Annotated in this window: 48 protein-coding genes; 19 read left to right on the forward strand and 29 right to left on the reverse strand. The window is 65.6% G+C overall.

Annotation, left to right across the window (positions count from 1 at the left end; translation table 11 throughout):
* Positions 1-97: 97 nt before the first annotated feature.
* Positions 98-577 (reverse strand): coiled-coil domain-containing protein, encoded by a 480-nt coding sequence (locus ABC977_RS14905; RefSeq protein ID WP_369668066.1) that lies wholly within the window; start codon positions 575-577, stop codon positions 98-100.
* Positions 578-817: 240 nt separating this feature from the next.
* On the opposite strand from ABC977_RS14905, the gene ABC977_RS14910 reads away from it, so the two are divergent.
* The 3 genes from ABC977_RS14910 (at position 818) to ABC977_RS14920 (ending at position 1,794) form a co-directional block, all read left to right on the forward strand.
* Positions 818-985, forward strand: coding sequence for a hypothetical protein (locus ABC977_RS14910; RefSeq protein ID WP_369668067.1), 168 nt, complete (start codon positions 818-820; stop codon positions 983-985).
* 153 nt (positions 986-1,138) lie between these two features.
* The gene (locus tag ABC977_RS14915) at positions 1,139-1,387 is read left to right on the forward strand and encodes a type II toxin-antitoxin system Phd/YefM family antitoxin (protein WP_369668068.1); all 249 of its coding nucleotides are present in this window, start codon (positions 1,139-1,141) and stop codon (positions 1,385-1,387) included.
* A complete protein-coding gene (locus ABC977_RS14920) occupies positions 1,387-1,794 on the forward strand; it encodes a type II toxin-antitoxin system VapC family toxin (RefSeq protein WP_369668069.1) in 408 nt (135 codons plus the stop codon). The genes ABC977_RS14915 and ABC977_RS14920 overlap by 1 nt, the downstream gene beginning before the upstream one ends.
* A 482-nt stretch (positions 1,795-2,276) precedes the next feature.
* Here the strand turns inward: ABC977_RS14920 and ABC977_RS14925 are convergent, their stop codons facing one another.
* The 4 genes from ABC977_RS14925 to ABC977_RS14940 all read right to left on the reverse strand — a co-directional run bounded on the left by ABC977_RS14925 (position 2,277) and on the right by ABC977_RS14940 (position 5,008).
* Positions 2,277-2,618 carry a DUF5615 family PIN-like protein gene (locus ABC977_RS14925; protein WP_369668070.1) on the reverse strand — a complete coding sequence of 114 codons (342 nt, stop codon included), beginning with the start codon at positions 2,616-2,618 and terminating at the stop codon, positions 2,277-2,279.
* The gene (locus ABC977_RS14930) at positions 2,618-2,881 is read right to left on the reverse strand and encodes a DUF433 domain-containing protein (protein WP_369668071.1); all 264 of its coding nucleotides are present in this window, start codon (positions 2,879-2,881) and stop codon (positions 2,618-2,620) included. Before ABC977_RS14930 ends, ABC977_RS14925 begins: the two co-directional genes overlap by 1 nt.
* A gap of 347 nt (positions 2,882-3,228) precedes the next feature.
* Positions 3,229-3,654 (reverse strand): coiled-coil domain-containing protein, encoded by a 426-nt coding sequence (locus tag ABC977_RS14935; RefSeq protein ID WP_369668072.1) that lies wholly within the window; start codon positions 3,652-3,654, stop codon positions 3,229-3,231.
* A 394-nt stretch (positions 3,655-4,048) separates the two neighbouring features.
* Positions 4,049-5,008 (reverse strand): SphA family protein, encoded by a 960-nt coding sequence (locus tag ABC977_RS14940; RefSeq protein ID WP_369668073.1) that lies wholly within the window; start codon positions 5,006-5,008, stop codon positions 4,049-4,051.
* A 431-nt stretch (positions 5,009-5,439) separates the two neighbouring features.
* On the opposite strand from ABC977_RS14940, the gene ABC977_RS14945 reads away from it, so the two are divergent.
* Genes ABC977_RS14945 through ABC977_RS14960 form a run of 4 tightly spaced genes read left to right on the forward strand, consistent with a single transcriptional unit; the run spans position 5,440 to position 9,219 of the window.
* Complete coding sequence (locus ABC977_RS14945) at positions 5,440-6,756, forward strand: protein kinase domain-containing protein (RefSeq protein ID WP_369668074.1); 1,317 nt, start codon at positions 5,440-5,442, stop codon at positions 6,754-6,756.
* A gap of 16 nt (positions 6,757-6,772) precedes the next feature.
* Positions 6,773-7,474, forward strand: a complete 702-nt coding sequence (locus tag ABC977_RS14950; RefSeq protein WP_369668075.1) for a vWA domain-containing protein — start codon at positions 6,773-6,775, stop codon at positions 7,472-7,474.
* Between the two features lie 9 nt (positions 7,475-7,483).
* The gene (locus ABC977_RS14955; RefSeq protein WP_369668076.1) at positions 7,484-8,374 is read left to right on the forward strand and encodes a PP2C family serine/threonine-protein phosphatase; all 891 of its coding nucleotides are present in this window, start codon (positions 7,484-7,486) and stop codon (positions 8,372-8,374) included.
* Positions 8,371-9,219: an Lcl C-terminal domain-containing protein gene (locus ABC977_RS14960; protein ID WP_369668077.1), complete on the forward strand. Its 849-nt coding sequence runs from the start codon at positions 8,371-8,373 to the stop codon at positions 9,217-9,219. Before ABC977_RS14955 ends, ABC977_RS14960 begins: the two co-directional genes overlap by 4 nt.
* An 87-nt stretch (positions 9,220-9,306) precedes the next feature.
* On the opposite strand, the gene plsY is transcribed toward ABC977_RS14960, so the two are convergent.
* From plsY to ABC977_RS15025, 13 genes are all read right to left on the reverse strand, one after another.
* The gene (gene plsY, locus ABC977_RS14965) at positions 9,307-9,915 is read right to left on the reverse strand and encodes a glycerol-3-phosphate 1-O-acyltransferase PlsY (protein ID WP_369668078.1); all 609 of its coding nucleotides are present in this window, start codon (positions 9,913-9,915) and stop codon (positions 9,307-9,309) included.
* Between the two features lie 33 nt (positions 9,916-9,948).
* Positions 9,949-11,283 carry an ATP-dependent protease ATPase subunit HslU gene (gene hslU / locus ABC977_RS14970; protein WP_369668079.1) on the reverse strand — a complete coding sequence of 445 codons (1,335 nt, stop codon included), beginning with the start codon at positions 11,281-11,283 and terminating at the stop codon, positions 9,949-9,951.
* A 94-nt stretch (positions 11,284-11,377) separates the two neighbouring features.
* Positions 11,378-11,923: an ATP-dependent protease subunit HslV gene (gene hslV, locus ABC977_RS14975; RefSeq protein ID WP_369668080.1), complete on the reverse strand. Its 546-nt coding sequence runs from the start codon at positions 11,921-11,923 to the stop codon at positions 11,378-11,380.
* A 119-nt stretch (positions 11,924-12,042) separates the two neighbouring features.
* A complete protein-coding gene (locus tag ABC977_RS14980) occupies positions 12,043-12,405 on the reverse strand; it encodes a gamma-butyrobetaine hydroxylase family protein (protein WP_369668081.1) in 363 nt (120 codons plus the stop codon).
* Between the two features lie 80 nt (positions 12,406-12,485).
* On the reverse strand, positions 12,486-13,364 hold the full coding sequence (gene speE, locus ABC977_RS14985; RefSeq protein WP_369668082.1) for a polyamine aminopropyltransferase: 879 nt from the start codon (positions 13,362-13,364) through the stop codon (positions 12,486-12,488).
* A gap of 16 nt (positions 13,365-13,380) precedes the next feature.
* The gene (locus ABC977_RS14990; RefSeq protein WP_369668083.1) at positions 13,381-13,722 is read right to left on the reverse strand and encodes an ArsR/SmtB family transcription factor; all 342 of its coding nucleotides are present in this window, start codon (positions 13,720-13,722) and stop codon (positions 13,381-13,383) included.
* A 21-nt stretch (positions 13,723-13,743) separates the two neighbouring features.
* The gene (locus ABC977_RS14995) at positions 13,744-14,619 is read right to left on the reverse strand and encodes a response regulator (protein WP_369668084.1); all 876 of its coding nucleotides are present in this window, start codon (positions 14,617-14,619) and stop codon (positions 13,744-13,746) included.
* Between the two features lie 107 nt (positions 14,620-14,726).
* A complete protein-coding gene (locus ABC977_RS15000; RefSeq protein ID WP_369668085.1) occupies positions 14,727-17,105 on the reverse strand; it encodes an ATP-binding response regulator in 2,379 nt (792 codons plus the stop codon).
* Positions 17,102-17,599 carry a peroxiredoxin gene (locus tag ABC977_RS15005; protein WP_369668086.1) on the reverse strand — a complete coding sequence of 166 codons (498 nt, stop codon included), beginning with the start codon at positions 17,597-17,599 and terminating at the stop codon, positions 17,102-17,104. Before ABC977_RS15005 ends, ABC977_RS15000 begins: the two co-directional genes overlap by 4 nt.
* Positions 17,600-17,684: 85 nt before the next feature.
* Positions 17,685-18,593, reverse strand: coding sequence for a tyrosine recombinase XerC (gene xerC / locus ABC977_RS15010; RefSeq protein ID WP_369668087.1), 909 nt, complete (start codon positions 18,591-18,593; stop codon positions 17,685-17,687).
* The gene (locus ABC977_RS15015; RefSeq protein WP_369668088.1) at positions 18,586-19,266 is read right to left on the reverse strand and encodes a DUF484 family protein; all 681 of its coding nucleotides are present in this window, start codon (positions 19,264-19,266) and stop codon (positions 18,586-18,588) included. The genes xerC and ABC977_RS15015 overlap by 8 nt, the downstream gene beginning before the upstream one ends.
* Positions 19,263-20,090: a diaminopimelate epimerase gene (dapF, locus tag ABC977_RS15020; RefSeq protein WP_369668089.1), complete on the reverse strand. Its 828-nt coding sequence runs from the start codon at positions 20,088-20,090 to the stop codon at positions 19,263-19,265. The genes ABC977_RS15015 and dapF overlap by 4 nt, the downstream gene beginning before the upstream one ends.
* A 119-nt stretch (positions 20,091-20,209) precedes the next feature.
* Complete coding sequence (locus ABC977_RS15025) at positions 20,210-20,851, reverse strand: class I SAM-dependent methyltransferase (RefSeq protein ID WP_369668090.1); 642 nt, start codon at positions 20,849-20,851, stop codon at positions 20,210-20,212.
* 544 nt (positions 20,852-21,395) lie between these two features.
* On the opposite strand from ABC977_RS15025, the gene ABC977_RS15030 reads away from it, so the two are divergent.
* From ABC977_RS15030 to hypE, 4 genes are all read left to right on the forward strand, one after another.
* A complete protein-coding gene (locus tag ABC977_RS15030; protein ID WP_369668091.1) occupies positions 21,396-22,463 on the forward strand; it encodes a nickel-dependent hydrogenase large subunit in 1,068 nt (355 codons plus the stop codon).
* 263 nt (positions 22,464-22,726) lie between these two features.
* On the forward strand, positions 22,727-22,978 hold the full coding sequence (locus tag ABC977_RS15035) for a HypC/HybG/HupF family hydrogenase formation chaperone (RefSeq protein WP_369668092.1): 252 nt from the start codon (positions 22,727-22,729) through the stop codon (positions 22,976-22,978).
* Positions 22,975-24,111 carry a hydrogenase formation protein HypD gene (hypD, locus tag ABC977_RS15040; RefSeq protein ID WP_369668093.1) on the forward strand — a complete coding sequence of 379 codons (1,137 nt, stop codon included), beginning with the start codon at positions 22,975-22,977 and terminating at the stop codon, positions 24,109-24,111. Before ABC977_RS15035 ends, hypD begins: the two co-directional genes overlap by 4 nt.
* Positions 24,111-25,169: a hydrogenase expression/formation protein HypE gene (gene hypE / locus ABC977_RS15045; protein WP_369668094.1), complete on the forward strand. Its 1,059-nt coding sequence runs from the start codon at positions 24,111-24,113 to the stop codon at positions 25,167-25,169. Before hypD ends, hypE begins: the two co-directional genes overlap by 1 nt.
* A 120-nt stretch (positions 25,170-25,289) precedes the next feature.
* On the opposite strand, the gene ABC977_RS15050 is transcribed toward hypE, so the two are convergent.
* The gene (locus ABC977_RS15050) at positions 25,290-26,363 is read right to left on the reverse strand and encodes an adenylate/guanylate cyclase domain-containing protein (RefSeq protein WP_369668095.1); all 1,074 of its coding nucleotides are present in this window, start codon (positions 26,361-26,363) and stop codon (positions 25,290-25,292) included.
* A gap of 577 nt (positions 26,364-26,940) precedes the next feature.
* Between ABC977_RS15050 and ABC977_RS15055 the strand changes: the two genes are divergently transcribed.
* Complete coding sequence (locus ABC977_RS15055) at positions 26,941-27,936, forward strand: hypothetical protein (RefSeq protein WP_369668096.1); 996 nt, start codon at positions 26,941-26,943, stop codon at positions 27,934-27,936.
* Positions 27,937-27,981: 45 nt separating this feature from the next.
* Here the strand turns inward: ABC977_RS15055 and ABC977_RS15060 are convergent, their stop codons facing one another.
* Positions 27,982-28,299, reverse strand: coding sequence for a hypothetical protein (locus ABC977_RS15060; RefSeq protein ID WP_369668097.1), 318 nt, complete (start codon positions 28,297-28,299; stop codon positions 27,982-27,984).
* A gap of 51 nt (positions 28,300-28,350) precedes the next feature.
* Here ABC977_RS15060 and ABC977_RS15065 point away from each other — a divergent pair, with 51 nt between their 5' ends.
* The 4 genes from ABC977_RS15065 (at position 28,351) to ABC977_RS15080 (ending at position 34,647) form a co-directional block, all read left to right on the forward strand.
* The gene (locus ABC977_RS15065) at positions 28,351-31,212 is read left to right on the forward strand and encodes a 2-oxoglutarate dehydrogenase E1 component (protein WP_369668098.1); all 2,862 of its coding nucleotides are present in this window, start codon (positions 28,351-28,353) and stop codon (positions 31,210-31,212) included.
* The gene (odhB, locus tag ABC977_RS15070; protein WP_369668099.1) at positions 31,209-32,507 is read left to right on the forward strand and encodes a 2-oxoglutarate dehydrogenase complex dihydrolipoyllysine-residue succinyltransferase; all 1,299 of its coding nucleotides are present in this window, start codon (positions 31,209-31,211) and stop codon (positions 32,505-32,507) included. Before ABC977_RS15065 ends, odhB begins: the two co-directional genes overlap by 4 nt.
* Before the next feature lie 166 nt (positions 32,508-32,673).
* Complete coding sequence (locus ABC977_RS15075; RefSeq protein ID WP_369668100.1) at positions 32,674-33,411, forward strand: TerB family tellurite resistance protein; 738 nt, start codon at positions 32,674-32,676, stop codon at positions 33,409-33,411.
* Between the two features lie 234 nt (positions 33,412-33,645).
* Positions 33,646-34,647, forward strand: coding sequence for a cytochrome-c peroxidase (locus tag ABC977_RS15080; protein ID WP_369668101.1), 1,002 nt, complete (start codon positions 33,646-33,648; stop codon positions 34,645-34,647).
* 69 nt (positions 34,648-34,716) lie between these two features.
* Here ABC977_RS15080 and ABC977_RS15085 read toward each other — a convergent pair whose 3' ends face one another.
* The 9 genes from ABC977_RS15085 to ABC977_RS15125 form a co-directional block, all read right to left on the reverse strand.
* The gene (locus ABC977_RS15085; RefSeq protein WP_369668102.1) at positions 34,717-35,862 is read right to left on the reverse strand and encodes a PilT/PilU family type 4a pilus ATPase; all 1,146 of its coding nucleotides are present in this window, start codon (positions 35,860-35,862) and stop codon (positions 34,717-34,719) included.
* A 60-nt stretch (positions 35,863-35,922) separates the two neighbouring features.
* A complete protein-coding gene (locus ABC977_RS15090; RefSeq protein WP_369668103.1) occupies positions 35,923-36,960 on the reverse strand; it encodes a type IV pilus twitching motility protein PilT in 1,038 nt (345 codons plus the stop codon).
* Positions 36,961-37,244: 284 nt separating this feature from the next.
* On the reverse strand, positions 37,245-37,727 hold the full coding sequence (gene purE / locus ABC977_RS15095) for a 5-(carboxyamino)imidazole ribonucleotide mutase (RefSeq protein ID WP_369668113.1): 483 nt from the start codon (positions 37,725-37,727) through the stop codon (positions 37,245-37,247).
* Between the two features lie 23 nt (positions 37,728-37,750).
* Positions 37,751-38,905 (reverse strand): 5-(carboxyamino)imidazole ribonucleotide synthase, encoded by a 1,155-nt coding sequence (gene purK, locus ABC977_RS15100; protein ID WP_369668104.1) that lies wholly within the window; start codon positions 38,903-38,905, stop codon positions 37,751-37,753.
* Positions 38,906-39,017: 112 nt separating this feature from the next.
* Complete coding sequence (locus tag ABC977_RS15105) at positions 39,018-39,656, reverse strand: vWA domain-containing protein (RefSeq protein ID WP_369668105.1); 639 nt, start codon at positions 39,654-39,656, stop codon at positions 39,018-39,020.
* Between the two features lie 4 nt (positions 39,657-39,660).
* Entirely contained in the window at positions 39,661-40,302 is a 642-nt protein-coding gene (locus tag ABC977_RS15110; RefSeq protein ID WP_369668106.1) for a vWA domain-containing protein, read from the reverse strand.
* 150 nt (positions 40,303-40,452) lie between these two features.
* Positions 40,453-43,131, reverse strand: a complete 2,679-nt coding sequence (locus ABC977_RS15115; protein ID WP_369668107.1) for a calcium-translocating P-type ATPase, PMCA-type — start codon at positions 43,129-43,131, stop codon at positions 40,453-40,455.
* A gap of 233 nt (positions 43,132-43,364) precedes the next feature.
* The gene (locus tag ABC977_RS15120; protein ID WP_369668108.1) at positions 43,365-44,303 is read right to left on the reverse strand and encodes an alpha-E domain-containing protein; all 939 of its coding nucleotides are present in this window, start codon (positions 44,301-44,303) and stop codon (positions 43,365-43,367) included.
* A gap of 46 nt (positions 44,304-44,349) precedes the next feature.
* The gene (locus ABC977_RS15125) at positions 44,350-45,795 is read right to left on the reverse strand and encodes a circularly permuted type 2 ATP-grasp protein (protein WP_369668109.1); all 1,446 of its coding nucleotides are present in this window, start codon (positions 45,793-45,795) and stop codon (positions 44,350-44,352) included.
* Positions 45,796-46,182: 387 nt separating this feature from the next.
* On the opposite strand from ABC977_RS15125, the gene rimP reads away from it, so the two are divergent.
* The 3 genes from rimP to ABC977_RS15140 form a co-directional block, all read left to right on the forward strand.
* Positions 46,183-46,641: a ribosome maturation factor RimP gene (gene rimP, locus ABC977_RS15130; protein WP_369668110.1), complete on the forward strand. Its 459-nt coding sequence runs from the start codon at positions 46,183-46,185 to the stop codon at positions 46,639-46,641.
* A 15-nt stretch (positions 46,642-46,656) separates the two neighbouring features.
* Positions 46,657-48,183, forward strand: coding sequence for a transcription termination factor NusA (gene nusA / locus ABC977_RS15135; RefSeq protein WP_369668111.1), 1,527 nt, complete (start codon positions 46,657-46,659; stop codon positions 48,181-48,183).
* Positions 48,180-48,515, forward strand: a 336-nt coding sequence (locus ABC977_RS15140) for a translation initiation factor IF-2 N-terminal domain-containing protein (RefSeq protein WP_369668112.1), incomplete at its 3' end; no start/stop codon positions are given. The genes nusA and ABC977_RS15140, both read left to right, overlap by 4 nt.

Consider the following 48,515-nt stretch of genomic DNA (forward strand, 5'->3'; position numbering starts at 1 on the left):
TACCATCGCGTCTCTCTCCCCACGCGGCTCCCCGTCGCGCTGGTAGAGCGGGCAACCAGCGTCCGTCCCGCGCGCGGACGAACGCCCAGCGGGCGGCTCAGAGCAGTTTCACCAGGGCCGCGATCGCGGCGACTTGGGCGAACATCAGCGGCACGATCCACTTGAGAAGATCGACCTTGGTGCGCGCCACCTCGCCGCGCACCTGCTCGATGTCGAGCTTGAGCTCGGCACGGACCTGCTCGATCCCCTTTTGCAGGCGCAGCTCGCTTTCGCGCAACGCACCGCGGACCTGCTCGATGTCCAGCTTGAGCTCGGCACGGACCTTCTCGACCTCCGCGCGAACCTGTTCGATGTCGAGCTTCAGCTCGGCGCGGACCTGCTCGATCTCAGCACGGACCTGCTCGATTTCCTTCTGCAAGCGCAGCTCGCTCTCGCGCACGTGACCCTGGGTCGCCAATTCCGGAAGATGCGGATAGCGTTCTTCCAAGCGCTCGAAGGCCTCGGCGATGACACGCGCCCGTGCGCGATCGTCGGGAGCCATGGTCAGGGCTTCGTAGAGTGCAACGCTCGAACTCATGGTATTACTCTGCCATCGGGCCGGCGCCACGGCAAGGCGCCCGAGGGAGGAGGGGGGAAGGCTTCGGCGCCGGCGGAGAGGAAGAGATAGACGGAGTGGTCTGTTTTCATCGGAGAGTGTGGTCGGCGGGTTCTCGTTCAGGCGCTAAGGGCTTCGTTCCGCACAGCGGACCTTACGAAGGGTTCGGGGTTCGCAACATGCCTAAACCGCCATCGACAACCGATAGCCTCGACAGCAAAGATGCCGATCCGGCGCGGTTGCGGACGCTTCGGCGTGGAATACGCACGTGGCCCATTTCGCCGGCTGGAGCTTCTTCGTCAGCACACCTTTGTGCCGAGGCTTGGCTTCGGCTTCTACCCGGCCGTGCAGGCCTCCAACGTCGATCCGATTCCGGCACTGCGCCCGTGAGCGGCGTGGACCCGAGTGCGGCCTCGGCGTGTGCCCCGATGATCCGGCCGGGTACGAGAAGCTGTGCGAGTCTCCCTGACCCCGACCGTGCCTCGACCCTTGTCGCGTCGGCCGTGCACGTTTATCCTTCAGTTAGCTAACCGGAGACTAACCATGCAAACCCAGTTCAACATCCACGAGGCCAAGTCACACTTGTCCCGGCTCATCGAACAGGTGGAGGCCGGTGGCGAGGCCGTCATCGCCCGCGCCGGCAAGCCGGTCGTGCGCCTGGTGTTGGTCGGTGAGGCACCGCAGCGGCGCGTGCTCGGTCGGCTAGAAGGCTGCTTCAAGCTGCCTGACGAACAGGCACCGTCGATCCCGGAGACCCCGGTTGACTTCATCGACGCCGTCGAGGGCCGCTGATGCGGGTGCTGACCGACACCCACATCCTGCTGTGGGCCTTGTTGCGGCCCGCGCAACTCGATGCAGCATGCAGGGACGTGCTCGAATCACCCGATCATCGGATCTTCTTCAGTGCCGTCAATATCTGGGAGATCGCGATTAAACGCGCCCTCGACCGCCCGGATTTCGACGTGGAGCCTGATGCGATCCATCGCGCGGCACTGGAAACCGGCTTTCGCGAGCTGCCGATTTCCGCCGTCCATGCCGCTGCCGTCCGTCACTTGCCGGTTCACCATCGCGATCCGTTTGACCGCCTGCTGATCGTCCAGGCGCAAACCGAGCCGCTGCTGTTGATGACCGATGACCCGCTGATCAGCCTTTACTCGGTTCAGCGGCTTGGCGGGGTCGCAGCCGGCAAGAAGGCGTAGGCAAATGATCAGGTCTGGGAATGGGGTCAGGTCTTGAAATGCAACATTTCGTGCGGGAGGAGGGGTCAGGTCTTGTCTTTTGCTCGTTTCGGGCTCTGTATTGGGCCTCGAGAACCGGACAATAGTTTAAGCTGGCTGCCCGGGGGCGGGGTCAGGTCTCGAAAAGTAACCTCCCTGGCTACCTTCTCCTGACCCGACCGCAAAGGCGACCGCTTCGGCGGTCTCTCCTTGTGCCTGGCACCATCCCGTCTCTCCCCGCGCCGTTCGGGATCCGGAAGCTCGGGGTCTCGCGTTGTAGCCATCCGGGCTCGACCCGGCAGTCCGGCAGGGGATTCAGGTTGGGGCTTGCGCGGGCTCGGGGTTTTGAATGGGCCGGGTGCTCCCCGAACGGTAGGGCGATGCTTGGGGCTCGGGGATCTTGAAATCCACGAGGACAAACGGTGCAATCCGCGCAGACGTGCAGCCCTATCGATCTTTCGCGGTCATTCGATCGTCTCGATGCGGTCTTGGTAAATCCGAACTAAGCGGTTACCTGTGCTCAACGCGATGGCTTGCGGCCACATTCGGGTTAGCAGGCCGTGGAAGTCTCGCATCCGCATGTTCCCGATACGAATGTGAATGACCCGTGGCGGTGGAGAACTCACCACGATTCGATCCGAGAAGTCGGTATCTTTCGACACGATCACCATGTCGCGCTCACGAGCGTACTCCCAAATCTGAGTGTCCGTCCAGGTTTCACCGAGATCGCGCATGTGCGAACAGTCGCCACCCGACCACAAAGCGAGACGATACGGGAGGTTGACATCGATTAGGAAACGCGGCATCAGGCGACATCACGCAGCGTATAGCGACGGGCCATCAAGTGAGCGGCAAAGCGCAGGCAAGCATCGATGTCTGCCGGCTCGAGCGAGGGATACTGGCGCAAGATCTCGTCGCGGGATTCTCCCGCGCTCAGAAAGCCGAGAACCGTCTCGGCGGTGATCCGCATGCCCCGGATGGTCGGATGGCCATTGCAGATGTCTGGGTGAACGGTGATCCGGCCATCCAAATATTCGAGCGAGGCGTCATGGTCGAGGACGGCATTCATCGCGCTTTAGGCCCCAAGTCAGATAGACGTCTGAATGATAGCAAGGTCATGAAGAAAAAGCCGGAGGGAGGAGGGGGTCAGGTTTTGTCCTTTGCTCGTTTCGGGCTCTGTATTGGGCCTCGAAAACCGGACAATAGTTTAAGCTGGCTGCCCGGAGGCGGGGTCAGGTCTCGAAAAGTAACATCCTTGGCTCCCTTCTCCTGACCCGACCGCAAAGGCCAGCGCTTCGGCGGGCTCTCCTTTTGCCGGGTACCATCGCGTCTCTCTCCCCACGCGGCTCCCCGTCGCGCTGGTAGAGCGGGCAACCAGCGTCCGTTCCGCGCGCGGACGAACGCCCAGCGGGCGGCTCAGAGCAGCTTGACGAGGGCCGCGATCGCGGCGACTTGGGCGAACATCAGCGGCACGATCCACTTGAGCAGATCGACCTTGGTGCGCGCGACCTCGCCGCGCACCTGCTCGATCTCCTTGAGCAGCCGCAACTCGGTCTCACGCAACGCACCGCGGACCTGCTCGATATCCAGCTTGAGCTCGGCGCGGACCTGTTCGATCTCGGCACGGATCTGCTCGATGTCCAGCTTGAGCTCGGCGCGGACCCGCTCGATCTCCTTCTGCAAGCGCAGCTCGCTCTCGCGCACATGACCCTGGGTCGCCAATTCCGGCAGATGGGGATAGCGCTCTTCCAAGCGTTCGAAGGCCTCGGCGATGACGCGCGCCCGCGCGCGCTCGTCCGGGGCGCTGGTCAGGGCTTCGTAGAGTGCAACGCTCGAAGTCATGGCCTTACTCTGCCATCGGGCCGGCGCCACGGCAAGCGATCACGGGGCACTGGGAGCAGGGGAAGGTGTTCACGTCTCGAAAAGTCACATCCCTGGTTCGCGTCTTCTTGCCGGACCGCAAACGAAACGGCTCCGGCGGTCTCTCCTTCTGCCGGGTAGCCATGCCCGCACCCGCCTCGCCGGCAACGCGAGGTGGTGGGATGCGTAAGCTGGGTCGGAGCGGCTGCTCAGCGGGCAGATGAACAAGATGGGCGGATCGATCTCGGGGAGGGACTGCGCCGTTTGCCGACGTCGGCGCTCGGCACCAAGGCCGCCCGCCCCCAGCCCCTGAGCCCCGACGTGAACCGGACGGTGTTGTGTGACCGGGTGCTTCGCGAGCCCCCGGTCGTGTTGGTCAATGGAAGTGATGCACGAAGCGCAGGTTGAAGCGCGAGCCCTCGGGCCGGTTTTCGGCTTCGGTCTCCCAGTAGGCGTTGAAGAAGAGGTGATTGTGTCGTGAGAAGTGATAGACGAGTCCCGGCCCGATGCCGAGCACCTGTTCCTTGCTGTCCGGCAGCCGATTGCCGTCCACCTTGGCATCGGTGATTTGTTTCAGGTAGTAGCCATTGAGGCCGAGCCGCAGGCGCTGGGGGAGGATTTCGTAAGCGCTGGCGAAGTTGACGTGGATGGCTTGTCCGGCCTGGCTGTCGTTGGCGCCCAACGGGACCCAGGGGTCATTGTTTTCAGCGTTCCAGAGGTAGTGCAGGCGCCAGGATAGCGTCCATTCCGGCGTCAAGAAGGCGGTGGCGGCCCAATAGGGGTTGAAGGAGAAGAAGTTGCTGCCCGGGTTGAGCGCACGCTTGCTGTCGTATTCTCCGGTCGGCAAGATCATCTGGAACTCGATGCGGTGCACGAACCTTGGGCCATTCGGCCCCATGATGGGGTCCCACTGCAGGTAGGGACCGATGAGCAGATCCCCGACGCCACTGTTGGTCGAGAGGACGAAGTTGTCGTCGGGCTTCAGATCGAAATCCGCGAAGGGCAGCATCAGGTTGATGCCCCACTTGCCCTCGAACAACAGCGGCTGGTCAGACTGATAGATGACCTGGGCCAGCGCGACGTTGACGTCTACCTCGGCCTTCTTCAGGCCTTCCACTGTCGGTAATCGCACATCCCTGCCATCCCCATCCTTGAGCCGGCCGTCGCGGTAAGCTTGCAGGTAGAGCTGGGCGTACCAGCCCGGGCCGGATGGAGGCGCACCGTCGAGAAAACTGGTGAAGCCCAGATTGACAGCGGGAAGTTGCTGGCCGGTAACCGAATGGCTCGCCAGGCACGCAACGCAAAGCCCCAGTATAATTGATGTTTTTTTGTTCATATCGTTGCCTTCACTTGTGTCCGGAGATCATGGGGACAGGAAGGTCTCTCGATCAGGCGCATTCCGCCTCCCCCTGGCCCTGGCCGCGATTGTACTTGGCCTCAAAAAGAAAGGCGGCTTCGGCTTCGCACTGGCGCCTGTCGATGCTCGAGGGCAGCGCGCCTGTTCAGGCCGCGGGGTGGGCGGCAGCAACGGCGCCTGCATTTCCTGCACAGCGTGCGGTCCTAGTCCCTCGCCTCCCGTATAGATCTGTTTCTTGGGGGCGGTGCTTCGGTCCGGTGGCCAAAGAGGCACTACGACGGTATAGTCCTGGCTGGAAGCAAAAAGCCTCCGGCCAGTCGGGTTGATGTCGGCGTGGCGGGCGCTGTCGTGGACCCGAGCGCACAAGGGGGCCGTACGAACAGAACGACCAGTCGCGACGGGAACACCTCATGCACCAATTGCTGCAACTCGGCACCACCGTGCAGTCTGCCTCCGGTCACCCTTGTGTCATAGAGGCCTTTCTTGGCGGGGGAGGGCAGGGTGAGGTCTACCGCGCCGTGACCAACGGGCAAACCCTGGCGCTCAAATGGTATTTTCCGGAACAGGCGACGGCCGCGCAGCGCAACAATCTCGAGACCTTGATTCGCAAGGGGCCACCGAGCAACCCTTTTTTGTGGCCGCTTGAACTCGCCCATTGCGATGAGGTGCCGGGATTCGGCTACCTGATGCCGTTACGCGAACCCCGCTACAAGGGGCTCGTGGATCTGATGAAGCGGCGTATCGAACCCTCGTTCCGATGTCTCGCGACCGCGGGATTGCACTTGACACAGTCGTTCCTCGATCTCCATGCACAGGGCCTGTGCTATCGCGACATCTCGTTCGGCAACGTCTTCTTCGACCCGGACTCCGGTGCTATCCAGGTCTGCGACAACGACAACGTCGCGATCGATGCGGCCATCGACACCGGCGTCCTCGGCACGCCACGCTTCATCGCGCCGGAGGTCGTGCGCGGGGAGGCGGCGCCGAGTACCCAGACCGACCTGTTCTCGCTCTCGGTGCTGCTGTTTTATCTGTTCCACATCCACCACCCACTCGAGGGGCAACGCGAGGCCGAGATCAAGTGCTTCGATCTGCCCGCGATGAACCGGCTCTACGGCGCCGAGCCCCTGTTCATCTTCGATCCGCAGGACAATCGCAACCGCCCGGTTCCAGGCCTGCACGATAACGCCCTCGAGTTCTGGCCGCTGTACCCTAAGTTCCTGCGCGATCTCTTCGTGCGGGCCTTCACCATCGGTTTGAACGATCCGCATGAACGTGTTCGCGAGAGCGAATGGCGCGCCGCGCTGAGTCAGTTGCGCGATGCGATCTACTACTGCGGCCAGTGCGGCGCGGAGCACTTCTTCGATGACGAAGGGCCCGAAGCCGGCGATGACGAGACCGGAGCCTGCTGGGCGTGCCGGCAGCCGTTGATGCGGCCCTTTCGGTTGCGCATCGGGCGCACCCTGGTCGCGCTGAACCATGACACTCGGCTGTACGCCCATCATCTCGATGATCAGCGTCGTTATGACTTCGGCGAACCCTTGGCCGTGGTGCAGCGGCATCCGCGGCACCCGGACATCTGGGGTCTGAACAACCGCTCGACGGCGACCTGGGTCATGACCGCGCCCGATGGTTCGACGCGCGAGGTCGAACCGGGGCGCAGCCTGACATTGACCGCCGGTGTCAAGGTCGATTTCGGCTACCTCGCCGGTGAAATCCGCAATTGATCCGAGGAGTTTCCTTATGGCGATACGTCCCGGCGGCGAGTTGGCGACCCGCCCGCTGCATTTCATCTGGATCACCGATCGCTCGGGGTCCATGTCCACGGATGGCAAGATCCAAGCGCTCAACAACGCGATCCGTGAGGCCCTGCCGCACATGCGTGCGGTCGCCGACGACAACCCGAACGCCGAGGTGCTGGTTCGCGCGCTGCGCTTCTCGAGCGGGGCGGAGTGGCATGTCGCGGCGCCGACGCCGGTCGCGGATTTCAAATGGGTCGATCTGACGGCCCACGGTGTGACCGACCTCGGCTATGCGCTGAACATGGTCGCCGAGCAATTGCGCATCCCACCGATGACCGATCGGGCCTTGCCACCCGTTCTGGTGCTGATCTCCGACGGTCAGCCGACCGACGACTTCAATGCCGGCCTGCAGGCCTTGATGGCCGAACCCTGGGGCCGGAAGGCGGTGCGTATCGCGATCGCGATCGGCGAGGATGCCGACACCGAGGTGTTACAACAGTTTATCGGCCATCCCGAGCTGAAGCCGTTGCAGGCGAACAATCCGGAGGCCTTGGTGCGCCACATCAAATGGGTGTCGACCGCGGTGCTGAAATCGGCCTCGTCGCCGGCCAGCCAGGCTGGCGATGTGCCGGCCGGCCTCAACGTGCCGATTCCGGCGACGCCGGTCGAGACCGACCGCGAGAAGGTCGATGATGTCTGGTGATGACCGTCCGTGACCGCGTGGCGGACCCTCCAGGCCAGCGTCCGCGGTGCCGCGCACCGGCGTTCTGGCTTGCCGAATCAGGATGCGGTGCGGATCGTCCGCGCGCCGGGTGGGCAGGCATTGATCCTGGCCCTGGCCGATGGCCATGGGAGTGCCCGGTGTTTTCGCAGTCAAGTCGGCGCCAAGTTGGCCGTTGCGAGTGCGCGGCGCCTGGCGCGGCGCCTGCACGAACCGGCGAGCCTCACGCAGATCAAGCGTTGGGCCGAGGAGCAGTTGCCGGTGGAGCTAGTGCGTTCCTGGCGCGAACGCGTCGAGCAGTCGTTGGCGCGTTATCCGATTACCGAGGCCGAATTGGCCGCGTTGGACCTGGCGGGCCGGCGGGCGCTCGATGCCAATCCTTGGCTCGCCTATGGCACGACGCTGTTGACGGTGGCCATTGCCCCGACCTTCGTCTTCTTCCTGCAGCTCGGCGATGGTGACATTCTGACCGTGTCCGACGAGGGGCAGGTCGACCGGCCGCTACCACCGGACGAGCGACTGATCGGCAACGAGACGACCTCGCTCTGTTCGCATCAGGCTTGGAAGGAGGCCCGGGTGACCTTTCAGACCCTGGCCGGGGTCCCGCCGGCCCTGATCCTCGCCGCGACCGATGGCTATGCGAACTCGTTCCGGGACGAGGGCGGTTTCCGGCAGGTGGCGCGAGATCTTTGGGCGATGATCCGCGACGAGGGTCTGGATCCGGTTCAGTCGCAATTGAAGGGTTGGCTGAGCGAGGCGTCCGAGTTCGGCAGTGGCGACGACATCACGGTTGCGCTGGCCTGTCGTCGGGACATCGATCGGGCGATCGATGCCGCGGCAATCCGCGATCCCGGGGCCGCAGAGGGGGCCGAATCCGAATGAACGGCTTGCCGCGCCAGACGCTCAGGGACCTGATCCTCTATCATGGGCGGTCGCTGTGCGAAGATCCACGCCGTTGCGAGGCCCTACTGAAGGATCATTGCGGGACCCACAAGCGCGAGATCGCGGTCCTGATGGCGGCCCTCAGGGATCAGGTGCCGCGCGATCTGCTGTCGTCGGCCGCCGGGGTCCCGCCGGCCCTGGTACAGGCCCGTCTGGTGCGCCGCCTGTACGATCACCTCGGGATCGCCGAGCCCTTCGCCGCGTGGGCGGTCGAATCCTGGATGTTGGCGCTTGGCCTGCCGGTCGAACCCGCCGTCGCCGCGGCGAGCGCGCGGCGGATCCAGGTCACTCCGGGGCAGGCCCCGCTGCTGGCTGGCCGTTATCAGGATCTCGGCAACGGGACCCTGGTCGATGTCATGACCGGCCTTCAGTGGATGCGCTGCGCCTTGGGCCAGGTGTGGCAGAACCAGACCTGCAAGGGGCAAGCCGAGCGATTGCCGTGGTCGGCTGCGCTCACTGCCGCGGAACGCTTCGGGCGCAGCGGGGGCTATGCCGGTCACGCCGATTGGCGCGTGCCGACGATCGAGGAACTGCGGTCGTTGATTTGCTGCACCAGCGGGCGCCCGCGCGTCTGGAACGACACCGGCGAGGAGTGCCACGGGGATTTCGAGCGCCCGACGCTCGACCGCGATGCCTTTCCGGGCGCGCCGAGCGCGAGCTTCTGGTCCGCGTCCCCAGACGCCTCCGACCCGAGCTATGCCTGGCTGGTCTATTTTTCCAACGGCTGTATCAACTACGGTCTGAAGCACCAACCGGGTTGCGTGCGCCTCGTGCGCGTGCGCTAGCGCTGCCCGCGGTTGGCGATGTCCTGACGCGGACGTCGACCTCCCGCAGATCGGGCGGCGTTGCCGCCATCGTTCCGCGCGCCCGCTTCAGTTCTCCTGTCGTGTCGAATCGAGACCCAGGCGTCCTTCCGTCCCGTCGAGGAGCTTGCGGATGTTGCTGCGATGGCGCCAGAACAGCAGCAGGCTGATCAGGATCTGGGCGGCCACCAGCGCGGGCTCGGGCCAGAAGAGCCAGACGATCACGGGTGCCAGGGCCATCGAGATCAGGGCCGACAGCGATGAGATCCGCATCACCTTGGCGATGAACAGCCAGATGGCGGCGACCGTCAGGCCGATTGGCCAATAGAGACCAATCTGCACGCCGAGCGCCGTGGCCACGCCCTTGCCGCCGCGAAAGCCGAAGAACACCGGGTACAGGTGCCCGACGAAGGCCGCGACCCCGATCAGCGCGAGGCCCTCCGGGCCGACCCCGAACAGGTGACCGACCAGCATCGGCAGCAGCCCCTTGAGGCTGTCGCCGAGCAGCGTGATCGCCGCGGCCTTCTTGCCGCCGATACGCAGCACATTGGTCGCGCCCGGGTTGTTCGAGCCCTCGGTGCGTGGGTCCGGCAGGCCCATCAGGCGGCACACGATGATCGCGCTGGACACCGAGCCGAGCAGATAGGCGGCGCCGACAAGGAGCAGGGTCATGATCATGGTGGCTATCGCGATCAGCTGGTTAGGTGGCGGTCACAGGATGTAGCGCGACAGATCCTCGTCGGCGACGAGTTGCGACAGGTTCTGATCGACATAGGCCGCGGTGACCTGGATCGTGACCCGGTCGAGATCGGATGCGTTGAACGAGACGTCTTCCAGGAGCCGTTCCATGACCGTATGCAGCCGACGGGCGCCGATGTTCTCGGTGCGCTCGTTGACCTGCCAGGCGATCTCGGCGATCCGCCGAATGCCGTCTTCGGCGAACTCGAGACCGACACCTTCGGTGCCGAGCAAGGCCCGGTATTGGTCGGTCAGCGAGGCGTCGGGTTCGGTCAGGATGCGCACGAAGTCCTCGGTGGTCAGCGCTTTGAGCTCGACGCGGATCGGCAGACGGCCTTGCAACTCCGGGATCAGATCCGATGGCTTGGCGAGATGGAAGGCGCCCGAGGCGATAAAGAGCACGTGATCGGTGCGGATCATGCCGTATTTGGTCGAGACGGTCGTCCCTTCGACGAGCGGCAGCAGATCCCGTTGCACCCCTTCGCGCGAGACGTCGGCCCCGCCCATGTGCTCCGTCCGGCGCGTGACCTTGTCGATCTCGTCGAGAAAGACGATCCCGGTCTGCTCGACCAGGTTCACGGCACGCAGCTTGATGTCTTCCTCGTTGAGGCGCTTGGCCGCCTCCTCGTCGCGCAGCACCTTCAAGGCCTCGCGGATCTTCAGCTTGCGCCGCTTGGTGCGGCCGCGGCCCATGTCCTGGAACAGGTTCTGGAGCTGATTGGTCATCTCCTCCATGCCGGGCGGGGCCATGATCTCGACCCCGAGCGGGGCTGCGCTGACCTGAACCTCGACCTCGCGGTCGTCGAGCGCGCCGGCGCGCAACCGTTCGCGCAGCTTCTCCCGAGTGGCGGCCGCGACCGGTTTGCTCTGGCTGTCCTGCTCGAAACTCGTCGGGGGCGGCAGCAGGATATCGAGAACCCGTTCCTCGGCGGCGGCCTCGGCCGTCCCGGCCAGCTTCTCCATCTCCTGCTCGCGGACCATCTTGACGGCGATGTCGGCCAGATCGCGGATGATCGACTCGACATCCCGCCCGACATAGCCGACCTCGGTGAACTTGGTGGCTTCGATCTTGATGAAGGGCGCATTGGCGAGCCGCGCCAGGCGGCGCGCGATCTCGGTCTTGCCGACACCGGTCGGCCCGATCATCAGGATGTTCTTCGGCGTGATCTCGGAGCGCATCGGCTCGTCGATCTGGGCGCGGCGCCAGCGATTGCGCAGCGCGATGGCGACGGCGCGTTTGGCTTCGTCCTGACCGACGATGTGTTTGTTCAGTTCTGCGACGATCCGTTGCGGTGTGATATTCGACATGCAGGCATCCAGGGGTTCGGCTCAACGGAAGCGACGACCTTCGGGTCGCCCGGCGATGGTCCGGCAGCGGGCGGCGATCCGCCCGTCGCGGCCCTCAGCCTTCGGCGACCAATTCCTCCAAGACCAGATTGTGGTTGGTATAGACGCAGATGTCGGCGGCGATGCCGAGCGCCCGCTCGACGATCTCGCTGGCACTGAGGTCGGTGTTCTCGAGCAGGGCGCGCGCCGCGGCCTGGGCGTAAGGACCGCCGGACCCGACCGCCATCAGCGAGTGTTCGGGCTCGACCACATCGCCGGTGCCCGAGATGATCAGGGACACATTGACGTCGGCGATGCACAGCAGGGCCTCGAGCCGGCGCAGCATGCGGTCGGTCCGCCAGTCCTTCGCCAGTTCGACCGCCGCTCGGGTCAGGTTGCCCTGGTGTTTCTCCAGTTTGCCCTCGAAGCGCTCGAACAGCGTGAAGGCGTCCGCGGTCGCGCCGGCGAACCCGGCGAGGATCCGGTCCTTATACAATCTTCGGACCTTGCGCGCGTTGCTCTTCATGACGGTCTGGCCAAGCGATACCTGACCATCGCCACCAATCACGACCCGTCCGCCGCGTCGCACCGAGAGGATCGTGGTTCCGTGTAACATTTCCATCGGACTGGTTCTGGGCCGGCGCGCCAGATCGGCACGCGAATGGTTGCGAAGCCGACATGATACGCGACTGAATGCCGATCTGTCAGGGGCCGACGCGGCGGGATGTGCCGCCCGTCCTGTCAACCATCGAGCGGTCTGCGCGTCGTTCCGGTCCGCTCGAGTTCGGCGAGGTACTCCTGCCACAGGGCCTGCTGGTGCGTCGCGATCTGATAGAGGTAGTCCCAGGAATAGATACCCGTGTTGTGCTGGTCGTCGAAGTGCAGACGGACCGCGTAATGCCCGACCGGTTCGATCCGGTCGATGTTCACGCGCTCCTTGCCGACCTGCAACACCCGTTGACCGGGTCCGTGGCCCTGGACATCGGCCGATGGCGAGAAGACGCGCAGGAACTCGCAAGGCAGCTGGAAATGGCTGCCATCGTCGAAGCGGACCTCTAGCACGCGGGACTGGCGGTGCAGGCTCAGTTCGGTGGGTGTGGGCATCGCGAACACCAATTAAGTGAATCGAAGAACAGGATGCGGCATTGACGCGGGCGCGGCCGGCCCTGCCGTCCCGGCCGCGCCTAGCGCTGGCCTGACGTCCGGTCGCCGCCCGATAAGGCGTGACGCAGGTATTCGGGTAGCGCGAAGGCGCCACGGTGGATGTCGGCGTTGTAGTAGCGGGTCTCGAAGGGGCGATTCTCGACGTCTTCCTCGCGAAATCCGGCGATGGGGCCATCTTTGCAGGCCATGGTCGCGCTCCACCACCCGGACGGGTAGATCGGCTGCGGGAAGAACAGGGTTCGCGCATCGGCGAAGCCCGACTGGCGCATCGCGCCATGCATGGCCGCGATCAGCTGGTCATCGAACAGCGGCGATTCGCTCTGTTGGATCAGCAGTCCGCCAGGGCCGAGCGCGCGATGGCAGTCGGCGTAGAAGGCCGCCGTGAACAGACCTTCGGCGGGGCCGACCGGGTCGGTGCTGTCGACGATGATCAGGTCCAGCTCGCCGGCCGGGGCCGCCCGGACCCAGGCGATGCCATCGTCGAACAAGAGTCGCGCGCGCGGGTCACGGTTGCTGGCGGTAAGCTCCGGGAAATACTCCTCGGCCAGCCGGGTCACCCGTTCATCGATGTCGATCTGGACGGCTTCGGTCACGCTCGGGTGCTTGAGGACCTCGCGCAAGGTCCCGCAGTCGCCGCCACCGATGATCGCGACCCGCCGTGGTCGCGGGTGCGTGAACAGGGCCGGGTGGGCCATCATCTCGTGGTAGAGGAAGTTGTCGCGCTGGCTCAGCATCGTGCAGCCGTCGATGACCATCAAGTTCCCGAAACGGGTGGTCTCGTAGATCGCGATCGTTTGAAACGGGGTTTGTTCCTCGTGGCGCTTCCCGCGGATCTCGAGCGAGAAGGCGCTGCCGTCTTTGGCCAGGATCTCCGTGAACCAGTGGGTGGGATCGAGCATGGGGGCCTCGGTGGGGTCAGCCATTGGGATAGCGGTCATCGAGATTGGCCGGGCAGAGTACCTCGCGCATGATCCCGATCAGCTCCAACAACTGGTGATTGCGGATCCGATAGAAGATGCGGTTGGCCTCCTTGCGGGCGACCAGGATGTTCTTGTTGCGCAACTGTTCCAGGTGCTGCGAGATGTTGCTCTGCGAGGTCCCGGTGCGCTCGACGATCTCACCGACCGACAGTTCTCGCTCGCCGAGGGAGCAGAGGATCTTCCAGCGCAACGGGTGGGCCATGGCCTTCAGCGCATTGGCGGTCAGGACCGTGGCCTCGTGTTCGTCTTGCGGCGGCATGGCGGGCGAGTCGGTCATCGTCGGCGTCCTCCAGGCGGGTCATTGTGCGACCGGCCGCGCCGGCGGTGCCGTCGGGGCGTCATCGATGCGCGTGTAGCCGGTCATGTTCTTGGCAATGCAAATGATATCCGTGATCTGCCCACCAGGGTCCTTGATCGCGGTACGCGAAAAGAGGATCGGCACCCGGCGGCCGTCTTGTGCGATGAAGCGGGCGGCGATCTGCTTCAAGGCGCCGGTGCGGATCAGTGCCTCGAGCCAGATTCCCATGAAGGCGCCGGCCTGCTCGTCGGCTTCTTCCTCGAAGACGTCACCGATGTTCATGCCGAGCAGGTCCGATTCCGGGTACTGAAGCATCTCGCAGGCGGCGGGATTGACCATCTTGATGGTCCCCTCCGGGGTCAGGACCAGCAGCGCCTCGCCCATGTAACGGATGATGTTGGCCAATGACTGATGGGCGCGGTCCAGTTCGGCGGTTCGTTCGGCGACCTGTCGCTCGAGCTCGCGATTCAGGTTGCGTTCCTTCTCGATCAGGCGGAAGTAGGTGCTGATCTTGTTCAGCAACTGGTTGTCTTCGATCGGCTTCAGCAGGTAGTCGACGGCGCCGACCGCGTAGCCGCGCTGCTGGAACTCCTCGGATTTGAAGGCCGCCGTGACGAAGATGATCGGAATATCACGGCTGCGCTTGCGCAGCTTCAGCAGCGACGCGGTCTGGAATCCGTCCATGCCGGGCATCTGGACATCGAGGATGATCAGGTCGATGTCCGGGTGTTCGAGCGTCAGGTCGATCGCGGCATGGCCCGAGGTCGCCTCGAGGATCGCGACGTCCATGTGCTTGTGGATCAACGTCCTCAGTGTGAACAGGTTGTGGGCGTGATCGTCGACGATCAGGAGTTTGAAGCCTGGGTAGCGACTCATGTCGGATTCGTCATTTCACGCGGCTGATTCGTGTTTCGGGCGAGCGGCTCATCGCGTGGCCCGCGACAGGATGCGCGTTGCCGGGATTGGTAGAGGACATCGTTGTTTCATGACTCGCGCGCGCCGGCTCGGAGCACCGCTCGCCCGGGCTTGGTCGCGCGGCGGCGCAAGAGGCGCCGCAGCCGTGTTTGTAAGGCCCCCGGCGCGATCGGCTTGACCAGCAGGCCGACGGCGCCGGCATCGGTGCAGGCCGCCCGCCACGACTCGGTCGTTCGATCGCCCATGATCAGGATCGGGGTTTGCTGGCTGGTCAAGGTATCGCGTATCGCCTTGATGCTATCACAGGTGGCGCTCGGCGACAGGAGGGCCGCGAGCAGGATCAGCGAGCAATCGCCGTCGTCGCGCAGGGTCTCGATGGCCTCGTCGGTGTCGGGTGCGGTCTGTAAGCGCAGCCCCAAATCCTCGAGCGCGGCCGTCACGGCCACCAGATTGTCGACATCCCGCTCGACGACCAGGACCCAGCGCGCCTCGAGGTCCGCGTCGCGCGCATCCGCGGTTTGCTCCTCGCCGTCCGGTTGCTCGGGTGCCGCGGGCTCGTCCGGCGGGGGCGGCGTCCGCGCGCCTTCCAGGTCCAGCTCGCGCGGCAGGTCGAGGGTGAACGAGGCCCCTTCGCCGGCGGCACTGCGCACCCGAATGCGGCCGCCGAGCAGGTGGGCCAGTTCGCGACTGATCGACAACCCGAGCCCAGTGCCTCCGTAGCGTCGACGCGTCGAACCGTCGGCCTGCTGAAAGGCCTCGAAGATGATCTCCTGCTTGCTCGGCGGGATGCCGATGCCGGTATCGGAGACCCGAATCGCGATCGGCCGGTCACGGTCCTCGCTCGTCTCGATGGCGACCACGACCTCGCCGCGGTCGGTGAACTTGGCCGCGTTCGACAGGAAGTTCTTCAGGATCTGGCGGAGCTTGTCGCGGTCGCTGAAGACCCAAGCAGGGCCTAGATCGCCTGGCTCGAAGCGCAGGGCGAGGTCCTTTGCGGCGAACTGCGGCGCCACGAGCACGAGCAGTTCCTCGACCAGCGCCCCGAGCTCGATCCAATCGGCCTCGATGCGGACCCGGCCGGCTTCGATCAGCGAGATGTCGAGGATGCTGTCGATCATCGCGCGCAGATCGCAACCGGCCTCGTGGATGACCTGGGCTTGGCGTTGCTGTTCCGGGTCGAGACCGGACTGGCGGTCGGCGAGGAGCTTCGAGAGCAACAGGATCGAATTCAGCGGTGTACGCAGCTCGTGGCTGATGTTCGCGAGGAATTCGCTCTTGTAGCGATACGAGCGTTCGATCTCGCGCGTGTAGGTGCGAGCGGCGCGCAGGTGCTCGGCGTGAGTGCCGGCCAGTGCCGTCAGCTGTTCGCCGAGCTGCCGGATCTCGCGCGGACCCCGCCAGTCGAAGCGCAATGGCTCGCCGTCGCGGAGGATGCGCCCGATCCCGCCGGTCAGTTCGTGACCGAACCGCTCGGCTCGGGCCGCGATCCACCGGGCCAGGATCATGACGACGCCGACCAGGACCAGCACGATGCTGAGGACGCGCAGGATCATTTCGTCGCGGAAGCGATCGATCGGCGAGGGGTCGACCGGGCGTCCGACCCACAGCGGGGTGGCATCCTCGGTCAGGAACATCGGCACCCAGAGCCATGGCGGTCCCTGGTCGCCGCGCCACAAGGCCAGCTTGCCCGCGGCGAAGATCTCGGCCAGGCCGGGGAAGTCATCGAAGGCCGCTGGGCGGTCGCGCGGCGGTTGGCCCGGCCGCAGGTAGCTGCCGTCCTGATTGACCCACCAAGTGTCGCGATAATATTGCGCAAGGCCGCCGACGTCGATCCGCAGGACGACGACACCGATCGGCGGCTGGGTCGGGTCGGTGCCGACGCCAGCGCCGATCGGGCTGATCAGGTCCAGATTCAGCAGTTGGCGCGGGTCCTCGGCCCCGGCGCGCGGATCGATGCGGATCCGGCTGACGAGGACGCTGCCCGGTTGTACGCGCAAGCCGGCCTCGATGAAGCGGTCGTCGGGGGCCGATGGGGGGTGGGGTGTCGGGCGCCACTGTTGACTGAGCATGTCCCGGGCGAGCCAAAAGCGGTCCCGGCCTTCATCGGTCAGGAACAGGAGGTGCACGACGTCGTGCTGATCGGCCAGGATCTGGTTGATCCAGGCCGTATAGCGCGCACGCGAGAGGTCGATATCCTCGTCGTCACCGGCGATGCCGAGGATCAGCCCGGGCTCCGGCAGTTTCGCCAACAGGCGGATCATCTCGTGGCGGCTGGCCAGGTGCTGGTCGAGATCACGGAAGTCGGCGCGCAGATTCTCCAGGTAGGCCTTCTGATAGAAAAGTGTCGTGCGGTCGAGGATCAGCGGCAGGTTGAACAGGAGCGCGAACAGCAGCGGCGTGAGGCCGAAGACGAGCAGGAAGACGAGGATCAGCTGGCGCAGGCTCACGTCGCGGCCGATGATATCGCCGCATCGGGTGGCAGAGCTCGCACCAGATCGAGCACCTGACCCGCGTGGCCACGTGGCTTGACGTCGTACAGCGCGTGACGGATCCGCCCGTCCGGGGTGATGATGAAGGTCGAGCGAAGGATCCCCATCCGCCGGTCACCATGGGCTTCCTTGACGCGCCAGACACCGTAAGCCTCGCAGACCTCGCCGTCGAGGTCGGCCAGCAGCCGCACGCTGATCCCGTGTTTGTCGCGAAAGGCGCCGTGGCTGACGCAGCTGTCACGGCTGATACCGAGGATCTCGGTTCCCAGCGCCTCGTAGTCGGGATGCAGGTCCGTGAATTCGAGGGCCTCGAGGGTGCAGCCGGGCGTATCATCGCGCGGGTAGAAGTAGAGCACGACCCGCCGTTGGCCCAGAAAACGTGACAAGTCCACACGTTCCAGGTCGGCGTCGAGCAGGGAAAACAGCGGGGCCTGATCGCCTGTCTGCAGCATGGTCGCTCCGATCGTCTGATGTCATGCTCGCGGCACTGTATGGACCTGACCCGGGCGCGTCAACCGCGGCGAGCGTGGCTTTGCATCAGGGCTTTTTCTTCGCGCGCGGGTGGGTTTGATCGTAGACCTGGGCCAAATGCTGGAAGTCCATGTGCGTATAGATTTGCGTCGTTGCGATATCGGCATGGCCGAGCAACTCCTGGACCCCGCGCAAGTCGCCGGACGATTCGAGCAGATGGGTCGCAAACGAATGGCGCAGCAGATGGGGGTGGAGATCGCGGCCGGCGCCCCGGGTTCGCCCCCAGCGGGCGAGTCGCTGTTCGACGGTGCGGCGGTGGATGCGGCCACCGCGGCGGCTGACGAACAGCGCGGTTTCGCCGGGGTCGGCGAGCGTACCGCGTATCAGCAGCCATTGACGCAACGCATCGCGCGCCTTGGCGCCGACTGGCACGCGGCGCGTTCGTGAGCCTTTGCCGATGACGGTGACCAGCCCATCGACCAAATCGAGGTCGGTGAGATCGACGGCCACGAGCTCGGCCAGCCGCAACCCCGAGGAGTAGAAGAGCTCGACGATCGCGGTGTCCCGGGTCGCCAGGGGGCCGTCATCGCTGTCGTCGTCGAGCAGCGCGCCAAGCTGGTCGGCATCGAGCGTCGCGGGCAGCCGCCGCACGGTCTTCGGGGCGCGCACGCCGACCGCCGGGTTGCGGCCGATGAGCCGTTCGCGCAGCAGGAACCGAAACAGGCTACGCAACGCCGACAACTCGCGTTGCAGGGTCTTGCCGCCAGCACCGCGGCGGTGGCGCCACGCGACGTACCGGCGGACCGCCAGGTCATCGAGATCGGACCAGCGCTCGATTCCCTGATCTTGGCACCAGGACTGAATGCGGCACAGGTCGCGCCGGTAACTGGCGACCGTCAGCGGCGAGGCGCGGCGCTCGTGTGCGAGATGCGCAAGGAACGGCTCGAATGAATCGGGCGCGCCCGCGTCAGGCATGGGCCAGGGCCAGGAGCCGTTGACTGACGATTTGGCCGACTCGATCGAGCAGGTCCGTGGCGCGGTCCGCTCGGAAACGCTCCGGATTGCCGCTGCCGATTGCCAGTACACCGAAGTGCGGTTCGGCATGAATCGGGATCAAGGCGGCACACGCGAGGGTGTCCCCTCGATCGGCGAACAGCACCTGATTCTTGTCGGCATCGAGCGGCCCGCACAGCGCGTGAGGTCGGTCGACGAATTCGAGGAAGGACTGGGTCAGCGGGTCCTGCTGGGCCAGATCCGGATCGAGTGGGAACAGCTTCAAGGCCACCGCATCGGCGCGAAACGCGCTCCGCAAATCCTCGTCGAGGACGGCTCGGACCCGGTCGATGTCGCGTGCTGCGATCAGCCGCAAGGTCAGTGTGTGCAGCCGGTCCGAGACTTCCTCGTAGTCATGCGCGCGCGCGATCAGATGTGCCAGACGACGCTGCTCGCGCTCGAGGCGTTCGCGCAGGACCGCGACCTGGTGTTCGATCAGCGACACCGCCGCACCTGTTGGATGCGGGATCCGCAGGTGCAAGACCAGTTCTGGCCGTTCGAGGAAGAACTCCGGGTGTCCGCTCAGATAGGTGGCGACCGCCTCGGCGTCGAGTGGCCGGCTGGTGCTGCTTCGCGTCGCTCGCCCGCGGCTCATGACGCGAGTTCGCCGTCGAAAACCCGGGTCGCCGGTCCGATCATCCCGATGGAGGTATCGCCGCCCGGCCATTCGATGGTCAGCTCGCCGCCGGGGAGCTCGATCTGCACCCGCTCGCCGAGCAGACCCCACTGGCGGCCGCAGACGACGGCGGCGCAGGCGCCGGACCCGCATGCGAGCGTCTCGCCGACGCCGCGCTCGAAGACGCGCAGCCGGGCGCGATCCGTGGCGAGCACCTGCATGAAGCCGGCATTGACCCCCTCGGGGAAATCCTGATGTGCCACGATCAGCGGTCCGAGTCGTTCGATCGGGGCCCGATCGAGGTCATCGACGAGCGTCACCGCGTGAGGGTTGCCGAGCCCCACGACACCGATCGCCAGGTTTCCGGTGGCGAGACCGAGCACATACGCGTTGGCTCGCGCCTGGGCCAAGAAAGGGATCCGACGTGGGTCGAACTGGGGCCGGCCCATGTCGACGTGGACCCGACCATCGGCGAGCAGTGTCAATTCAATGACACCCGCCGCGGTGCCAACGCGGATCCGGTCTTTGTCGGTCAGCCCCTGGTCGCGGACGAAACGGGCGAAACAACGAGCGCCGTTGCCGCATTGTCCGACCTCGCCGCCATCGGCGTTGAAGATCCGATAGTGGAAATCCGTCCCCTGCGCGCGGGGCTGTTCGACGATCAGGACCTGGTCGCAGCCGATGCCGAAGTGGCGGTCAGCCAGCATCCGGATCCACTCCGGTGAGGGTTCGAGCGTCTGGCGCAGGCCATCGAGCACGACGAAGTCATTGCCCAGGCCATGCATCTTGGTGAAGCGGATCATTGGGTCGGACTGTCTATCGCGTCATCAGTTGGGTCACGGCCCGGGTGCCAGCCGTGCCGACGAAGGGCGTAGTAACCTAACGCCCGTTATCAAGAGTCAAGAGTAAGCATTTGGCCTCTTTAATTCAATCTTCGGTGTTCGGCCGCCTCACTGGTTCGCCGATCGGGCTGCGGTAAGCGCCGGGCCAAGGCCGCCGTGTAGTGCGGCCCTTGTTTGAGCTTCTCGTAGTTGCCGAAGACCTCGAGCAGGTTGCGCTTCATGTACTGGCGCAGGCCATTGATGGTCACCAGGTACAGGCGCCCGTCGGGGCGCAGTCGAGTGTGGGCATCATGCAGCAGCAAGGCCAGCAGTTCCTTGCCAACCTTGGCGGGGACGTTGCTGACGATCAGGTCGAAGCGCCGCCGCGGCTCGATCTGATCGAAGCCGTTGCTGAGCTGGACCTCGATATGATTCAGGCCATTGCGTGCGGCATTGGCCCGCGCATACTCGACGGCAACGAAATCCTTGTCGACCATCAGGACCCGGCCAGCCGGCGCCCCGACCGCGAGGGCCAGGCCCAGCGCACCGTAACCACACCCGAGATCCAGGCACTCGTCGTCGGGGCGCACGCTGATCCGCGCGAGCAGCAGCCGCGTGCCTTCGTCGATCTCGCGCGGTGAAAACAACCCCCAAGTGCTGTGTAAGGTCAGCACGCGGCCGCCGAGTTCGGCGGTGAACACGATGTCCCGGCGCAGCCGGGCCAGTTGGTCCTTGCTCAGCATGATCGCTCGTCGTTTCTCGTCAGGGACTGGCCGGCCGCGGGCATGGGCTCCACACGGTCGACGGGCCTTGGTTCACGGATTCGGCGTTCGCTCGTGGCGCTGTCGTACCCGTCGCACATGGGTTTTGCGGTAGGCGAGACGTGTCGATCGTGCCCGAGGGCAAGGCACCGCGACGAGTCATGGCGAGCTCGAAGGCGAGCAGCCGCGTCACCGCGCAACACCGCTATCGGGTGCGAGACTCGTGCATCGCGGCGGAAGATCCGTGGGAGACGATTATATCGTAGGGTCGGGCCATTGGGTTGGCCCTCCTGGCCAGAGGCTCACCGAACGATCGGGTTGGCCGAGGGGCATCCCCGATGTGGGCCGGAGTCTGGGGCCGAAAACGTCGCATTTCACATCGTTTCCGACGCGCCGGATTCGGATAGACTCGGGCCTTGACGCGTTCTTCACGGAGGCATGGGCGATTGACGGCGACGACCTGACCGGCTGGATCGAGGCGCGCATCTCGCGTGACGGCGACGGGGTTCGCGTGCGGTTGCGGTCGATGCGCCAGCCGTCATCGGTCGGGGCCTTCGTCGGTCGAGAGGCGGTCGAGATGGCGGCCCTCGTTCCGGCCTTGTTCCGACTCTGTGCTGCGGCGCAGGCGGCCGCTTGCGCCGCAGCGCTCGAACAGGCTCGGGGCCGATCCGCGCCTTCGTCGGAGCGCCGCGCCAGGGCGCGGCGGGTTGCGGCGGAGACGGTGCGAGAGCACCTCTGGCGCATTCTGCTCGATTGGCCGCTGGCGCTTGGCGAAGCGCCGCAGGTCAGCGCGATGGCCGAGGTCATCGCGCTCCATGACCGCTGGCGGCAGGAGCCGGCGTCGCACCCGGTCGGGGCGCGATCGGCGGCCGAGGTGGCGCTCGGTCGGCACGTCGCCGAATGGGTGTTCGGTCGCGCACCGCGGGCCTGGGTCGCCGAGATCGGCGATCGCGCCGCGTTGACCTATTGGTCCGAGCACACCGGGACCCCGGCGGCGCGACTGTGCCGGGTCTTGTTGGCGACCGGCCGCGGGGGATTCGGACGCTGTGCGGTGCCGCCGCTGCCGGATTGCGCCGGCGGTGCGTTGGCCACTGTGTTGGGTGGCCCCGAGGCCGCCGCGTTCATCGCCGCACCGACCTGGGCTGGCCGGCCGCATGAGACGAGTCCGCTGACGCGGCGGGCGGATCACCCGTTGATCCGCGACCTGGATCTGGCCTTCGGTAACGGCTTGGTGACCCGGTTGGCCGCGCAACTCGTCGAATTGGCCGACCTGATCGAGCCGGCCGCCAGCGATGTCGCCGGTCGCTTCGATGCCGTCAGCCCGGATTCGGCGATGGGTACCGGGATCGGCCTGGTGCCCGCGGCGCGCGGGTTGCTGGCCCATTGGGTGCGATTGGACGGTGATCGTATCGCCGACTATCGAATCCTGGCCCCGACGGACTGGAATGGCCACCCGGACGGGGTCCTCGCGAGCGGGTTAGCGGCCTTGATCGACGCCGCCGGCCCCTCCGCCGACGCCTGGGCACGGCTCTTCGTGGCGGCGGTCGACCCCTGCGTGGCTTGTGAGCTGGCATACGACGCAGCCGGCGACTGACGGCCATCGGTTGCGCCCTGATATCGAGGGTTGCAAAAGTAATCGCAGACGGCTCGCTGCGACACGCTGCAAGGACATCCGTGTCAGCTCGACGGCGGGATCCCTCCCGCCGACGGTCGCCGCGAGCCGCCTCCGATTACTTTCGGGACGATTGATATCTCGGTTGACGCGGCGCGTCCGGCCGAGGATCGTGCGGACCAGCATCCTGATCGTCGACAGGTTCGGCGCCCATGATTAAACTCTTGACTCGGAAACCAAAGCCCATGTGTCTAGCCATTCCTGCTCAAATCATCGCCATCGAAGCCGACGGTCGCTCGGCCACCGTGGCCCTCGGTGGCATCCACAAGGCTGTCTCCCTGGCCCTGATCGAGGACGCGGTCGTCGGTGATTATGTCCTGCTCCATGTCGGCTATGCGCTGAGCAAGATCAGCGCCGAGGAGGCCGAACGGACCCTTGCGCTGATGGTCGAGGCCGGCTTGTTCGAAACCGCGCCGGCCGCGCCCGATGCACGATGAGGTACGTCGACGAATTTCGCGACCAGGACCTCGCGCGCGGTCTCGCTGCGGCGATCGCGGCGGCCGTCGAGCCCGATCGCGAGTATCGGCTGATGGAGTTCTGCGGTGGCCACACCCATGCGGTGTTTCGCCATGGAATCCCGGATCTGATGCCGTCGAACCTGCGCTTTCTGCACGGCCCAGGCTGTCCGGTCTGCGTGCTGCCGATGGCCCGTCTCGATCAGGCGATCAGGCTCGCGCTCGAGCATCCGGTGACCCTCTGTACCTACGGCGACCTGCTGCGGGTGCCCGCGACCGGTGGGCAGACGCTGTTCAAGGCCAAGGCCGCCGGCGCCGACGTCCGTCTGATCTACTCGACGCAGGACGCCTTGGCGCTGGCCCGCCGCGATCCGGATCGTCAGGTGGTCTTCCTCGCGATCGGCTTCGAGACGACGACGCCGCCGACCGCGGTCGCGATCGAAACAGCGCGTGCCGAGGGTCTTGCGAACTTCTCGGTCCTCTGTAATCACGTGCTGACCCCACCGGCCCTGCGTGCGATCCTGGCCAGCCAGGACTCCGGCGGGTTGCGAATCGACGGTATCCTGGGGCCCTCGCATGTCAGCACGCTGATCGGCTCGGAGGCGTACCGCTTCGTGCCGGACGAATTCGGGCTGCCGATCGTGATCGCTGGGTTCGAACCGCTCGACGTCATGCACGCGACCCTGATGCTGGTGGACCAGATCAACAGGGGGCCGGTCCGGGTCGACAACCAGTATCGTCGGGCCGTGACCGCGTCGGGCAATGCGAAGGCCCTGGCGCTGATGGCCGAGGTCTTCACGCGGCGGGCCGCATTCGAATGGCGCGGCCTCGGGGTCCTGCCGGACAGTGCGCTCGCGATCGCCGAGCCCTACGCCGACTTCGACGCCGAACGCTGCTTCGCGGTCCGGGTCGCGCCCGGGCGCGAGGTCAAGGGCTGCGACTGTGCCAGTGTCCTGCGCGGCGTCAAGACGCCGACCGACTGCCGGCTGTTCGGCCGCGTCTGCACGCCGGACAACCCATTGGGTGCCTGCATGGTCTCGTCCGAGGGGGCCTGCGCGGCCTATTGGAGCTACGGTCGTTTCCGCGGCGCCGGCGCGACGGGGCAGGTGGCTTGATGGCCAAGCGAGGTTCGACCGATCGCGGTTTCACGGCGCGGCTCGATCTGCGCAACGGCGCGGTCGAGATGGGCCATGGGGCCGGCGGTCGGGCGATGGCGCAACTGATCGACGAACTCTTTCAGCGGCACCTCGACAACCCCTTGCTGCGTCAACACAACGACCAGGCGCTGTTCACGCCGCCGCCGGGCCGGTTGGTGATCAGCACCGATGGCCATGTGATCACGCCGCTGTTCTTTCCGGGCGGCGATATCGGCAGTCTGGCCGTGCACGGGACCATCAACGATGTCGCGATGGCCGGCGCGCGGCCTCTTTATCTGGCGGCCGGCTTCGTCCTCGAGGAGGGTTTCCCGCTCGCCGACCTCGACCGTCTGGTCGCGAGCATGGCGGCCGCGTCGCGGTCAGCCGGTGTGCCGATCGTGACCGGCGACACCAAGGTGGTCGAGCGCGGCAAGGGCGATGGTTGTTTCATTACGACGACCGGCCTCGGTGTCGTGCCCGATGGCGTCGCGATCTCGGGCGACCAGGCGCGGCCCGGCGATGCGGTCCTGGTCAGCGGCTCGCTCGGTGATCATGGGGTGGCGATCCTGTCGCAGCGCGAGGGGCTCGGGTTCGCGACCGAGATCCGCTCCGATAGCGCGGCGCTGCACGATCTGGTCGCGGCGATGGTCGCCGCGGTGCCCGGCATCCATTGCCTACGCGACCCGACGCGCGGCGGTCTGGCCACGACGCTGAACGAGTTGGCGCGGCAATCCGGGGTCGGCATGCGTCTTCGCGAGGCGGCGATCCCGATCCAGCCCGCGGTCGCGGCGGCTTGCGAGCTGCTCGGGCTCGATCCCCTCTATGTCGCGAACGAGGGCAAGTTGGTGGCGATCTGCGCAGCCGACGACGCCGACATCTTGCTTGCCGCAATGCGTGCCCACCCGCTCGGTGCGCAGGCCGCGCGGATCGGGGAGGTCGTCGCCGATCCGCACCGGTTCGTGCAGATGGAGACGCGGTTCGGTGGTCAACGGATCGTCGATTGGCTCGCTGGTGAACCGCTGCCGCGGATCTGTTAGCGAGGCATTGAAGGATTCAGCGCTTCCCGTGAGGGACAGGAGGCAGGAGCTCCGCCGTGTTCCGTCGCTGGTTTTGGGCCAGGACGGCCAATCGTCGGCGCCTCCTTGGCGTGCCGCTGTTCAGCGCCTCCAGAGCTGGTCGTCGACGTAACGCTTGATGACCTGCTGGGCCGGAGTTCCGACCGACGTGAAGGCCAGGCTCGTGCGGTAGTACCCTGGTCCCGGCCGAGTCCGCACCACCCGAGCGTAGAGCTCGCCCGTCTGCGAGCAGGGTTCCAGTCGCGCGACGATCTCGGCGCAGGGTGGCAGGCAGACTGGCAGATCCGCGCACATGCCGTTGTAACCGAGGTCCTGGATCCGGCCCGAGAGATGCTCGGGCATCACCTTCTTGCCCTCGACTCGCCGGAAGACCAGCGGGATGTCGACCTTGATCCGCGGTGCATTGCGTAATTCGATTCGAGGTACGACAGCGTTCGCGCGGCCCTTGATCGCGCGCAGTTCGTAGAACCGGACAGGTTCGGGCTGGCCCTTGGGGCGGACCTCGTTGACCTGGCCGATCTTGATCGAGTCACCGGCGGCCCGTCGGCTCGCCTCGCTGAGCAGGATTTGGCCGCGCAGGCTGTAGATCTCCATCCGCGCCGCGAGGTTCACGGTATCGCCGATGGCCGTGTATTCACTGTACAGCATGGAGCCGAAGTTGCCGACCATGGCCGGTCCTGTGCTGAGCGCGATCCCAATGTAGAGCGGCGGTTCGCCGCGTGCCACGCCCGTGGCATTGAAGGCTTGCATCGCCTGCTGCATCGCAACGGCGCAGGCGAGCGCGCGGCGCAGGTCATCGTCCTGACGACGCGGGGCGCCGAACAGCGCCATCACCGCATCGCCGATGAACTTGTCGATCAGACCGTCGTGCGCGACGATCACCTCGCTCATCGCGATGAAAAATCGGTTCAACAGGGCGCTGACACGGTTCGGCGGCAACGAGGCGGACAGGCTCGAGAAGCCGCGCAGATCGGCGAGCAGCACCGTTATCTCGGTCTCGACGATGGGCTGATCGGCAAACAGGACGCCTTCGATCAGTTCGGCCACCTGCACCCGAAGGAGGTTGCGCCGCGAGTCCGGCAGCGGTTCGCGGAGAATGTCCTCGATGGCCTCGACGAGGCGGGTCTCGAATCGCTCTCGGTTCGCTTGTTGCATGGCTATCCGGTCCGTCGTCGTTGGAACCGTCGTGGAGACGCGGGCATCCGACCTTCGAATCGAACGTGGAATATACCGCCGAATGCCAAGTGACGTGCCTCTGGTCGAGGCATTTCGCTAGGGCGTACCTCTACCCGGGAGGGTTAGGATCGCACATCGCGCGCCGTTGCGCTGCAGTAGCTTGTCGTCGTTGTGCCACCGTTGAGGCGATTGCCGCAGGTTTCAGGCCAGATCAGGCTGAACCGCTTCAGGCATCGCGCAAGAAGGCGTACGCTGGATCACCGAGGTGCCCGTGCACGCTCGGCGCCGCTTGTGATCGTCGGGGCGCTTCGCTAGCCTATCCTCCGGAGAGGATCGGCGAACCTGAACCCGACGAGGGAGGATGGCCCTGGCGTAGATCGATCTCGACGACGCCCAGACCCACTCAGTCGGTCTGGTCGAGCCATCGTCAGCGCCATCGGCGGCACGCTTTCGACTCTGCGAGACCTGAGATCGGGCGATGCCGGTCGGATGCGCTACGGCGGTCTGATACACGTAAAGCAACACCAAACGAGCCTGACTTTTGACCGAGGAGACCATGGACCATCATAAGGATGTCGCGACCCCGCCCGACGGACCGACTCCGGCGGATCTTGCGGCAGGCCTCGCCGCGCAGCGGGAGCGCCTGGACGAGGTCGAGCGCTCGCTGGTCGAGCGGATCGGCGATGTCGACGACGACCGGCGCCGTACGGCGGTCCTGTTGCAGCGCGCGCGGCAGGGCCAGCAGGAGGAGCTCGCGACCTGGCTGCGCCGCCACAGAGGTCGCCATCTCGTGTCGCTGGCGGCGATCGCGTGCGGGCTCGTGGTGGCCCTCGCGGCCTTGTATGTGTACACTGATCGTCGCTACCAGGAGCTCGTCGTCGACATCGAGCGGATCGAACGAACGGTCGGCCAGCATGCGGCGATGCTCGGTGACGAGGCCCGCGATCCGCGCCTCGGTGCGCTGGCCGACGAGCTCGAGCGAGTGGCCGCGGTCGTTGCCGAGCGGGACCTTGGCCGCGTGGCGGAAGCGGCGGACCTGGCCGGTCGACTGCGCCGGCTCGAGGATGAGCAGCGCACGATCGCGGCGCGGATCGCGACGCTGACCGAGAGGCGTTCGGCGTCGCTGGGCGACGAGGCGACGCCCCCTTCGGCCCCCGACGAGGCACCGACGGCTTCGCCCCCGCACGCAGGAGAACCGATACCGGATGTCCCGGCCCCATCGATCGATGGGGCCGTCGTGGTTGGTGAGCGGCGCTACGCTTTGCAGTTGGTCGGCTACTTCGAGCGCGAGCGGCTGACCGATTTTGCGACGCGCGCAGATTTGCCTCGGCGCCTCTATTACCGCGAGGAGAGCTACCTCGGCCGGCCTTGGTTCGTGCTGATCCATAGCCTGCATGGAAGCTACGATGAGGCGGTCGCAGCCCGCGCCGCGTTGGCACCGGAGCTCGCCGCGCTGGAACCGCTGGTGCGGCGGCTGCCGGTCGAGGCCGATGTCCGCGTATTGAACGCGGCGCCGCGGTCGGGTGCCACGCCAACGGAGCCTCCGCCGTGAGGCGCGAGTCCCATGCAGCTGGGGGCGCCGTGCTCGAGGGCGGCGTCACCTCTTCGCGACCAGTGCCTCCTTGACCTTGATCAGCCGCGCGCCGACTTGCTGATCGAGCAGCGTGAACGTCTTCTGCTGGGTGCGTTGGTTCACGCTCGCCGGTACCCCGATCAGCGCCAGGCGCGCCTTGAAATAGGCCCGATCGGCCTCGAGCTGCGCACACAGGGTGCGAAGGCGCCGCCGCCGATCGGCCGGGGGCTGGCTGTCGATGATTTCGCTGATCAAATCGAGGGACACGACCAGGATAGGCCCCGCCGGTTGGCCTGGCGTCAGTACGGCCGGCCCTTGGACCGGGTCGTTTGTGTTATACATCCGGCGTTACGCCCTGGGGGCGCCGCCTGACCGCAGATGAGAATAATAGCAATGGGCGCACTGCTCGACCACTTTCGCGCAACGGGCGCGCTCTATGGCGGTAACGCGGCCTTCATCGAAGACCTCTACGAACGTTTCCTGCGCGATCCCGAAGCGGTCCCGCCGATGTGGCGGGAGCGCTTCGCAGAGTGGGGTCGCGCCCAGGCCGGCGAGATTGCCCATGGCCCGGTGCGCGAGGCCTTCCTCCGCTCGATGCAGCAGCCTGTGCCGAGCCCGCCCGGCCCGGGCGCGGTGCGGCCCGCGCTCGCGGCCGGCGCCGCCGCGAAGCAAGCGGCCGTGTTGCGATTGATCAATGCCTACCGCTATCGTGGTCATCAGGTTGCCGAGCTGGATCCGCTGCATCTGCGCGAGAAGCCCCACGTTCCGGACCTGGATCCGAGCTACCACAACCTCGGTGCGGCCGACCTGGATCGGACTTTTCACACCGGTAGCCTGTGCGCACCGGACCGAATGACGCTCCGCGAGATCCTCGCCTTGGTCAAGGAGACCTATTGCGGCGTCGTCGGCAGCGAGTACATGCACATCACCAGCACCCAGCCGAAGCGTTGGATCCAGAAACGCATCGAGGGTTATCGATCGCGCCCGGAGCTGGCGACGGACGACCGCCGGTGGTTGTTGACGCTGTTGACCGCGGCCGAAGCGTTCGAGCGCTACTTGCACACCCGCTATGTTGGCCAGAAACGCTTCTCGCTCGAGGGGGCCGAAGCACTGATACCGCTGATCGACGAACTGATCCAGCGCGCCGGAAGCCAGGGGCAGAAGGAAATCGTCATCGGCATGGCCCACCGTGGCCGGCTGAATCTGTTGACCAATATCCTCGGCAAACCGCCACGGGACCTGTTCGACGAGTTCGAGGACCGGGTCGAGAAGACCTGGCATGAACTGGCCGGCGACGTGAAATACCACATGGGCTTTGCCACCGACATCGATACCCCGGGAGGCTTCGTCCACGTGGTCGTCGGCTTCAACCCGTCCCATTTGGAGATCATCGGCCCGGTGGTCGAGGGTTCGGTGCGTGCCCGTCAGCGCCGTCGGCTGGACCGAATCGGCCAGCAGGTGCTGCCGGTGTTGATCCATGGCGACGCGGCGGTCGCCGGTCAGGGCGTCGTCAGCGAGACCTTGCAGCTCTCGCAGACGCGCGGCTTTTCGACTGGCGGGACCCTGCATGTCGTCGTCAACAATCAGATCGGCTTCACGACCAGCCATCCGCTCGACACGCGCTCGACCTTCTACTGCACCGATGTCGCGAAGATGGTCCAGGCGCCGGTCTTCCACGTCAACGGCGATGATCCAGAGGCCGTCATCTTCGTCACGCGGCTGGCGCTCGACTACCGCAATCGCTTCAACAAGGACGTCTTCATTGACCTGGTCTGCTATCGCCGTCTCGGTCACAACGAGGCCGACGAGCCGGCGGTGACCCAGCCGATGATGTACCAGAAGATCCGCGCGCGGCCTACCGCCCGCGACCTGTACGCGCGGCGGCTGATCGACGAGGGGCTGTTGACCCATGCCGAAAACGAGCGGCTGCTCGAGGATTATGTCGCGTCGCTCGAACAGGGTGTCGTCGCGTCCAGGGCCGTGCTGTGTCAACTCGATAACCCTTACAAGGTCGATTGGCGCGGCTGCCGCGGTCCGGGCTGGGAGGACCCGATCTCGACGGCGGTCACCGTCGAGCAACTGCGCGACCTCGCAGCCCGGATGCTGCGCGTCCCCGAGGGCTTCGCGCTCCATCCACGGGTCGCGAAGATCTGGGCCGAGCGCGAGAAAATGGCCAGCGGCGAGCAGTTGCTCAACTGGGGCTTCGCCGAGAACCTGGCGTACGCCACATTGCTCGACGCCGGTATCCCAGTGCGACTGTCGGGGCAGGACAGTGGCCGTGGCACCTTCTTTCACCGCCACGCGGTGATCCACGATCAGGACACCGGGGCCAGCTACACGCCACTGCAACACCTCGGCGCGGCCCAAGGCAGTTTCGTGGCCATCGACTCGATCTTGTCCGAGGAGGCGGTGCTGGCGTTCGAGTACGGCTACGCGACGGCCGAACCCAATACGCTGACCTTGTGGGAGGCCCAGTTCGGCGATTTCGCGAATGGCGCCCAGGTCGTCATCGATCAGTTCATCACCTCGGCGGGAACCAAGTGGGATCTGTGCTGCGGGCTCGTGATGCTGCTGCCGCACGGCCTCGAGGGGCAGGGCGCCGAGCACTCCTCAGCGCGTCTGGAACGGTTCCTGCAGCTCAGTGCCGAACGCAACATTCGAGTCTGCGTGCCGACGACGCCGGCGCAGATCTTCCATCTGCTGCGCCGGCAGATGCTTGGCCGGGAACGCAAGCCCCTGATCGTCATGACGCCGAAGAGCCTGCTCCGCCACCGGCTGGCGGTCTCGACCCTCGATGAACTGGCGACCGGTGATTTCCAGTTCGTGATCGACGAAGTCGATCCACTCGGCCCCGAGCAGGTCACGCGGGTGATCCTGTGTAGCGGCAAGGTCTATTACGATCTGATCGAGGCGCGCCGCGCGCGCGGTCTGACCGACGTCGCGGTCATCCGCGTCGAGCAGCTCTATCCATTCCCCCGCCAGGCCTTCACGGCCGCGATCGGCCGCTACCCGGCCGCCACCCAGGCGATCTGGTGCCAGGAGGAAGCCCAGAACCAAGGGGCGTGGGACCAAATCAAACACCGCCTCCATGCCCTGACGCCGGAGGGCCTGCCCGTCTATTATGTCGGGCGACCGGTCTCGGCTGCGCCAGCCGTCGGGCATCGCGTCGTGCATGTCGAACAGCAGGAGCGGCTGATCGACGAAGCCTTGAGCGGCCGCATCAATCCGAATATGAATCGAAGGATCCCGCTATGACTACCGAAGTCCGTGTCCCGACCCTCCCGGAATCCGTTGCCGAGGCGCGGGTCTTGGCCTGGAACAAGGCCCCGGGGACCGCGGTCCGTCGCGGTGAGAATCTGGTCGAGCTCGAGACCGACAAGGTCGTGTTGGAGGTGCCGGCTCCGGTCGATGGGGTCCTGGCCGAGATCGCGGCGGCCGAGGGCGAGGTGGTCGGCGCCGACCGGTTGCTGGCACGGATCGACGCGGCCGCGACCGTTGCGACCCAGACAGCGCAGCCGGCACCGGATGCGCCGCCACCGGCGCCCGAGGTCTCGCGGTCGCTGACCAGGCCAGCCGCCGCGAACGAGTCGCCGTCGGTTCCGACGCCCGCGATCCCGGTGCCACCGGAACGGGCTGCGAGCCATGGCCCGGCGAAGGCCCCGATTTTGGCCCCAGCGGCGCGGCTCCTGGTGACCGAGATGGGTCTGGATCCGACCCGGATCCCGGGTAGCGGTCGTGATGGGCGCATCCATAAGGCCGATGTCATAGCCTACCTCGACCGGGAGGAACCGGCCGAACCGGAGACGGATCCCGAGTACCCCCCTATCGCCGCTCGCGATGACGAGGGCGGTCGGCCCGAGCAACGCGTGCCGATGACCCGTTTGCGGGCGCGGATCGCCGAGCGATTGGTCGAAGCGCAGCGGACCGCGGCGATCCTGACCACCTTCAACGAGGTCAACTTGCAAGCCGTGACCGAGCTCAGGCAGCGCCACCGAGAGCGCTTCGAGCAGGTCCACGGGGCTCGGCTCGGTCTGATGTCCTTCTTCGTCACGGCTGCCGTCGAGGCGCTGAAGCGTTTCCCGGTCATGAATGCGTCGGTCGATGGCAACGATATCCTCTACCACGGCTACTACGACATCGGCATCGCGGTCGGCACCCCGCGCGGGCTCGTGGTGCCGGTTCTGCGCGATTGCGATCGGCTCTCGATGGCCGACATCGAGCGCGGTATTGCCGAGTTCGGCCGCAAGGCCAACGAGGGCACGCTGAGTTACGAGGACTTGAGCGGTGGCACCTTCACGATCACCAACGGCGGCGTCTTCGGGTCGTTGTTGTCGACGCCGATCCTGAACCCGCCGCAGAGCGCGATTCTCGGAATGCACAAGGTGCAGGAGCGGCCTGTGGTCGAGCAGGGTGCGATCCTGGTCCGGCCGATGATGTACCTGGCCCTGTCTTACGACCACCGGTTGATCGACGGGCGCGATGCGGTGCAGTTCCTGGTCGCGATCAAGGAAGCACTGGAGGATCCGGCCAGGCTGTTGCTGCGCGTCTGACGCGGCGCCCGCCGCCCGGTCCGGTTGTCGGCCACAAGCGCAGGATTCGGACGCTTTCGAACGGCGCGCGATGGCGCCCGGTTGTTTATACTGGGATCCTTCCAATCAAGCGTAGGACGGGGTCGGCGGCCGCGTGGGCCGCGTCCGGATCAGAGGAGACGGCATCATGGCGTCCCAGTGGCAGCGAAGAGGCGAGAACATCGTCAATGCGGGCATCGATTTCATCGGCGGCGTCGGCAGCGCCTTCCGCGGTGTCGGCGGCCGCCTCAAGCGCGGTAAGCACCAGAATCTGATCGAGGCCTTCTGCGCCGTCGCGGGCGACGTTGCGTCCCAGAACGGCCGGATTTTGCCTGGCGAGATCGAGAGCTTTCGGCGTTTTCTGCTCGACAATCACGACAATCCCTTCATCAGCGCCTTCTCGGCCGATGAGCTGATCGAAAAGTTCCGCGGTTACGCGATCGCGGCCTTCCTCGGCGAAGAGGAGACCTTCGTGCGCGTGATCAGCGGCATCGATCCAGGGGACGACGAGGGCAAGCTCGTGATCCTCGGGGCACTCGCGGTCGCCTTCGCCGATGGCGAATGCGACATGCAGGAAGCCGAGTGCATCGTCAGCTACGCGCGCCGGCTCAACATCGACCTCGACAGCCTCGCGCAGGAGTTTCGGATCAAGCTCCCGGATATGCACCAACATGATGCCCTCGAGCGGCCTGTGTCGGTGCTCGACCAAGCCGCCTCCGCACCGCCTCCGCCTCCGCCCCTGTCACGCGCCGCGGCGCCGGCGCCCGCCGCACCGACCACCGAGGCGCGAAAGCCGTTGTGCAAGCGCTGCTGGGCCTTCCTGATCGCCGGTCAGCCGCGTTGCGATTGCGGGCGCGACCTGTCCAACGACTATCCGATCCGGTGATTGGCCCCCGATCATCGGCAACCCTGCTGCGGATCGACCACTGACAGGGGGGCAACCGGCCCGTCCCGCGCAGAGAATACCCCGCTCGTTATCTGGATAAGCGCGCTTGTCGCTCGGGGCGGGTGGCCGCATGTCCGCAAGGGCAGTACTGCTCATGGCGGATATGTCCGATCTTCCAATACTCCTGGTGTGCGCGGGCTGTCCACACCGGATCGATCATGGAGGCCGAGAACGATGAAAGCTTATCCCGGCTTGGTGGCCGCGGTTGTCTTGGTTGCCGGTTCCTGGTCCACCGTCGGGCTCGCCGAGCCCGACCCTTCCGTCATGCGGCTGTCGGCGCTGCCGGCGATGACGCACCCGGATGACAATCTGCCGACCCCGGAGAAGATCGCGCTCGGCCATCAGCTGTTCGTCGATCCACGCTTGTCCGGGACCGGCGAGATGGCCTGTCAGGGCTGTCACTTCCACGAGCTTGGTTGGACGGACGCGAAGCCCCTGTCGCGCAAGGACGATGGCTCGATGAACACGCGCCACACGCCGACGCTGTATAACGTCGGCTACCAGACCGCTTGGTATTGGGATGGCCGCGCGACGACGCTCGAGGGGCAGATCATGGCCGCCTGGCGCGCCCAGATCGTCGCCGATCCGGAGAAGGCGACCGCGGTGATCAACGAGGTACCTGGTTATCGCGAGCAGTTCGAGGTGGTCTGGGGCGGTGCCGCGACCCCGGAGACGATCGTCAAGTCGTTGGCCGCCTATCTGCGCACCAAGAACAGCGACGATTCGCCGTGGGATCGCTACGAGATGGGCGAGACCGATGCCGTGAGCGCGGACGCGGTGGCCGGGCACAGGCTCTTCATGGGTGAAGCCGGCTGCGCTGCCTGTCATGCGCCGCCCTATTATGGCAACAGCACCTTCTTCAACATCGGTTTGGAATACGGCAAGGCCGAGCCAGACCTCGGTCGCTACAATGTGACCAACAACGACGCCGACCGCCATGCCTTCAAGACGCCGACGCTGCGCTCGGTGGCCCGCAGTGCGCCCTATTTCCACGACGGCAGCGTCGCAACGCTCGAAGAGGCGGTCCGTTACATGGCCGCGGGCGGCGGTCCGGATCCGCACAAGAGCGAGCTGCTCGTCGACCGCGAGTTGTCCGACGAACAGATCGCGCAGCTCGTAGCCTTTCTCGAGGCCCTGACCAGCGATGAAGGCTGGGAGGCCCCGGCGATCCCCTAGAAGCGCTTGTCGCGTAGCGGCGTGCCCACCCGAGTCCGGCGCATCGAGCGATCGCTGCGGCTCGGGTGGCTAGAGGCGAACATGCGGTTCGCCGTCGTCCTGTTCGACGAGCGAAATCCCGTCGAGATCCTGGCCGATCTTGGACAGGTCGTCTTGTCCCTGGAGCTTGATCATCAGGCGCACCTCGTTTGCCGAGTCGGCGTGCTTCAGCGCGTCCTCGTAGCTGATCTCGCCTTGCTGTTGCAGAGCGAACAAGGCTTGATCGAAGGTGATCATCCCCTGCTCGCGCGAGCGCTTCATCAGCTCCTTGAGCTTGTAGACCTCGCCCTTGCGGATGATGTCGGCGGCGAGCGGCGTGTTCAGCAGGATCTCGATCGCCGCGCAGCGGCCCTGGCCGTTGTGGCGCGGGATCAACTGCTGCGCGATGACGCCCTTCAGGTTCAGCGACAGGTCCATGAAGAGCTGCGCGCGTGCCTCCTCCGGGAAGAAATTGATGATGCGGTCGATCGCCTGGTTGGCATTGTTCGCGTGCAGCGTCGCGAGCACCAGGTGGCCGGTCTCGCTGAATGCGATCGCATATTCCATCGTCTGGCGGGTGCGGATCTCGCCGATCAGGATCACGTCCGGGGCTTGGCGCAACGTGTTCTTCAGCGCCACTTCGAAGGATTCGGTGTCGACGCCGACCTCGCGCTGCGTGATGATGCAACCATCATGCTCGTGCATGAACTCGATCGGGTCTTCGATCGTGATGATATGGCCGGTGCTGTGGCGGTTGCGATAGCCGACGAGGGCCGCTAGCGATGTCGACTTGCCGGTGCCGGTGCCGCCGACGAAGATGACCATGCCGCGCTTGGTCATCGCGACCTCGCGCAAGATCTCCGGTAGGCGCAGTTCGTCGATCGTCGGGATGCGGGTCTCGATCCGCCGCAAGACCATGCCGGCGGCGTCGCGCTGGATGAAGGCGCTGACACGGAAGCGGCCGATGCCACGCGCGCTGATCGCGAACTGGCACTCGTTGGTCTTCTCGAACTCCAGTCGCTGCTTATCGTTCATGACGCCGGTTACCAGCTCGGCGGTCTGGGTCGGCGTCAGCGGCTTGCTGCCGATCGGGTGGATCACGCCATCGACCTTGATGCTCGGAGGCCAGCCGGCGGTGACGAACATGTCGGAGGCCTTCTTTTCCGACATCAAGGCGAGCAGTTGCTTGAATTCCATTGCGTTACCTCATTGGCCGCGTCGTTGCACGCGAGCGGATGCCGCGCACACCGTCGCCGATCACAGGAAGGATTCCTTGTTCTGAGCCTTGCCGCGGGCCTCGGCCTTGGTGATCGAGCCGAGCTTGACCAAGTCGGCGAGATTCTGGTCGAGCGTTTGCATTCCGTGTGCCTGGCCGGTCTGGATCGATGAATACATCTGCGCGATCTTGTCCTCGCGGATCAGGTTGCGGATCGCCGGTGTCCCGATCATGATCTCGTGCGCGGCGATGCGGCCCCCGCCGATGCGACGCAGCAGGGTCTGTGCGATGACCGAGCGCAGCGATTCCGACAGCATCGACCGGACCATGCTCTTCTCGGCCGCGGGGAAGACGTCGATGATACGGTCGATGGTCTTGGCCGCGGAGCTCGTGTGCAGGGTTCCGAACACCAGGTGGCCGGTCTCGGCGGCGGTCAGCGCCAGCCGAATCGTCTCGAGGTCGCGCATCTCGCCGACCAGGATGATGTCGGGGTCCTCGCGCAACGCCGAACGCAGCGCCTCGCTGAAGCCGAGGGTGTCGCGGTGAACCTCGCGCTGGTTGACGAGACACTTCTTGCTCGTGTGGACGAACTCGATCGGGTCCTCGATCGTCAGGATGTGCGCGTAGTCCTTGTCGTTGAGATAGTCGATCATCGCCGCGAGTGTCGTCGATTTGCCGGAGCCGGTGGGGCCGGTGACGAGGACTAAGCCGCGCGGCACGTCGACGATCTTCTTGAAGATCTCCGGGGCCTTGAGGTCTTCGAGGGTCAAGACCTTCGACGGGATGGTGCGGAACACCGCTGCGGCACCGCGGTTCTGGTTGAACGCATTGACGCGGAAGCGCGCGACGCCGGGGATCTCGAACGAGAAGTCCGTCTCGAAGAACTCTTCGTAGTCCTTGCGCTGGCGGTCGTTCATGATGTCGTAGACGAGCGCGTGGACCGTGCGATGCTCGAGCGGCGGCACATTGATGCGCCGGATGTCGCCGTCGACGCGGATCATCGGCGGCAGACCCGAGGACAGATGCAGGTCGGAGGCGTTGTTCTTGACGCTGAAGCTTAGCAGTTCGGCGATGTCCACCTGTGAGGCTCCTGCTCGGTTGCGAGGACCAGCGGATCGCGCGGCGCTGCCAGCGCCGCTCGAGGTTCCCTCGAAAGGAATCGAATCGTCCTTGCAGGGCTGGAAGGGCCGGCCGAACGTTGGCGGGCAGAACCCGAATCAGTGCCGTCGCCAAGCACAAGGCCCGGACAGGCGTCCCTGAAAGACCCCGGGGGCTTTCTCACCGCCCCTGGTAAGCATACGCGATCCAGGAACCCCCCGGTATCGCGCGCCGCGGCCGATCACGGCGAAAGGCGCGACAGGGTTCACAGTTCCGGTGATTGGGCCCCCGCCTCGAGCCGCGCGGCCTTTTCGAGGACGAGCTGTTCGAGATCGCGCTTGTAGCGGATGATCCGCTCGAGCAGTTGGATATCGGCGGTCGCGAGGATCTGGGCGGCGAGGATACCGGCGTTCTTTGCCCCGTTGATCGCCACCGACGCGACCGGCACGCCGGCCGGCATCTGGACGATCGACAGCAGAGAATCCTGACCGGATAGCGCGGCGCTCTTGACCGGGACGCCGATCACCGGCAGCGGTGTCAGCGCCGCCGCCATGCCCGGCAGGTGCGCGGCGCCGCCGGCGCCGGCGATGATGACCTTGAGACCGCGTGCCACCGCGCTCTCCGCGTAGTCGTAGAGCCGTCGCGGTGTGCGATGCGCCGAGACGATCGTCAGTTCGAACGGGATCGCAAATTCGGCGAGCACCGTGGCTGCCTCGCGCATCACCGGCAGATCGGAGTCGCTGCCCATGATGATGCCTACCAATGCCTGGGTCACAACGGTTCCTCCCCGGTGATCCGTAAATGTTCGCGCACCTGTTCGGCCTTGCGGCGCGCCGCCTCGATGTCCGCGTCGAGCACCGTGACATGCCCCATCTTGCGGTGTGGGCGGGTCGATGCCTTGCCGTAGAAATGGACCGACACACCGGGGATCGCCAAGGCGGCCGCCAGCCCGCAGATGACCGGTCGCCCGCCGTGGTCCGGTTCCCCGAGTAGATTGATCATCGCCGCCGGCGACAGTTGTTCGGTGGCGCCGAGCGGCAATCCGAGGATCGCCCGCAGATGCTGTTCGAATTGGTTGGTGAGGCAGGCCTCGATCGTATAGTGCCCGGAGTTGTGTGTGCGCGGCGCTACTTCATTGACCAGCAGCCGGCCGTCGCCGGTCAGGAACATCTCGACGCCGAAGATCCCGATCCCGCCGATCGCGTCGACGGCGCGCCGGGCCAGTTCCCGCGCGGCGTCGGCGGTCGCGTCCGGGATCCGGGCCGGGGCCAGCAGCAGGTCGAGGATGTTCTCGCCCGGCCGAAAGCACATCTCGGCGACAGGGTAGGTGCGGTAGTCGCCATCACGGCCCCTTGCGACCAGAACCGCGAGTTCCTTGTCAGCGGTGACGAAGCGCTCCAGGTACGATGGCACCGCAAGGTGGCGCCGATAGTCGCTGGGGCTGGCCATGACGGCCACGCCCCGCCCGTCGTAGCCACCTCGGCGGGCCTTCTGCACCAGCGGATAGCCAAACGCGGCGAAGGCCGCCGGGTCGGCGTGCTCGAGCGGCGCGAACTCGACGGTGGCCACGCCGGCTGCGGCCAGGCGTTCCTTCTGTCGGAGCTTGTCTTGGACCTCGGCCAGCACATGCGGCTCGGGGTAGATGCGGTAACCTTCGCGCTCCAGCACGACCAGCGTCTCGGTGTCGACATCCTCGATGTCATAGGTCGTCACGTCGCAGACGCTGACCAGTTCGCGCAGCTTCGCCGGGTCCTGGAAATGTCCGACGATCTGATGGCCGGCGACCTGGCCGGCCGGGGAATTCGGCGTCGGATCCAGTACGACGCAGGTGCAACCAAGCCGTTTCGCAGCCTTGACCAGCATGCGGCCGAGCTGGCCGCCGCCGATGATGCCAACGCGGGCGACAGGGTAAGGAAATCGATCCATGGATACCGGGTCTTTGTCGTGGATGGGAGGAGAGGCGAGTGGTGCCATGTTCCGAGCGCAAGGGGTCGCCGATCATGGCTCCGAGCGGCTCGGCCTGGTGGGTGGGATGCGCCTATATCGGGATCGTGATCTCTTTCGGCAGCGGTGGCAAGGTGTTGGTCGGCGCCGCACCGGCGCTCTGGCTGCCCATCGCGATGCTCGCCGAGACCCATCGGAAGAATTGCGAGAAGGCCGTGCCGTCGAGCGTATCGAGCGATACGACCGTGTCGGTCAGTTCGCGCAAAGGTTCGTGCCTGGCCTTGGGGCCGGCGGCGCACGCGACGATGTTGCCGAAACCGCCGCTGCGCCGAAGCGCGGCAACCGCCTCGCGGTAGGCCTGGCTGTCGGACGGGCTGCCGTCGGTCATCACGAAGACCAGCGGCAACCAGTCGCCGCGCTCTCCATGCGTGGTCCGCCGGACGTCGCGTTTGGCGCGCTCGATCAGCAGCTTCAGCGCCGCGCCGAGGAAGGTCGGCCCGGAGTCGGGAACCCGGATCTCGGGGATCTGGACCTGCTCCAACGGCGTCAGCGGCAAGAGCTCGCGTGCCTCGATATCGAAGGTGATCAACGACAGATGAACCGTCTCCAGCGCGTATGGATCGCGCCGCAACGCCTGGACCATCGCCCGCACACCGACGTTCAGGGCCGCGATGGGTTCCCCGCGCATCGAGCCGGAGGTGTCGAGCAGCAGGTAGACGGGCAGGCGCCGCATCGGGTCACACCCCGACGACGTTGACTTCGGGCGGCGGGGGTGGGAGTTCGTCGAGCTTCGCGACATCCTGTTTCGTCAAGTCGACCCGCTTGCTGGTCTGAATCGAGGCGGCCGACACCCACTTGAAAAAGGCGTTGAAGGTCGAGGAGTCGGCCGTGTCGAGCCGCACGACCGCCTCGGTGATCTGATGCAGTACCTCGGTGCTGGCCTGGGGGCCGGCCGCGCAGGCCACGATGACGCCGGTTGGAACCTGCTTCAAGCGCGCTAGACTCGGGCGCCAGTCGTCGGTCGGCTCGCCGTCGGTCATCAGGAAGACCAGCGGTTTCCAATCGCCTTTGCGGCTCGCCGTGTTCTTGACCAGATCCGCGTCGATCCGATCAGCGAGCAGGCTCAAGGCCGCGCCGAGCTCGGTCGTGCCCGAGGCCTTCAGCGGCGTTGGCTGGAACATGGCCACCTCGGTCAAGGGCGTCACCACGCGTGCGGATGAATCGAAGGTGATCAGCGATACGAACGCCGTCTCGAGCGCGTAGGGGTCCTGGCGCAGCGCGGTCATCAGCGTCTGGAGACCGGTATTGACGGCCGCGATGGGCTCACCGGTCATCGAGCCGGAGGTGTCGAAGACCAGATAGATCGGGAGTCGCCGCATGGATAGGCCTTTGATTGGCAATTGCGCAAGGACCCGATGGTACTGTCGTGTCCCGGCCAAGGCAACCTTGGGGGTACGCCCGGGATCGGCGTCTCCCAAGGCGTGGTGCCGGGCCTCCGTGCCCGGCACTCGGCGGGTTGCGGCCGCCGGTCAGGCCTGTTCGAGCTTGACCGGATTGCCGATCCAGGCGTTGCGGATCGCCTTGCGCGCGAGGTCGATCGGGATGATCAGGATCGCGAACAGCAGGACCCACAACCACTCTTGCAGCGACAGACCGACCGACCGCAGGATCTCGCCGCCGAAGGTGATGAAGAATACCTGAATCACCATGATCGACGGGATGATGATCGAGAACAGCCGGTTGTCGAGCAGGTGCTCGAACAGGTCGAGCCCTTGGGTGCGGGCATTGAAGGTGTTGAACACGTGTATGAACACGAAGAAGGCGAAGAAGGCCGTCAGGAACTTCGCCTGGGCCTCGGCGCTACCGATCTCGTGGCCGCCGGAGAACAGACCCTGCGTGAAAGAGCTGGTCAGGAACAGGATGCTCAGGAAGGCGACGATGCCGCCGTTGATCAGGATCGACGACCACATGTCGCCATTGATCAAGGGCTCGTCACGCCGCAGGGGTTTCTCCTTCATGTACCGCTGCAAGGCGGCCTCACCGGCGAAGGCCAGGCCGGCCAGCGTATCCATGATGATGTTGAGCCATAGCAGCTGGGTCATCGTCAAGGGCAGGTCGAATCCGAAGAACTGTCCGAGGAACACGACGAGGATCGCCGAGACGTTGACCGTGAGCTGGAAGATCAGGAATTTGCGGATCGACTTGAACAGGGTTCGGCCGTAGAGGACCGATTTGGTCAGCGACGAGAAGTTGTCGTCGAGGATCACGATGTCGCTCGACTCCTTCGTCATCTCGGTGCCGCTGCCCATCGCGAAGCCGACATCGGCGTTCTTGACGGCCGGCGCGTCGTTGACGCCATCGCCGGTCATGCCGACGACCAGCCCGAGCTCCTTGGCCATGCGCACCAGGCGGCTCTTGTCGGTCGGGAAGGCCCGCGCGACCACGTACAGGTGTGGCAGGACGTTCTTGAGCTCGTCGTCCGAAAGCTGGGCCATCTCGGCCGAGGTCAGGATCAATGCCTCGGGGTCATCTTCGAGCAGACCGACGTCCTTCGCAATCGCCTGGGCCGTCTCCTTCGCATCCCCGGTGATCATCACGACATGGATGCCCGCCTCCTTGGCCGTCTTGACCGAAGCATAGGCCGTTTCGCGCAACTCATCGCGCATGCCGAAGACGCCGACCAGCGTCAGCTCCGTCGGCAGTTCTTTGTCGCCGTCGATCGGGGTTTCGGTGATCGCGACGGCCAACAGCCGCATGGCCCGGGTCGAAAGGTCCCGCATCGCCGCCTGAAGGGCCGCCGGATCGGTCAGGTCATGCGCGCGACCTTCGTCGTCGAGGTAGCGCCGGCAGTTCTGAAGGAGGACCTCGGGGGCGCCCTTGACCAGCGTCAGCGGTCGTTCCCCGGCGACCTGGGTCGCGGAAAACTTGCGCGCGCTGCTGAACGGAATCAGGTCGACGATGTCCGGCGTTTCTTGCGTCAGGTATGGGGTCACGAACCGCAGCAGGGCCTGTTCGGTGCGGTCGGCACCGACCATCTTGATGTCATCGGGGTTGCTCGCATCGATGACGGCGCTGGTGTTGTTGCGGAGCGCGAAGCCGGCCATGTCACGCAGCGCCGACGGGATCGCGTCGAGCCGCTCGAACCGGGCGCCGGAGCCGGTCAAGAAGGCGCTGACCGCTAGCCGACCCTGGGTCAGGGTCCCGGTCTTATCGGTGAACAGGAGGTTCAGGCTCCCAGCGGTCTCGATGCCGAGCAGCTTGCGGACCAGCACCTTGACGCTGAGCAATTTCTTCATGTTGATCGCGAGCACCATCGCGATCATCATCGGCAGCCCCTCGGGGACCGCGACGACGATGACGATGATCGCGAGGATCGCGGCGGTGACGAAGTCGCGGACGATCAGGCCGCCGTCCTGTGCGAAGTAGGTCTCGAATCCGCCGCCTTGCAGGAAGATGTTGTTGAACATGAAGGCGACGAAGATGAAGGCCGCGCCGACGTAACCGAAGGTCGCGATGTGACCACCGAGGACGGTCAGCTTGTGTTGCAGCGGCGACAGCCGGTCTTCGGCCGAGACCAGCTCCTTCATCGTTTGGCCGTACCGCGTCTGGTCACCGACGGCGGTCGCTTGCATCACGCATTCGCCATCGACCAGGAGTCCGGCGCGAGACAATTGGTGCTCGGCGGCCGCCGCATCGCCGCCGTCGGGCACGGCGGTCTTCTCGAGCGGTTCGGACTCACCGGTCAGCGCGGCCTCGTCGACCTCGGCGTGACCGGCCAGAATCCGCCCATCGGTCGGCACCGTATCGCCGGGCTGCAGGAGGATCTGATCGCCGACGACGATATCGTTGATCGGGATCTCGGTCAGGTGGCCGTTGCGGAACACCTTGACCCGGATCATCGAGGCCTCTTCGAGCAGGCGTTGGAACGACTGCTCGTTGCTGTGCTCGGACCAGGTCGCGACGAAGGTCGCGAGGGCCACCGCGACGGCGATGCCAACGCTTTCGTACCACTCGGCGTAGCCGAACAGCCACAACGCCAGCGTGATCAAGAGCGCGACGATCAGGATGATGATGATGGGGTCCTTCAGATTGCCGAGCAGCTTGTCCCAAAAGCTCTCGACGTCCTGACTGGCCACCGCGTTCGAACCGTGTTGGGCGCGCGACCGCGCGACCTCGTCGTCCGTCAGTCCTGGATAAGAGAATTTCATATCGAGCTTCCATCAGCCAAGTGATGCGCAAAGGGTCTCGCGAGCGACGCGCCCGCCGAGGGCGGCGCGATCGGCCCCGGGTCGGTTGCTCCGTCGGGCCGGCTAGACGATCCCGTCGCGCGCGAGTTCGCGGAGTGTAGCAGAGCGGCCGCGCCGTCGAACGACGACCGGCACCCACGCCAGGTATGGGTGCGCGCGCGCGATAAACCAGACCGGGTGGCGCCTGTCGCGCGTCAATCGTCAGGCGGTGGCGGAAACCAGGTCGCCGCGATCTCCTGATGGAGGCACCCGATATCGGCCTGGAATTCGTCTACGAATTGGTGCAGCGCCAGCGGATCCAGGCGTGCCAGGTTGGCGCCGGCCAGGTTGCGTTTCAGGCGTCCGGCGACACGCAGGCTCGCTTCGCTGCGCGGCAACGGTCCGAGGCTTGCCCGCACCGCGTCGATGCAATGCAGCGCGGAGCGCGGAAATTCGGCGTTTTGAAACAGGAAGCGTAGAACAGGTCCGCGCTGGACCCGGACCTGTTCGCTGCGCCGATACATCTGATAGGCGGTCAGCGACTTGAGCACGCTGACCCACTGGATGGTGTCGTACGGGCGCAGGTCCGTGGTCTCGTCGGGTAGCAGGCTGGCCGAGCGCACGTCAGCGATCCGCGTCGTCATGTCGGCGCGCTCCAGGTTGCGCCCGATGCGCAGGAAGTGATAGCCCTGGTCGTGCAACATGGTACCGGCCAAGAGCCCAGTGATCGTCTGCGAGCCGAGGATCAGCCGTTTCAGGTAGGTATGCCGGCCGCTCTTGGTCATGCCCCGCTGCAGGTTTTCGCCGGCGAACAGGTAAAGCTCGTTGAGTTGTTCCCAGGTCTCGCGCGGGACGATATCGCGGATGGTCCGGCAGTTCTCGCGTGCGCCCGCGAGCGCGCTCAGGATCGAGCCCGGATGGCGTTCGTCGCCGAGTAGGAAACGCACCACCTGGCGCTCGCCGTAGTCCTTGTAATGTTCCTCGAACAACTCGTTGGCGCCGGTGATATCGATCAGGGGCCGCCAGCCGGGCGCGATCCCCCTCGGCAGATCGAGTAACAGATTCGCGTTGACCGACACGATGCGCGCGGTGTTTTCGGCCCGTTCCAGGTACCGGGCCAGCCAGTAGATGTTTTCGGCGACTCGCGATAACACCGCGATGGTCCTCCAGGCGACGAAATGGGCCGAGGCCGTGAATGCCTCAGCTGGGTACGATCCAGGTGTCCTTGCTGCCGCCGCCCTGCGACGAATTGACCACCAGCGAGCCCTGGCGCAACGCGACCCGTGTCAAGCCGCCCATCGTGACACGCTGGCGGTCCGCCGACAGGATGAACGGGCGCAGGTCGACGTGCCGGGGCTCGATGCCGCCCTTGACGATGGTCGGCACCGTCGACAGCTTGAGCGCCGGTTGGGCGATGTAATTACGCGGATCGCGCTTGATCGATTCGGCGAATCGGGCGCGCTCGGCCTGAGTCGACGCGGGCCCGACCAGCATGCCGTAACCCCCCGATTCGTTGGCCGGTTTCACGACCAGGGACTCCATCTGGTCGAGTACATAGGCCAGGGCTTCCGGCTCCATGCAGCGATAGGTCGGAACATTCGGCAGGATCTGGTCCTGATCGAGATAGTAACGGATGATCTCTGGTACGAAGGCGTAGATCACCTTGTCGTCGGCGACGCCGGCCCCGGGCGCGTTGGCGAGCGCCACCTGACCCGCGTGCCAGGCCCGCATCAGCCCCGGCACGCCGAGCATCGAGGTCGGCTCGAAGACCTCCGGATCGAGAAACAGATCATCGATCCGGCGGTAGATCACATCGACCCGCGCCGGACCGTCGACGGTGCGCATGTAGACGCAATCATCGTCGGCGACGAAGAGGTCGCGACCTTCGACCAGGTCGCAGCCCATCTGCTGCGCCAGATAGGCATGCTCGAAATAGGCCGAATTGTAGATGCCCGGTGTCAAGACCACGACCCGTGGGTAGTCGGCGGGCCGCGGCGAGAGTGCCGCCAGCGTGTCGAAGAGCTCCGAGGGGTAATCGTCGACCGGCAGGGGTGCATAGTGTTCGAACAGCTCCGGAAAGACCCGCTTGGTCACGAGTCGATTCTCGAGCATGTAGGACACGCCCGAGGGCACGCGCAGGTTGTCCTCGAGCACATAGAGGGTCCCGTCGGCGTCGCGAACCAGGTCGGAGCCGCAGATATGTGCCCAGATTCCGAGCGGGGGGTCGACGCCGACGCATTGTGGTCGGAAGTTCACCGACTTGGCCAGCAGCTCGGCCGGCAGCACCCCGTCGCGGATGATGCGCTGGTCATGGTAGAGGTCGTCGATGAACAGGTTCAGCGCCTGCACGCGCTGCTTGAGCCCGGCCTCGACCCGATCCCATTCCTCTTGCGAAATCACCCGCGGGATGATGTCGAAGGGCCAGGCCCGATCGATGGCCCCGCCCTCCTCGGAGTAGACGGTGAAGGTGATGCCCATCTCTTTGATCGCGACATTCGCCGCCTCCTGCCGGGCGGCCAACTCTTCTGGGCCCAGCGCCTCGATGTCGGCCAAGAGATCGGCCGCTGGCTCGCGACCCCGGCCCGGCGCCGCGACCAGCTCATCGTATAGCCCGTCGCAGCGATATTGCGTCCAGTCGATGTTCATCGCCGTTCCTCGGTGACGTGCGTTGCCAAGAGCTCGGGATGGCCGCTTCGGGGCCTCAGTGGCCCGGAAGCGGCTGCAGGTCCGTGATTCTCGAACGATACGAGCTGTCCTGGCAATATCCCGGGTGCGAGCGGCAGGTGCGGCGCGCGCGCCGACTCGCTAAGTTGCTTAGGGATGTACAAGTCGATAGAATGACGAGGATAAGAAGGCGGCGGGATTTTCGGTCGTTCAGGCCGGACCCTGCGATGACGGGCCCCGATAGCGGGGTTTTTTTTACTTCGCAGCGTGCCTCTGTGGACGGGTTGCTGTCCCGCGTCACCGAGCGCGTCTCAACGATTGGGCCTCCGGCCCATTTTTTGTTTTTGTCGGTAGGGTCTTGGAACGGCGATGCGGCAAGCGGACAACCAACTGGTCGCGCTCACCCGTGAGGTGGTCGAGCCGATGGGCTACGAGCTCGTCGGCGTCGATTTCTTCCGGCGCGGCGGTGGCCGGGCGCTACTGCGTGTCTATATCGATCGCGATGGTGGTATCACGCTCGACGATTGCGCGGCTGTGAGTCATCAGCTCAGCGGCGCCCTCGATGTCGCCGATCCGATTGCCGGTGAATACGATCTGGAGGTCTCGTCGCCGGGCCTCGACCGTCCGCTGTTCACCGCGGAGCAGTTCGCGCGGTTCACCGGTCGCCGAGCGAAGGTCCGGCTGATGGCCAAGCGGGACGGGCGGCGCAGCTTCGATGGCGTCATCGTCGGCGTGCGCGACGGGCAGGTCGATCTCGATGTCGATGGAACGCTCGTCGAATTGCCCTTGGTCACGGTCGAATCCGCCCGATTGGTTCCTGAATTCTGAAGTCGGTACCCGCGCATGAGCAAAGAGATCCTACAGGTTGTCGAGGTCGTGTCGAACGAAAAGGACGTGTCCGAGGACGTGATCTTCGAGGCCATCGAGGCCGCGCTGGCCTCGGCGACCCGCAAGAAGCACGGCGGGGAGATCGAAGTCCGCGTCCGCATCGACCGCAAGACGGGCAATTATGCGACCTTCCGTCGCTGGTTGGTCGTGGCCGATCCGCCTCCGGGCCAAGGCTTGGAGGCGCCGGAGCGCGAAATCACGCATGCGGCGGCCCAGGCATTGGATCCGACGCTGAAACTCGGTGATTATCTCGAGGATGAGATGGAATCCGTGCTGTTCGGCCGTATTGCCGCGCAGACCGCGAAGCAGGTCATCGTGCAGAAGGTGCGCGAGGCCGAGCGGGCCAAGATCGTCGAAGCCTACATCGAGCGTTGTGGTCAGCTGGTGACCGGTTTGGTCAAGAAGGCCGACCGAGGCAGCATCGTCGTCGATCTCGGGGGCAACGCCGAGGCGATCGTGCCGCGCGACCATGTGATTCCGCGCGAATCGGTTCGCTCGGGTGATCGTCTTCGCGGCTATCTGTATGATGTGCGTCCGGAGCCCAAGGGACCGCAACTCTTCGTCAGCCGCACCGCGCCCCAACTTCTGATCGAGCTGTTCAAGCTCGAGGTGCCAGAGGTCGGCGAGGGGTTGATCGACATCCTCGCCGCGGCCCGCGATCCCGGTGTCCGAGCCAAGATCGCCGTGCGCACCAATGATCCGCGGATCGATCCGGTCGGGGCCTGCGTCGGTATGCGCGGCTCGCGTGTCCAGGCCGTGTCGAACGAGCTCAACGGCGAACGTGTCGACATCATCCTATGGGACGAGAACCCAGCTCAATTCGTGATCAACGCCATGTCGCCGGCCGATGTGGTCTCGATCGTCATCGACGAAGAGGCCCGCAGCATGGATGTGGCCGTCAAGGAAGAGAACCTGTCGCAGGCGATCGGTCGCGGTGGGCAGAACGTTCGGCTCGCCAGCCAATTGACCGGCTGGGAGCTGAACGTGATGAATGAAGAGGATGCGGCGGCAAAGAGCGAGCAGGAGGCCCAGCGGTTGGTACAGACCTTCATGGATCAGCTCCAGGTCGATGAGGCCGTCGCGGCCGTGTTGGTCGACGAGGGCTTTTCCAGTGTCGACGAGGTGGCGTATGTGCCGCTCGCCGAGTTGGAGGCGATCGACGAGCTCGACGAGGGGGCCATCGGGCAGTTGCGTGCGCGGGCCAAGGATCTCGTGTTGACCCGTGCAATCGCCAGCGAGGAGCGGCTCGACGGCGAGCCGGACGCCGACCTGCTGGCGATGGAAGGCATGGACGAGGTATTGGCCTTTGCGCTGGCCGGGCGCGGCGTACTGACCCTCGAAGACCTCGCCGAGCAGTCCGTCGACGAGCTGATGGAGATCGAGGGCATGGACGAAGAGCGCGCGGCGCGGTTGATCATGAAGGCCCGAGAGCCCTGGTTCGCCGACGCGGATGACGATGACCGTTCAGGGGGTGGCGCATGAGCAGCGAAGTAACCGTCAAACAACTGGCCAGTACCGTTGGGATTCCGGTCGAGCGGCTCTTGGCCCAGCTACAGGATGCCGGGATCGCCGCTCACGCCGAAGATGCGACCCTGACCGAGCAGGAGAAACTGCAGCTCTTGACCTATCTGCGACGTGCCCATGGGCGTCAGGATCAGGACGACGCCACGGCGCCGGAGCGGGTGACGATTCGACGCAAGACGGTCAGCGAGCTGCGTCAGCCAGCGGTTGCCAGCCGTGCGCCAGCTGGGAGCCCGCGTGCGGCCCCGGCCACGACGCGAGCGAAGACCGTGAGCGTGGAGGTGCGACGCAAG

Origin of the sequence: Thioalkalicoccus limnaeus (assembly GCF_041197575.1) — a bacterium.
GTDB lineage: Bacteria > Pseudomonadota > Gammaproteobacteria > Chromatiales > Chromatiaceae > Thioalkalicoccus > Thioalkalicoccus limnaeus.

Bases quoted from the DNA above. Each gene is read 5' to 3' on its own strand.
- ABC977_RS14905 (WP_369668066.1), bottom strand. From the start codon at position 577: ATGAGTTCGAGCGTTGCACTCTACGAAGCCCTGACCATGGCTCCCGAC.
- ABC977_RS14910 (WP_369668067.1), top strand. From the start codon at position 818: ATGCCGATCCGGCGCGGTTGCGGACGCTTCGGCGTGGAATACGCACGT.
- ABC977_RS14915 (WP_369668068.1), top strand. From the start codon at position 1,139: ATGCAAACCCAGTTCAACATCCACGAGGCCAAGTCACACTTGTCCCGG.
- ABC977_RS14920 (WP_369668069.1), top strand. From the start codon at position 1,387: ATGCGGGTGCTGACCGACACCCACATCCTGCTGTGGGCCTTGTTGCGG.
- ABC977_RS14925 (WP_369668070.1), bottom strand. From the start codon at position 2,618: ATGCCGCGTTTCCTAATCGATGTCAACCTCCCGTATCGTCTCGCTTTG.
- ABC977_RS14930 (WP_369668071.1), bottom strand. From the start codon at position 2,881: ATGAATGCCGTCCTCGACCATGACGCCTCGCTCGAATATTTGGATGGC.
- ABC977_RS14935 (WP_369668072.1), bottom strand. From the start codon at position 3,654: ATGACTTCGAGCGTTGCACTCTACGAAGCCCTGACCAGCGCCCCGGAC.
- ABC977_RS14940 (WP_369668073.1), bottom strand. From the start codon at position 5,008: ATGAACAAAAAAACATCAATTATACTGGGGCTTTGCGTTGCGTGCCTG.
- ABC977_RS14945 (WP_369668074.1), top strand. From the start codon at position 5,440: ATGCACCAATTGCTGCAACTCGGCACCACCGTGCAGTCTGCCTCCGGT.
- ABC977_RS14950 (WP_369668075.1), top strand. From the start codon at position 6,773: ATGGCGATACGTCCCGGCGGCGAGTTGGCGACCCGCCCGCTGCATTTC.
- ABC977_RS14960 (WP_369668077.1), top strand. From the start codon at position 8,371: ATGAACGGCTTGCCGCGCCAGACGCTCAGGGACCTGATCCTCTATCAT.
- plsY (WP_369668078.1), bottom strand. From the start codon at position 9,915: ATGATCATGACCCTGCTCCTTGTCGGCGCCGCCTATCTGCTCGGCTCG.
- hslU (WP_369668079.1), bottom strand. From the start codon at position 11,283: ATGTCGAATATCACACCGCAACGGATCGTCGCAGAACTGAACAAACAC.
- hslV (WP_369668080.1), bottom strand. From the start codon at position 11,923: ATGGAAATGTTACACGGAACCACGATCCTCTCGGTGCGACGCGGCGGA.
- ABC977_RS14980 (WP_369668081.1), bottom strand. From the start codon at position 12,405: ATGCCCACACCCACCGAACTGAGCCTGCACCGCCAGTCCCGCGTGCTA.
- speE (WP_369668082.1), bottom strand. From the start codon at position 13,364: ATGCTCGATCCCACCCACTGGTTCACGGAGATCCTGGCCAAAGACGGC.
- ABC977_RS14990 (WP_369668083.1), bottom strand. From the start codon at position 13,722: ATGACCGACTCGCCCGCCATGCCGCCGCAAGACGAACACGAGGCCACG.
- ABC977_RS14995 (WP_369668084.1), bottom strand. From the start codon at position 14,619: ATGAGTCGCTACCCAGGCTTCAAACTCCTGATCGTCGACGATCACGCC.
- ABC977_RS15005 (WP_369668086.1), bottom strand. From the start codon at position 17,599: ATGCTGCAGACAGGCGATCAGGCCCCGCTGTTTTCCCTGCTCGACGCC.
- xerC (WP_369668087.1), bottom strand. From the start codon at position 18,593: ATGCCTGACGCGGGCGCGCCCGATTCATTCGAGCCGTTCCTTGCGCAT.
- ABC977_RS15015 (WP_369668088.1), bottom strand. From the start codon at position 19,266: ATGAGCCGCGGGCGAGCGACGCGAAGCAGCACCAGCCGGCCACTCGAC.
- dapF (WP_369668089.1), bottom strand. From the start codon at position 20,090: ATGATCCGCTTCACCAAGATGCATGGCCTGGGCAATGACTTCGTCGTG.
- ABC977_RS15025 (WP_369668090.1), bottom strand. From the start codon at position 20,851: ATGCTGAGCAAGGACCAACTGGCCCGGCTGCGCCGGGACATCGTGTTC.
- ABC977_RS15030 (WP_369668091.1), top strand. From the start codon at position 21,396: ATGCGCCAGCCGTCATCGGTCGGGGCCTTCGTCGGTCGAGAGGCGGTC.
- ABC977_RS15035 (WP_369668092.1), top strand. From the start codon at position 22,727: ATGTGTCTAGCCATTCCTGCTCAAATCATCGCCATCGAAGCCGACGGT.
- hypD (WP_369668093.1), top strand. From the start codon at position 22,975: ATGAGGTACGTCGACGAATTTCGCGACCAGGACCTCGCGCGCGGTCTC.
- hypE (WP_369668094.1), top strand. From the start codon at position 24,111: ATGGCCAAGCGAGGTTCGACCGATCGCGGTTTCACGGCGCGGCTCGAT.
- ABC977_RS15050 (WP_369668095.1), bottom strand. From the start codon at position 26,363: ATGCAACAAGCGAACCGAGAGCGATTCGAGACCCGCCTCGTCGAGGCC.
- ABC977_RS15055 (WP_369668096.1), top strand. From the start codon at position 26,941: ATGGACCATCATAAGGATGTCGCGACCCCGCCCGACGGACCGACTCCG.
- ABC977_RS15060 (WP_369668097.1), bottom strand. From the start codon at position 28,299: ATGTATAACACAAACGACCCGGTCCAAGGGCCGGCCGTACTGACGCCA.
- ABC977_RS15065 (WP_369668098.1), top strand. From the start codon at position 28,351: ATGGGCGCACTGCTCGACCACTTTCGCGCAACGGGCGCGCTCTATGGC.
- odhB (WP_369668099.1), top strand. From the start codon at position 31,209: ATGACTACCGAAGTCCGTGTCCCGACCCTCCCGGAATCCGTTGCCGAG.
- ABC977_RS15075 (WP_369668100.1), top strand. From the start codon at position 32,674: ATGGCGTCCCAGTGGCAGCGAAGAGGCGAGAACATCGTCAATGCGGGC.
- ABC977_RS15080 (WP_369668101.1), top strand. From the start codon at position 33,646: ATGAAAGCTTATCCCGGCTTGGTGGCCGCGGTTGTCTTGGTTGCCGGT.
- ABC977_RS15085 (WP_369668102.1), bottom strand. From the start codon at position 35,862: ATGGAATTCAAGCAACTGCTCGCCTTGATGTCGGAAAAGAAGGCCTCC.
- purE (WP_369668113.1), bottom strand. From the start codon at position 37,727: ATGGGCAGCGACTCCGATCTGCCGGTGATGCGCGAGGCAGCCACGGTG.
- purK (WP_369668104.1), bottom strand. From the start codon at position 38,905: ATGGATCGATTTCCTTACCCTGTCGCCCGCGTTGGCATCATCGGCGGC.
- ABC977_RS15105 (WP_369668105.1), bottom strand. From the start codon at position 39,656: ATGCGGCGCCTGCCCGTCTACCTGCTGCTCGACACCTCCGGCTCGATG.
- ABC977_RS15110 (WP_369668106.1), bottom strand. From the start codon at position 40,302: ATGCGGCGACTCCCGATCTATCTGGTCTTCGACACCTCCGGCTCGATG.
- ABC977_RS15115 (WP_369668107.1), bottom strand. From the start codon at position 43,131: ATGAAATTCTCTTATCCAGGACTGACGGACGACGAGGTCGCGCGGTCG.
- ABC977_RS15125 (WP_369668109.1), bottom strand. From the start codon at position 45,795: ATGAACATCGACTGGACGCAATATCGCTGCGACGGGCTATACGATGAG.
- rimP (WP_369668110.1), top strand. From the start codon at position 46,183: ATGCGGCAAGCGGACAACCAACTGGTCGCGCTCACCCGTGAGGTGGTC.
- nusA (WP_369668111.1), top strand. From the start codon at position 46,657: ATGAGCAAAGAGATCCTACAGGTTGTCGAGGTCGTGTCGAACGAAAAG.